The 51,675-nt window shown below is 68.5% G+C and carries 43 protein-coding genes and 2 pseudogenes; 19 read left to right on the plus strand and 26 right to left on the minus strand.

Translation table 11 applies throughout. The features are described from left to right. The first annotated feature begins 133 nt into the window (after positions 1–133). The gene (locus ACS04_RS21515) at positions 134–1,492 is read left to right on the plus strand and encodes a hypothetical protein (RefSeq protein WP_158977386.1); all 1,359 of its coding nucleotides are present in this window, start codon (positions 134–136) and stop codon (positions 1,490–1,492) included. Between the two features lie 407 nt (positions 1,493–1,899). Beyond that, complete coding sequence (locus ACS04_RS21520) at positions 1,900–3,876, plus strand: DNA cytosine methyltransferase (RefSeq protein WP_245236484.1); 1,977 nt, start codon at positions 1,900–1,902, stop codon at positions 3,874–3,876. Positions 3,877–4,024: 148 nt separating this feature from the next. Here ACS04_RS21520 and ACS04_RS21525 read toward each other — a convergent pair whose 3' ends face one another. The 13 genes from ACS04_RS21525 to ACS04_RS36460 form a co-directional block, all read right to left on the minus strand. Further along, on the minus strand, positions 4,025–6,043 hold the full coding sequence (locus ACS04_RS21525) for an AIPR family protein (RefSeq protein WP_048478326.1): 2,019 nt from the start codon (positions 6,041–6,043) through the stop codon (positions 4,025–4,027). Further along, positions 6,036–7,043: a PD-(D/E)XK motif protein gene (locus ACS04_RS21530; protein WP_048478327.1), complete on the minus strand. Its 1,008-nt coding sequence runs from the start codon at positions 7,041–7,043 to the stop codon at positions 6,036–6,038. The genes ACS04_RS21525 and ACS04_RS21530 overlap by 8 nt, the downstream gene beginning before the upstream one ends. Continuing rightward, positions 7,040–9,832 carry a Z1 domain-containing protein gene (locus ACS04_RS21535; RefSeq protein ID WP_048478328.1) on the minus strand — a complete coding sequence of 931 codons (2,793 nt, stop codon included), beginning with the start codon at positions 9,830–9,832 and terminating at the stop codon, positions 7,040–7,042. The genes ACS04_RS21530 and ACS04_RS21535 overlap by 4 nt, the downstream gene beginning before the upstream one ends. Before the next feature lie 48 nt (positions 9,833–9,880). Further along, on the minus strand, positions 9,881–11,356 hold the full coding sequence (locus tag ACS04_RS21540) for an ATP-binding protein (RefSeq protein WP_048478329.1): 1,476 nt from the start codon (positions 11,354–11,356) through the stop codon (positions 9,881–9,883). Between the two features lie 905 nt (positions 11,357–12,261). Then, positions 12,262–13,557, minus strand: a complete 1,296-nt coding sequence (locus ACS04_RS35370; protein ID WP_053080876.1) for a serine hydrolase domain-containing protein — start codon at positions 13,555–13,557, stop codon at positions 12,262–12,264. After that, positions 13,554–14,465 carry an aKG-HExxH-type peptide beta-hydroxylase gene (locus ACS04_RS21550; RefSeq protein WP_048478330.1) on the minus strand — a complete coding sequence of 304 codons (912 nt, stop codon included), beginning with the start codon at positions 14,463–14,465 and terminating at the stop codon, positions 13,554–13,556. The genes ACS04_RS35370 and ACS04_RS21550 overlap by 4 nt, the downstream gene beginning before the upstream one ends. Before the next feature lie 111 nt (positions 14,466–14,576). After that, a complete protein-coding gene (locus tag ACS04_RS21555) occupies positions 14,577–15,698 on the minus strand; it encodes a protein kinase domain-containing protein (RefSeq protein WP_048478331.1) in 1,122 nt (373 codons plus the stop codon). After that, positions 15,695–16,342, minus strand: a complete 648-nt coding sequence (locus ACS04_RS21560) for a nucleoside/nucleotide kinase family protein (protein ID WP_048478332.1) — start codon at positions 16,340–16,342, stop codon at positions 15,695–15,697. Before ACS04_RS21560 ends, ACS04_RS21555 begins: the two co-directional genes overlap by 4 nt. A gap of 4 nt (positions 16,343–16,346) precedes the next feature. Then, positions 16,347–17,081, minus strand: coding sequence for a hypothetical protein (locus ACS04_RS21565; protein WP_048478333.1), 735 nt, complete (start codon positions 17,079–17,081; stop codon positions 16,347–16,349). Further along, positions 17,078–17,710, minus strand: coding sequence for a hypothetical protein (locus ACS04_RS21570; RefSeq protein ID WP_048478334.1), 633 nt, complete (start codon positions 17,708–17,710; stop codon positions 17,078–17,080). The genes ACS04_RS21565 and ACS04_RS21570 overlap by 4 nt, the downstream gene beginning before the upstream one ends. Then, positions 17,707–19,593 carry a radical SAM/SPASM domain-containing protein gene (locus tag ACS04_RS21575; RefSeq protein WP_063839288.1) on the minus strand — a complete coding sequence of 629 codons (1,887 nt, stop codon included), beginning with the start codon at positions 19,591–19,593 and terminating at the stop codon, positions 17,707–17,709. The genes ACS04_RS21570 and ACS04_RS21575 overlap by 4 nt, the downstream gene beginning before the upstream one ends. Positions 19,594–19,632: 39 nt before the next feature. Beyond that, a complete protein-coding gene (locus ACS04_RS21580; protein ID WP_048478335.1) occupies positions 19,633–20,067 on the minus strand; it encodes an NUDIX hydrolase in 435 nt (144 codons plus the stop codon). Positions 20,068–20,218: 151 nt separating this feature from the next. Then, a complete protein-coding gene (locus ACS04_RS36460) occupies positions 20,219–20,815 on the minus strand; it encodes an ATP-binding protein (RefSeq protein WP_078865092.1) in 597 nt (198 codons plus the stop codon). 229 nt (positions 20,816–21,044) lie between these two features. Between ACS04_RS36460 and ACS04_RS21590 the strand changes: the two genes are divergently transcribed. The 5 genes and pseudogenes from ACS04_RS21590 to ACS04_RS21605 all read left to right on the plus strand — a co-directional run bounded on the left by ACS04_RS21590 (position 21,045) and on the right by ACS04_RS21605 (position 25,030). Beyond that, the gene (locus ACS04_RS21590) at positions 21,045–22,448 is read left to right on the plus strand and encodes an NsdA family TPR-like regulatory protein (protein WP_245236485.1); all 1,404 of its coding nucleotides are present in this window, start codon (positions 21,045–21,047) and stop codon (positions 22,446–22,448) included. Next, on the plus strand, positions 22,445–23,287 hold the full coding sequence (locus ACS04_RS21595) for an NAD(P)-dependent oxidoreductase (RefSeq protein WP_048478338.1): 843 nt from the start codon (positions 22,445–22,447) through the stop codon (positions 23,285–23,287). Before ACS04_RS21590 ends, ACS04_RS21595 begins: the two co-directional genes overlap by 4 nt. 463 nt (positions 23,288–23,750) lie before the next feature. Next, positions 23,751–24,011: pseudogene (locus ACS04_RS39480) on the plus strand (helix-turn-helix domain-containing protein); the annotation flags it as partial. Then, on the plus strand, positions 24,008–24,562 hold the full coding sequence (locus ACS04_RS21600; RefSeq protein ID WP_048478339.1) for a flavoprotein: 555 nt from the start codon (positions 24,008–24,010) through the stop codon (positions 24,560–24,562). The pseudogene ACS04_RS39480 and the gene ACS04_RS21600, both read left to right, overlap by 4 nt. Before the next feature lie 54 nt (positions 24,563–24,616). Next, positions 24,617–25,030: an NUDIX hydrolase gene (locus tag ACS04_RS21605; RefSeq protein ID WP_048478340.1), complete on the plus strand. Its 414-nt coding sequence runs from the start codon at positions 24,617–24,619 to the stop codon at positions 25,028–25,030. A gap of 80 nt (positions 25,031–25,110) precedes the next feature. On the opposite strand, the gene ACS04_RS40465 is transcribed toward ACS04_RS21605, so the two are convergent. The 4 genes and pseudogenes from ACS04_RS40465 to ACS04_RS21625 all read right to left on the minus strand — a co-directional run bounded on the left by ACS04_RS40465 (position 25,111) and on the right by ACS04_RS21625 (position 28,673). Continuing rightward, positions 25,111–25,653 (minus strand): plasmid mobilization protein, encoded by a 543-nt coding sequence (locus ACS04_RS40465; RefSeq protein ID WP_425337830.1) that lies wholly within the window; start codon positions 25,651–25,653, stop codon positions 25,111–25,113. A gap of 221 nt (positions 25,654–25,874) precedes the next feature. After that, positions 25,875–26,672 (minus strand): annotated as a pseudogene (locus ACS04_RS35825) (DUF2637 domain-containing protein); the annotation flags it as partial. 216 nt (positions 26,673–26,888) lie between these two features. Beyond that, the gene (locus ACS04_RS21620) at positions 26,889–27,101 is read right to left on the minus strand and encodes a hypothetical protein (protein ID WP_048478342.1); all 213 of its coding nucleotides are present in this window, start codon (positions 27,099–27,101) and stop codon (positions 26,889–26,891) included. A 399-nt stretch (positions 27,102–27,500) separates the two neighbouring features. Continuing rightward, positions 27,501–28,673 carry a magnesium and cobalt transport protein CorA gene (locus tag ACS04_RS21625; protein WP_048478343.1) on the minus strand — a complete coding sequence of 391 codons (1,173 nt, stop codon included), beginning with the start codon at positions 28,671–28,673 and terminating at the stop codon, positions 27,501–27,503. A 167-nt stretch (positions 28,674–28,840) separates the two neighbouring features. On the opposite strand from ACS04_RS21625, the gene ACS04_RS21630 reads away from it, so the two are divergent. Beyond that, a complete protein-coding gene (locus tag ACS04_RS21630) occupies positions 28,841–30,025 on the plus strand; it encodes a winged helix DNA-binding domain-containing protein (RefSeq protein ID WP_048478344.1) in 1,185 nt (394 codons plus the stop codon). 45 nt (positions 30,026–30,070) lie between these two features. Then, positions 30,071–31,771 (plus strand): AMP-binding protein, encoded by a 1,701-nt coding sequence (locus ACS04_RS21635; RefSeq protein ID WP_048478345.1) that lies wholly within the window; start codon positions 30,071–30,073, stop codon positions 31,769–31,771. A gap of 79 nt (positions 31,772–31,850) precedes the next feature. Here ACS04_RS21635 and ACS04_RS21640 read toward each other — a convergent pair whose 3' ends face one another. Together ACS04_RS21640 and ACS04_RS21645 are read right to left on the minus strand one after the other, a co-directional pair. Next, positions 31,851–32,342 carry a glutathione peroxidase gene (locus ACS04_RS21640; RefSeq protein WP_048478346.1) on the minus strand — a complete coding sequence of 164 codons (492 nt, stop codon included), beginning with the start codon at positions 32,340–32,342 and terminating at the stop codon, positions 31,851–31,853. Positions 32,343–32,469: 127 nt separating this feature from the next. Then, positions 32,470–33,345: a hypothetical protein gene (locus tag ACS04_RS21645; RefSeq protein WP_048478347.1), complete on the minus strand. Its 876-nt coding sequence runs from the start codon at positions 33,343–33,345 to the stop codon at positions 32,470–32,472. Between the two features lie 311 nt (positions 33,346–33,656). Here ACS04_RS21645 and gcl point away from each other — a divergent pair, with 311 nt between their 5' ends. Next, positions 33,657–35,444: a glyoxylate carboligase gene (gene gcl / locus ACS04_RS21650; RefSeq protein ID WP_078865094.1), complete on the plus strand. Its 1,788-nt coding sequence runs from the start codon at positions 33,657–33,659 to the stop codon at positions 35,442–35,444. Positions 35,445–35,576: 132 nt separating this feature from the next. After that, on the plus strand, positions 35,577–36,239 hold the full coding sequence (locus ACS04_RS21655; protein ID WP_048478349.1) for a DNA gyrase: 663 nt from the start codon (positions 35,577–35,579) through the stop codon (positions 36,237–36,239). A gap of 370 nt (positions 36,240–36,609) precedes the next feature. Here the strand turns inward: ACS04_RS21655 and ACS04_RS21660 are convergent, their stop codons facing one another. The 3 genes from ACS04_RS21660 to ACS04_RS21670 form a co-directional block, all read right to left on the minus strand. Beyond that, positions 36,610–38,067, minus strand: coding sequence for a catalase (locus tag ACS04_RS21660; RefSeq protein WP_048478350.1), 1,458 nt, complete (start codon positions 38,065–38,067; stop codon positions 36,610–36,612). A 207-nt stretch (positions 38,068–38,274) separates the two neighbouring features. Further along, complete coding sequence (locus ACS04_RS21665; protein WP_048478351.1) at positions 38,275–39,165, minus strand: 2-hydroxy-3-oxopropionate reductase; 891 nt, start codon at positions 39,163–39,165, stop codon at positions 38,275–38,277. 75 nt (positions 39,166–39,240) lie between these two features. Beyond that, positions 39,241–40,074, minus strand: coding sequence for a TIM barrel protein (locus ACS04_RS21670; RefSeq protein ID WP_048478352.1), 834 nt, complete (start codon positions 40,072–40,074; stop codon positions 39,241–39,243). A 183-nt stretch (positions 40,075–40,257) separates the two neighbouring features. Here ACS04_RS21670 and ACS04_RS21675 point away from each other — a divergent pair, with 183 nt between their 5' ends. From ACS04_RS21675 to ACS04_RS21705, 7 genes are all read left to right on the plus strand, one after another. After that, a complete protein-coding gene (locus tag ACS04_RS21675; RefSeq protein WP_078865096.1) occupies positions 40,258–40,509 on the plus strand; it encodes a thiamine-binding protein in 252 nt (83 codons plus the stop codon). Further along, positions 40,506–40,889, plus strand: coding sequence for a helix-turn-helix domain-containing protein (locus tag ACS04_RS21680; protein WP_048478354.1), 384 nt, complete (start codon positions 40,506–40,508; stop codon positions 40,887–40,889). The genes ACS04_RS21675 and ACS04_RS21680 overlap by 4 nt, the downstream gene beginning before the upstream one ends. A 153-nt stretch (positions 40,890–41,042) precedes the next feature. Then, positions 41,043–41,561 (plus strand): 2-oxo-4-hydroxy-4-carboxy-5-ureidoimidazoline decarboxylase, encoded by a 519-nt coding sequence (gene uraD, locus ACS04_RS21685; protein ID WP_048478355.1) that lies wholly within the window; start codon positions 41,043–41,045, stop codon positions 41,559–41,561. Positions 41,562–41,563: 2 nt separating this feature from the next. Further along, positions 41,564–41,953, plus strand: coding sequence for a hydroxyisourate hydrolase (uraH, locus tag ACS04_RS21690; protein WP_048478356.1), 390 nt, complete (start codon positions 41,564–41,566; stop codon positions 41,951–41,953). Position 41,954: 1 nt separating this feature from the next. Continuing rightward, positions 41,955–42,878, plus strand: coding sequence for a factor-independent urate hydroxylase (gene pucL / locus ACS04_RS21695; RefSeq protein ID WP_048478357.1), 924 nt, complete (start codon positions 41,955–41,957; stop codon positions 42,876–42,878). A 196-nt stretch (positions 42,879–43,074) separates the two neighbouring features. Continuing rightward, positions 43,075–44,478: an 8-oxoguanine deaminase gene (locus tag ACS04_RS21700; RefSeq protein ID WP_048478358.1), complete on the plus strand. Its 1,404-nt coding sequence runs from the start codon at positions 43,075–43,077 to the stop codon at positions 44,476–44,478. A 332-nt stretch (positions 44,479–44,810) separates the two neighbouring features. Then, complete coding sequence (locus ACS04_RS21705) at positions 44,811–46,208, plus strand: nucleobase:cation symporter-2 family protein (protein WP_078865098.1); 1,398 nt, start codon at positions 44,811–44,813, stop codon at positions 46,206–46,208. Between the two features lie 124 nt (positions 46,209–46,332). Here ACS04_RS21705 and ACS04_RS21710 read toward each other — a convergent pair whose 3' ends face one another. Together ACS04_RS21710 and ACS04_RS21715 are read right to left on the minus strand one after the other, a co-directional pair. Next, positions 46,333–46,950, minus strand: a complete 618-nt coding sequence (locus ACS04_RS21710; protein ID WP_048478410.1) for a 3'-5' exonuclease — start codon at positions 46,948–46,950, stop codon at positions 46,333–46,335. An 80-nt stretch (positions 46,951–47,030) separates the two neighbouring features. Continuing rightward, positions 47,031–47,840 (minus strand): SDR family NAD(P)-dependent oxidoreductase, encoded by an 810-nt coding sequence (locus ACS04_RS21715; protein WP_053080877.1) that lies wholly within the window; start codon positions 47,838–47,840, stop codon positions 47,031–47,033. 113 nt (positions 47,841–47,953) lie between these two features. Between ACS04_RS21715 and ACS04_RS21720 the strand changes: the two genes are divergently transcribed. Next, positions 47,954–48,550: a TetR/AcrR family transcriptional regulator gene (locus ACS04_RS21720; protein WP_048478361.1), complete on the plus strand. Its 597-nt coding sequence runs from the start codon at positions 47,954–47,956 to the stop codon at positions 48,548–48,550. Positions 48,551–48,633: 83 nt separating this feature from the next. On the opposite strand, the gene ACS04_RS21725 is transcribed toward ACS04_RS21720, so the two are convergent. Both ACS04_RS21725 and aceB read right to left on the minus strand, forming a co-directional pair. Next, positions 48,634–49,824, minus strand: coding sequence for a GDSL-type esterase/lipase family protein (locus ACS04_RS21725; RefSeq protein ID WP_398024702.1), 1,191 nt, complete (start codon positions 49,822–49,824; stop codon positions 48,634–48,636). A 332-nt stretch (positions 49,825–50,156) separates the two neighbouring features. Then, positions 50,157–51,675: malate synthase A (gene aceB, locus ACS04_RS21730; protein WP_048478412.1), on the minus strand; the 1,519-nt coding region annotated here is incomplete at its 5' end.

Genomic DNA, 51,675 nt, shown 5'->3' on the forward strand with positions numbered 1-51,675 from the left:
GGACGTCTATCAGCGGGCGCTCGGGATGCCGGCCGAGCAACTGCGGCCCGGGGCCGGCGTAGCATCACGGGCCCGCTTGCTGGCCGCTTGGTCGAAGGCCCCGAAAGCCCTCGATCGTCGGCTGCGACGGAGCATGAGACATCTGATCGATGACTCGCTACCGCTGACGGTGAAACTGCTCCATCACCTTGCATCGCTCGCGCTGTCCGATCGCCCTTTGCTGGCGCATCGCGCCGCGTTCTTGGCGCGTGATCTGGTGACGTCCCATTTGAAGGCCGAACCGGAACATGCGTGTTCGGTGATTACACGGCACGTCGATCGCGAGCCGGAGATGCTGTCCTCTCATCGCGGACAGGTCGCCTACCGTGACGCCTACAACCGCGCGGCACACCAAGAGGAAAAGGCGCGTGCGGTCATGGACCTGCATAGGGCCGTGCTGGAAGGTGACGTCAAGCGCACGGCCGCCGTGGTCATGGAACTGCTGGGCAGGGCGGTTCCGGAAGGCGCCTCGCTCTCGACCGTACGTGACCTGCTGGCAGCTGAAGACAGTGAACCGCTGTGCAAGTTCCTGGCTTCAACGATCCGAACTGAGTGGCGCAACGCGAACGCACACGAGGACTTCCGCTGGGACCCTGTCAACAGCACGCTCCTCCTGGGTGGACAACCCACGGATCTGGAACAGGTGCTGGACGCAGCGATCCGCGCTCGCGCCATCTGTCACGGGTTCGAGCACGGGGTCGCCTTGGCCTACGCCCAGAACGCACCGCTGATCATTTGGGGCGCGGAAGAGGCGAACTATGTCGGCCGAGACCTCTCCATCCTCCAGGCAGCTGGAGAATCGAGATTCCCGGTGCTGGACATCCGGCGCAACGGCAGTCTCGTACGGTTGGACGGGCCGGACATCTCCGTTGAGACGCTGAGAGAGGCGTGCCGCGCGCTTCTTAGGGCCGCCTTGGCAGACCCCAGCATTGAACGCTGGGAACTATGTCAAACCTCTCCCGGTCGGCCACCCCTGTGCGTGGACCGTACGGGAACACACGCAGGGCTCCAAGTCGCGGAACCCCTCTGGGAGCTGGCCGACCCCCTCCCTTTCGCCGTTCTCCCTCTACTGGCGAATGCCATGACCAATGCCGGAGAACCCGCCGAGACGGCAGTTTCAACGGTTCTCTGCTTGGCTGCTGCCCATGTAGTCGGAGAACGAGACCGCCTGTTTCCTGCCCTTGCGCAAGACGATTCAGCTGCCAAGGACGAGCTGATCAGCACCGCGAAGCTGATCAGCGACGGCGCCAAGGCGGCAGCTCAGCTGCTTGAACGCCCAGCCCGACGCAAGTTGCTTGCCTTCGCAGAAGTCCTTGCTGGCGACTGCCACCGGCTGCGGAGCGCTCGTGCTTTTGAGCTGGCCCACGAGTTCGTGCCAGCGGATCGGGTCCTACGGAGGCATGCGCCAGCTCGCCTGCCGTGGGTCACAGCACTCGACGACTCTGGCGGCTGAGATCCCCGACACAGCTCAGATCACGCTTCAGAAGCCAGTACGTGCTGTGGGCCAGCGGCCGAGGTGGTTACAGCGCCTGCGAAACGAGGCGCAACACTGTGATCGAACGTGTCTTCTGGTGAGGGGTCTCGTTGAGGCAGGTAGCGATCGTGCATGTGTCGCCCTGAAACGAGACAGTCACGGGGAGAGTCCTGCGGGGCTCCTTTAATATGGGGTGTCTCACGAGGAGATCACTACTTTAAGCGACCACGGCCGCACGGCGAGTGGGCAGTGGCGTTCGCCGGGCAGGTCATCCGCGTGGCCGTCGAGGTTTACGGCTGCGCGGACCAACCGGAAGCCTTGCCTCCGCAGCGTCGTGCGTGATCTCCTGGAGCTCGTTCAGGTCGGCAAGTACGGAGGATTGGGTCGTGACGAAGGAGAAGGGGGCGAAAAGTACGTATGGCGTGCCCCTGGAGCGGAGCGACTACCTCAAGCTGGACAAGCACAAATATCACTGTGAGCCGGAAGAATTCGAGGAATGGGTCCGGTCTGGTTACGGGAAAGGCAAGCGTCTCGCCGTTGACCTTTTCTCGGGTGCCGGCGGTCTGAGTCTCGGCCTTGAACGAGCCGGATGGACCACCGCTGCGGCCGTGGACTTCGACGAGCGGGCACGTGAGACTCATGCGGTGAACTTCCCCGGAATGAGCCTTTGTGTCGACCTCGGGGACGATGGGCAGCGAGGCGAGTTCGTCCAGCGAATTCTTGACTCCGGGGCAGAGATCGACATCGTGGCGGGAGGCCCTCCCTGTCAACCCTTCAGTCGTGCCGGGCGTAGCAAGATTCGACACTTGGTCGACAATCACAACCGTGACCCGCATGATCTCCGTAAGGAACTGTGGCGCGCCTATGTCGACGTAGTGGAGCGGCTCCTTCCTCGTACCGTGCTCATGGAGAACGTCCCCGACATGGGCCTCGGCGACGATTTCAGCGTGATCCGCATCATCGAGGCAAAGCTGGAGAGCCTTGGGTATGCGACCCAGGTTCGTCTCGTCGATGCGTGGAACTATCGCGTGCCGCAGCACAGGAAGCGCCTGATCCTGCTTGCGCGGAGAGATGGTGGCGGCTTCACGTGGGATAAGCCGAAGAAGCAGACCACCCTTCGGGATGCCATTGGAGACCTTCCTCCGATCAACCCGAACCCTTTGGATCCGGTGGGCTCCCGGCTTCTCGACTACGACGAGAAGCAGGACCCGAAACCTTCACCATTCGCCAAGGAGATGCGCAAGAAGGCGGATAAAGGTGTGATCCATGATCACATGACGCGGCGGGTTCGAGCCGACGACTTCAAGATCTTCACCATCATGGATTCCAAGACCCTCTACTCCGAGCTGGATGAGAAGCTGGGAGACGATGAGAAGGAATTCCAGAGATACGACGCTGAGCAGTTCACGGACAAGTACAAGAAGCTCGACTGGAACGAGTTGAGCCGTACAATCACTGCGCACATCGCCAAGGACGGTTACTGGTACATCCATCCTGAAGAGCCGCGAACGCTTACCGTACGTGAAGCCGCGAGGATCCAGACCTTCCCGGACCGCTTTCGGTTCGCAGGCACGCGGAGCGATGCCTTCCGGCAGATTGGCAACGCGGTTCCCCCGCTGTTGGGTGAAGCTGCAGCCCGGGTTCTCCTGCCGCAAGATGCACCCGTCGGACACGAGGCCACGGACAAGTGGCCGGAGGTACGTGAGGAGCTGACTCGCTGGGCCAAGGAGCAGCGCGCTGGTAAGCAGTGGTACCAGTTCCCCAACGGCCGGAAGATGAAGCCGCTCGGGGCTCTCGTTATGGCGGTGCTCTCGGGAGGCAAGCTGCATCCGAGCCAGTTCGCCAACGTGATGAACGGTGTTGCTGGACACAGGGAACTGACCCGGGACGTCTACCTCGCCCTCGTGAACGCGGCACCGACAGCCGCCGCCCGCAAGCGTTTGGAAGACCGACTCGGTCCGGTTGTCGATAAGGCCGAGGTCTGGGTAGACGCGGATTCGATCCTTGATCACAGCAAGATGATGGGACTCAAGCCGGCTGAGCTCGCGCTGTTCAGGCTGCTGGCTGGCGACGACATCATGCTGGTCAACCAGGGTGCGTTGCGGGTGGCTGCGAGGTTGCAGCAGAACCAATCACACCTGACCAATCGACTGACCGAGGGGCGACTTAACCTCATAAAGCTTCTCGGCGCCGGCCGTGATGCACCGGTGCGCATGGCCGCCATCAGGTTCGTTGGCGAGAACCTGTGCCGGGACAAGCAGCCCGTTTGTGGAAGCTGTCCGCTGAGTGACTACTGCCCAACTCGTCCACAGGAGGACGAGGGAGCCGCAGCTACCTTCGATGCCGTGCTAACCGCAGACTGACAGGTCCTTCCCGGCAGAACAGGACGCTGAGGCGTGTGGCGTCGGCGATGTGTTGGGTGGCTCGCTCGGCGTCAGCCTTGACTTCCAGACGACTGCTAGGCGAAGAACCGTGTGGCGGCAGCCCCAGCTGTTCCGGGGCTGCCGCCGCTCACGCCATCTCGTGGTCAAGGTCGGTGGGAACAGGGTGGAACCCCTGCCGCAGAGCATCTTCGTAAACCTCTATCGCCTGCCTGGCCTGGGCCCCGACCACCCGTCGCCCCTGGGATAGACGCTGCGCGATGCGGTCGGCGAGCTGCCTGTCCACGGAGCGCAGGACCCGGCCCTCGCGGGCCCAATCCGCCAGAGCTTGCCACTCCTCGCTGGGGATGTCCTCGACGGCGGCTTCTGCCTCGTCCGACTCGGTGCTCTCGGGCGAGCCGATCTCGAAGGGATCAGCCGCGAGCTCGGTGGCCAGCGCGGCGGGCAGCGTCCACGCGATGCGGGAAACCTCGTCCCAGCAGTCAGGCCTCTTCGCCCACTCCGACACGTGCCGGTCGCCGGAGATCACCGTTTCCATGATCAAGGGACAGAGTTCGTCGAGGGCGCTGTTCAGGGCATCTGTTGTGCCCTGTTCGTTCCAGATCCTGTCGAGGTCGATCCTCTTCTTGGCCTCAAGCGAGAGCCGGGCGACCGTGTAGGTCGTGATCAGCCGTTTGTGGCTACCAGCCGAGTGTGTACGGGCGATCCGGTCGGCAGCCTGGAAAAGGAGGGAGGTGGCGATAGCACGCTTGCAGTACTGCACGTCCACGACGGGATCGGACTTCTCGATCCGCTCCATGAAGTGGGCGAAGTTCTTCTGGGCGCCGCGGCTCACCCAGTGCGGGAGCTGTTCCCAGGAGTGCACGAAGGTGGCCAGGTCGGACTTGCTGAATCTCTGTCGCGTCGGCGTAATCAGCTTGAACTTGCGCTGGGCGGCGCGCGTCTCGTACTCGGCGGACTTGTCGGTGTACTGGCCCCGTGCCCGCTCGTAGAACCATCGCGTCTCCTGGCCGCTGCCGTCGGTTGCGGGGGCCCACAGGCTGCGGGAGACACGTTCGAAGGCGACGTGGAACTCGTGGTTCGAGCTGAAGTCGACCAGCGTCACCTTGTTCTGGGTGTTGGAGTACTGGGAGATCCTCGGAACGATCTCGGAAAGGTGGGCGGGATCGACGATCGTGAGCTTCATCTGCACGTGGACCCCATCCAAGTCCCGCTTGTCACGGGTCAGGACGTGATGCAGTGAGGCGGTGGTCTGGCCGCCATTGACGATTTGGAGGCCGGTCATGCTCCTGATGGCGATGGGACGGCCGGCCTCGTCGGTCTCGAAGTCCACGTCCGAGGCGGTTGCGGTCACACCGTTGTTGTAGGCGAGGAACTGGCCCGGGGCTTTCAGAAGGGTGTCGCGGATGCCCTTGTTTACAGTGCCGCGGGTCTGCAGGAAGGACCGAACGTTCAGTTCGAGCAGACGGGTCCGGTGCTCCTTGTACAGCTCGGCCAGCTGCCGACCGGGAATCACGGCCAGGACGACCGAGTAGTTCGGCTCGTCGCTGTGAGCTGCCAGGCAGGGAAGGGGACGCTCGAAAGTCACCTTGATGGGCTCGCCGATACTCCCGGATGTCTCGTGCCTGTGGAGCCGCGCGAGATCCCAGAGCTCGTAGGTAACGGGGATCCCCTCGAACTCCGAGGGCTCCGGGGCGCTCGTCGTACTGACCCGATTGCTGAGGAGGAAGAGGCGGATCTTCGGAACGCTCGACAACGCCTTCTCCACACCGACGCACATGTCGTGCACGTCGGTATTGTCCTCCTGGTTCGGGCGGATTGACCCGTGCTTTCCCAGGAACGCGAACAGCCGGCGGAAGAGTCTGTCGGACTCGGCCTTGGTCAGCTTGCTGCTCGACGGCGTCAGGTTGAAGTCCGTCGTGTAGAGGTCGAGGCTGGAGCCGTCCTCAGGCATGCCGTAGCCGTAGATCTCCAGTCCCCGCGAGGAGTGGTAGGCGAGTGCTGCGTCGGTGACGACACCGGCTTCCTCAAGGATCTCGAGTACGTGCTGGGTGAACGTGTTCGGAATCGAGCCGCCCTCAGCGTCCGCCAGCGCCTGGATGTCGGTGACCAGCGCGCGGGAGTACTCGTGGACGTCGTGCTCAGCCATGGGTTCCTCGGATCAGGTCGACCAGTGTTTCGGCGGTCACGCTGTGGGTGGCCAGGGCCGACACGTCAATGTTGTAAGTGCAGTTGCCGATCCCGGGCGGCAGCGCGGCCTCGACGATCCGGGGGAAACCCTCCCCGACCGTCCAGAACTCGCTGCGACGCAGGGTGTAGCGATCGTGGTCGTAGAGGTCCCGTTGATTCGGCAGATAGCCGGCCTGGACCAGCAGGCTCTCGAAGCGCTGTGAGGCGGACGGTGAGGTCAGACGAGCCCGTATCTCGTCCACCAGGCCGTTCAGGCTCGTGCCGAGCCCCCGCTGCCGGTCGTCGAGGACGACATGGGCCAGTGCGAGGGGCGTCGAGTCGGCCGTGTCCAGCTGCCGCTCGCTCGCGATCTGCACCGTCCGGGGAGAGCGGACCGTGGTCGACTTCACCTCGACCGCAGCGCCAGGCAGCTGAAAGTCCTGGTTCGTCTGGCGGGGTCCGGTCCAAGAGCTGATAGCTGTGTGCTGGTCGACAGTCGGCAATACGTACTCGAGGAGGAAGTGGAGTTCGCCGAAGAGGCCGCACCGAGCCTGTCGGGACAGGCCCTCGCGTGACACAGAGCGCAGCAGCTGCTGCCACCCGACGTAGCGACGAACCGCAGCCTCCGCCGCCGTCTCGGTGGTCGGTGAGTCCCGCACCACCTCTGCGATGTCGGAGACGAGCGGGGTGAACACCTCCGTGAGTTCGTCGTCAGTGAGCATGACCTGGAGCTCGTACTGGTTGCCGGACACCGACGACAGGTTCAGCTGCAGGCCACGTGTGGCCGGCAGCTGTTGGATCTCCTGACGTACGGTGTCAGCGGTCCTGGCGTCAGTGCCGAGCAGCAGCATCCGCCGGAGGGCGGGGTGCGTCACCGACACCTGGATGTCGTGTGGGGAGTCGGGGTAGAGCCGCCGGGTGGACCTCCCCGGGGTCTGCTGGTGAGCTTCCAGCTCCTGCCACACACTCTCGTCGATCACTCTTCGTCCTCGAAGTCGTCGAACTCCATGTCCTGCTTGAACCAGATGTCGTTCACCACGTACTCAGTCTTCAACTGGTGGCGGGAGAACGGGAAGCTGATTGCGAACCCGACCAGCGGAGCGACCGGCTCGGGGCTTCCCGACGACTTGGCCACCTCGGCAGGGCTGAGGGGATAGAGCAGGAGCAACGGCTGATCAGGGCGGCGCTGGTGACGCAAAGGCCGGCCGCGGGGGGTGTCCGGATCGAGCGGTTCCCCCTTCCTGTTGAGCTTCCCCTTCGCGGCTTCCTGCGTGGCTTCCAGGGCACGCTTGAGCTGTTCCGGGGTCAGGTCGCGGAGCTCGTCGGCAGGGCTGAGTACACGCTTGATCGTGTAGCGGCCGGAAACGACGTCCGAGGACCTGGAGTGGCTGCGCGTGATGAGGCCGACAGAATGGCCTGCGATCTCGGCCGGAGCTCCCTTGGGCAGTCGGCTCGCCAGACGGATCGTCCAGTTGCCCAGCTCACCCTGTTTGGCGCACTGGCGTACGTACTCTGCGATGAATGCCGGCCGCACCCGTTGGGCCTGTCGGTCGGTGAGGTAGGAGTCGAGGAAACCTTCGGTGACGTCGGAGGATGCGACGCCGCTCCAGACAATGGTCCCGCTCCGCTCGTCCACCTCCCTGGCGGAGTGCGCATCGAGGCGTGTGACAAACGACTCCAGCAGCTCGTGGTTGCTACGGACCACCTTCTCGGAGAGGTCGAAGATGGTCGTCTCGGGAAGCTCACCAGAGTAGCTGAGGCGGACACGTGTACCCTGCCTCATCTTGTTGGACGCCGTGATACCGAGGCCTAGCGACGAGGTTCTGACCTTGAGACCGTACTCGCGGGGGGTAAGTCCAACCGCGGACATCTCCTCGACGTCGCGCCGGAGTTCGTCTGTGGCGGCAGTGATCTCCGCGTACTGGCGCTGCAGCGTACGTGTCGTGTACAGCCGACACAGGTCTTCGTAGCGAGGGCGGTAGCCGAACCAACGTCCCATCTGCAACAAGGTGTCGTACGTCTTGGAGGCACGCAGGTAGTAGCTGACCGACAGCCCTTCGAGGGTCAGACCGCGGGAGAGCTTCTCGCCGCCTACGGCGATGACTGACAAGCCGGTCTCCCGGCGCTCGTAGTACTGGAGGGCGTCCTTCGCCGCACCGTTGACGGCCATGACGGTGATCTTCGCGAGGGCGGCATGGAGATGAGCTTCGACTTCCTCCCAGTCGAGCCTGTCACCAGTCATGTCCTCGGTGCAGGGGACGAAGTCCTCCTCCCAGAGTTGCCGCAGCTCTTCCTCGAGTTCTTCACGTGCGCTGCTGAACCGGTCCTGGAGAACGTCGAACAGCAGGCGTACATGGGCGTCGATTTGGTCGCGGACCTGTTGCTGCACAGCGGTGAAGCGCGTCACGTGCACCAACATGGAATTGTGGACTGCGACCTGCCCGCGCGCTCGGCGTGCCGCACAGGTCAGAACGAAGGACCGGATGGCGCGCTGGAGCGACTCCGGAAGGAAGTCGGGAACCTGGAGGTGGGACTTGTGCTTGTCCGGCACCCAGAGGTCCGTGTCCTTGATGTGCCTTATAAGCGGCAGGGGCTCGATGTCCTCCTCGTCGCCGTCGGTCTGCAGACCGAAGAGACGCTCGGGACCGAGGTAGTTTGACGGCGCCCGCAAGGTGCGGATGAAACTCTCCGGGAAGAGGTCGGGGCCCAGTTCGGCATCGTCTGTGTCGGGGTTGATGTAGATATTCGCGAAGGGAGTCGCGGTGTAGCCGACGTAGGACGCCTTTGTGAAGCTGTTGACCAGCCGCCTGATGGCCTTGTTGATCGCCGACGGGTTGGTGTCCGGGTCCTTGGAGGTGTTCACCCCGGCGTTGTCGGCTTCGTCGTCGATCACGAACAAAGGAAGGTCGGGAACGACCATCCGGCCGGATTCCGGGTCCTCCACGCCGTGGTTGTCGATGACCCAGTCGCGCAGGTTGTCGATGATCCGACGGTTCTTTTTGACCACGAGGACAACTGGGACACTACCCACCGGCACGTTCGCGGAGACCGCCGTCTTCCGGGCGAAGTCCCCCTTTTCGTGACTGGTGGTGAGCGACGCGGCCTTCAGCCGCTTGCCGTGATGCGACATAGCGCCAACACCGATGTGACGATGCGCGTCGTCGTCCGAGCGGAACTGGTACTGGGTGTCGAACCCGAGAAGTCCCTCGTCGATACGGAGCTGGGTCTGGCTGCGCAGGTCGTTGTGGATCCCTGCGAACACCACGATGAGCCGGTAGCCGGCGTCGGCTGCCTTCGCGGCGAGCCCGATGAACTGCCCCGTCTTACCGGACTGTACCTGTCCGATCACGAGCCCGGTCCTGCGCCAGATGCCTTCTCGCTGAGGGTCTTCCAGTTCACCGAGAACGTCGTCGGTGCTCTGGTCAAGGCGGCGCACGACCTGCGTCGGGAGCTTGGACACACTCAGGAGGTAGCGCCGGTAGCGGTCCCAGAAGTCCCACTCCCGGTCTGCCTTCGCGTCGGCGAGCCAGGCCACGTGGCCCTCGTCGTTCGTCATGGCGGAGGAATCAGCCTGGAACACGGAAGCTCGGGCCTCGAGCACCTTTCGCACCTGGTCCCGTTCCACGGTGATCCCCTGGGCAGCAAGGATGCTGACCGCGGTGTTCACGGCGAAGTCCACCTCGGCCGGCGTTGCCTGGCGGTCACCCGGCAGGAGCAGCAACGCGGTCTGTTCGGCCTTCTCGAGACTGTCTTCGGGGGTGGTGCTCACAGCGACCTCCAGCGGCCGGGTCGGTTGGGAGTGGGGCTACCAGATGGGTCAGGAGTTCCAGAAGCCCTGTTGCTCGTCGAAGGGAGGCATAGAGCCGAGTACTCCCCGGGCGTCCTCAGGGGAGCGGCCCTGCTCCAAGAGCGCCTCGTACACCCGGCGAGCGATGTCGACGGTCTCGGGAGCGGCTGGCCCTGGACCGCCGAAGGGTTCGGGGTCGTCGACCGTGTCGGTCTCGTGGAGCATGCGGAGCGCCGTGACCGGGACCGTCTCCTCAAGAAGGCGGAGCATCGAGCGGACGACTTCCGGATTGCCCCCTCGGTCATCCATCGCTGCCTTCACCAAGGGGTGTTTTCTGTTGATACGCAGAGTGATCCGGCCGTCGTGACGCTTCACATTCCAGGCAAACCTCAGGGGGTCACCGTGCGCCCGCGACACCACCTGACCACGCTGTCGTGCGGAACGGGAGGCCGCCTCGCGGGTGTACCTGGCGATCCTTTCCAGGTGACGGCGCAAGGAGACGGGGGGAATCACGCTCGCTTTGCGCACGTCCACGCCCCAGTCCGCGTCGGCCTCCGCAGGGATGTCCACGGCGATCCGCGCGAGGTTGTACTTCTCTTCGCGCTTCAGGCCGCGGATCCCCAGCCAGTCACCGGCCAGAATCAGGCGATCACGGCGGTAGACGTAGAACCCCTGTTGCCCCAGCCATCCCCTCTGCCCGGCAGCCGACTCGTATTCGGCCTCCGAGAGACGCTGTGCCGTGGGGAGGATGAAGGGCTCCACGCGCACCGACTGCGATCCCAACGGCAAAGGCTCCCAGGGGATCCGCTGTACCGACGGGTGCGTAGACAGAAACGGGTCCCACGGGGAGAGGTCGGAGCCGCGCACCCGGATCCGGCACCGGACCGGACGCTTCAGGAAACGCGCGAAGACCATCGAGAGGTGGGCTTCGGTACGCTCCACCTCCGCGTAGAACTGGGCCTGCGTCTTTTCGTCGTCGCCGGCCACGGCGGTGTTGTGGTAGCCGGAGAGCTGCTCCCACAGGACGACGGTCCCGTGCTGCATGCTTCCCGCGATCCGACGCAGGAGGGACGAGGTTGTGTCGCCGGGGTCACGGAGTAGCCGCCACTCCTTGTAGTGCTCCACGACACCGAGGTCCCACGTCCGAACGTGCCAGATCCCGTCCTTGGCTGTGGCTACGGTGAGCTTGCGGCACTGGGAGAACGAGGCGGACTTCAACCCCACACCGAAACGACCGAGATCCATGGCACTCCGATCGGCGGATGGGCCGCGGGCCGCCACCGTCATGGCGGTCACAAGCTCGGGCTCCGTCATCCCCTTGCCGTCGTCCGTCACTGAGATCCAGGAGCCCTGTCCGTCCCACGTGAAGTCGACGTCGATGTTCTTGGCCTCTGCGGAGACGCTGTTGTCCACAAGATCTGCGACGGCGGCGGGAAGCGAGTAGCCGAGCGAACTGAGCGACGCCACCATGCCGGCAGGGTCGGGCGCGGCAACGTCGAAGTCCATCTTCACGCTCCGTACCCGGTGCACCCGGTCAGTCCTGTGTGGTCGATTCGTCTGTGTGCTCTGCGAAGCGGCACGTGGCAGGACTGCTCGGGCTTCGTGTGGTGAGTGCGCTGCTACTCGTCCCACGTCAGCCGAAATCCCCCGTTCGGAGCATGCTACCGAAAGGGGCTGGTCGGGCGTAGGTGATCTTTGAGCAGAGTTGCCGCTGGAGGCCTGTTCAGCCCAGGTCCCGTTCGCCATAACGCCGTTGGTGACACGGGCTGCCATGGATGAAGGACATGCTGAGGGGGCTGGCCCCCTGTTGGGCATGGAGCGGGTCATGGTGAATCAACAGGGGCTTGGCCAAGCCGGGTGGCGACCCGGAGTTCATAGATGTGCTTCCCCCGCGGTGGGTACGTTCTCAGGGACTGGAGGCGAGCGGGCGACTCCCCCATCAGCGCCAAGATTCCAGCGGAATGCCTCAGTTGACATGGGTGCTGTCATGAGCGCAGGAATCTGCTGCGGGCGCGGTGGCGGCCGCCACGGGGGCTGCCGTGCTCATCCTCTTCGAGGTGCCTCGTGTGGGGGCTGGGGCGGTCAGGTTCGTCGCTGATGCGCAGAGATCGCCACACCCGCTGATGGAGTTCGGCGATGCAGGGGCTGCACGCGAACATCGGCGCCTGCATGCCCGCAACACTCGCTGGTCCGATCCATAAGACGCGTGTCCAGCGTTGCCCGCAGTACAGCCAGCAGACCCCGTCCACCCATGGGTTCCGGTCATCGGTCTGGGCGGGCGCGGGTAGACCTTCGCGCGTAAACGCCTCGATTCCAGGAATCACCAAGCGGTCAGACATGGGTAGTTTCTCCAGTTCGCTTCTCCACCGGTCCGAGGTGGTGGGGTCGGGAAGCAGCCTCGTAATCGATGGCTACCGGCGGACGTAGGCCAGTCCGGGGGCGCGGTCGAGGTCGAGGGTGAAGCTGTGCACCTGGTCCGCGCTGCCGGTCAGGGTGAGCGTGTAGCCGTTGCCGACGTACGCCGCTGGCCCCGTTTGGGTGAGTTGGTCTTGGGTTCCTCGGCGCCACAGGTGGAGGGTGCCGGCGCTCCGGGTCAGCCGCAGGCTGCCGGGGGCCTGGTCGCAGGAGAACGTACCGAGTTCGACCTCCGGGCCGCGGTTGCCGTTGGCATGCTGGGTGCGGGCCGCGACCTTGGGCTCCGGGCGCAAGGTCGCGGCTGTGCGGAGGACAACCTTGGGGTCCAGCTCCGGATGTTCTCCGAGGCCCCGCAGGATGGCTGCGGTGATGTAGTCGGCGGCGATGTCGGCGTTGTTAGACAGGCAGATAACCCGCAGCCCCGTCGCGTCCAGGTGAGTCGCGGCGGAGAACCCTTGTTCGTGTCCGTAGTGGAAGACGCCGACTCGGCCAGGACGGGTGTCGGCGTAGAGGCCGGGTCCGTAAAGGTACGGCTGGTGGTCGCTGGGGTGGTAGGCGAGGGCGTTCTGCCAGGGGAGCTGGTGTTCACACTGCCAGTACTGGCGAAGGTGGGCGAGCCATCGGTTGAGGTCGCTGGCGGTGGTCCACAGGGTTCCCGGGCCGGGCAGCGTGACTGGCGCCTCTGTGTGCCACCAGTCGTTGTGGGCGGCCTGGTAGGCGGATGTCGCTCCGGGGATGACCTGGTGCGGGTCGGTCTTGAAGTGGGTGGTGTGCATGCCGAGTGGGCCGAAAACGCGGTGTCGGGCGAGTTCGGGCAGCGTGGTGTGGTGGACCGTTTCGAGGATCTCGGCCAAGAGGAGGTAGTTGGTGTTGCTGTAGAGGAAGCGGCCTTTGGGGACGGCGCGCTGGTCTTGGCGGTAGGCGAGGGTTCGCAGGTCGTCTGCCGTGTAGTGGTCGAGTTCACGGAAGCCAGCGAGGGAGAGCAGGGACTCGGCGTCGCGTATGCCCGATCGATGGGTGACCAGGTCCGCGACGGTGACATCGCTGATCTTGAGCCGGGGCAGCAGGTCCGCGGCCTGCTGGTCCAGGTGCAGGAGATCGTCATGCGCCGCGAGCAGGATCAGGTGGGCGGTGATCTGCTTCGCGACCGAGCCGACGTTGAAGGTGGTGTCTGGTCCGATGGGCAGTCCGTGTTCGAGGCTGGCCAGACCGGTGTGGAGGATGGTGGGCTCTTCGCCTGGCCGGTGGAGCAGCAGGGACAGGCCAGGCTGCTCGTCGCGGGGCGCGTTCACAGGGCGAGGGCCTGGTGGTGGGCGGCAGCGAGGCGGTGGCGGAGACCGTCGTCGCGGATCAGCTCCAGAGCGCGGGCGTGATCGGGCGCCGTGCTGGCGAGGAGGCTTCGTTGCTGGTCGAGGTACGCGGTCAGGAACCGGTGCAGGTCTCCCGTGGTGCTGTTCAGCGCTTGGGCGGTGAACAACATGGTGAGCGGGAACGCCCAGCAGGCGTGGAGGAAGCCGAACGCCGGCCGCATCGTCTGCTTCCACGGGGAGTGGAAGTGGGCGGTGTCGCTGATCTTGCATGCCGTTGCCGCGAGCGCGTCGTTCAGCCAGTTGTGCCCGGCCTCGTGGATCAGGTCGCGGGCCAGGACGACCGGGTCGTCGACGTGGTCCATGAAGACCGTGCCGGGCAGGCGGCTGATGGTCCAGCTATCGAGGGTCTCGCTGAGGTTCTTCGTCCGCAGCAGGCACAGGACGACGGCGTGCGCGGCGAGCAGGTCGCCGAAGCCCGCTCGTGCAGCGCTGGCGTAGGCGTCGGCCGCGAGGTTGCTCAGGTGAGGCTGAGCGGGTTCGGTACCAGGGCCCAGGACGTAGTAGGGGGTCTCGGAGATCGCGGATCGGGGCAGGTCGGCGAGTGTGGGCGCGATGACCACGCGGGCGCCGACCACTGTGGGGACGGAGCCCGTGGTGGCACCCGCGTCGGGGTGGGCGACGTACCAGTCGAAGGTCGAGGCATCGCCGGCGCGGGCGGCGGCTTCGGCTCCTTCGAGGGCGTGGTGGGCCAGGCAGTAGTCGGCTCCCGTACTGGTAATGGACTGATGCGCCTGGGCTCCGGGGCGGATGACCGCGTGGATTCGCTGCGTGCGCTCGTGGTGTAGGTGGTCGATCGGCCGGAGGTCGAAGAGGGCGGCGAGGGTGTGCATGAGGCGGCTCTCCTGTTCGGTGGTGGGCCCGGGGCCGGGCCGCAGGTGCTGGCGGCCCGGCCCCGGGGGTGTTCACCAGCGGCGCTCAGTGCGCCGGGCGGCTACGGGTGTTCAGGCGGTGGTGGTCTCCGCCTCGGCCGCCGGCCAGCCCTCGGCCGAGACGCTGGAGGTGTGGGCGGTGGTACGGACGGTCTCGTCCTCGCCGCGCAGGTCCTCGACGTTGGCGAGGAAGTCGGTGATGCGGTCCTGGTTCATGAGGTGTTCCGCCTTTCGGTCTCGTTGGCTTCGGCTTGTTCCGCTTCCTGTGCTGTGGTGCCGGCTAAAAGGCGGAGATCTCGCTCTGGGCATGAGGGCTCCCTCGCGTTGTAAGCGCTGGTGCAGGTCGGCCGCGGTGCGGAGCGCGAAGCGCAGGTCGTTCATCGCGGGCCGGTCGCCCACGCCGTCGGACAGCGCGGCGGTCACGACGCCTCGCAGGGGCTCCGGGACGAGGGGCAGCTTCGGGTGGCCGGCCAGGCGGGGGATGTCCGCGCACAGGTATCGGTAGACGAGGACACCGAGGCTGAACACGTCGGCTGCCGGGGCGGCCTCGTGGTAGCCGGTGAGGTACTCCGGCGGCCAGTGGACCTCGGGGCCGCGGTGTTCCGGCCCGCGCGGGGTGGACAGACGGCGGGCGGCTCCAAGGTCGGTGATCAGGCCCCGGCCCTGGTCGATGAGGATGTTCTCCTGGTAGACGTCGCGGTGGACGATTCCGCGCTGGTGCAGGTTGCTCAGGCCGTCGGCGACGTCGGCGAGGATGCTGAGACCCTTGCCGGTGTCCTTGGACGTGGCCATGAAGGCCCGGAAGTTCCCGCCGTCGCAGTGCGGCATGGTGTACCAGTCGAACCGCCCCGAGCTGCCCTGTTCCAACAGCGGGACGATGTGATCGGCTCCTCCGGCGGCGGCGGTCAGCTCCGCCTCGTGGCGAAAGTCTTCGCGGGTGAGGGCGCGTTCGGTCTCCGTCATCTGCGCGTACCAGTAGAAGCCGTACGCGGCGGGCCTCTCGCTGGGGTCGAGCTCGGCCAGGACGTGGTTGCTGCCGAAGCCCGCCTTCAGTACGACGCCCTCCTGGCCGGGGCGGCTCGCTCTGACCAGGGTGCTGGCCCGCGTGAACGCGAGGAGGTCGTTGATGTGCCAGCCGTCCGTGCGGAGCTGATCGAGGACCCAGGCTGCGGGATGCATCGGGTGCAGGTTCATCGGCTCGCTCCCTTGTTCGTGGCCGTGGGGCTGCCGGCCGAGCGGAGGTCCTTCATGCAGGCGTTCACCAGAGCTTCGAGGTCGGCATGGGTCGTGCAGGGGTGCTTCAGTACGGGCAGGCCCGTGGCCTTCGCCCAGGCGTCGGCGGCCTCGTTATAGAGGTCGGCCAGCCGGGCGGCGGCCTCGGGCTGTTCGGTGAAGCGACGCTCTGTCGCACGTCGAGTGATGCGGTCGTGGCAGATGTCAGGCTCGGTGGTCAGCAGAACGGTCAGCTGCGGACGGGCCTCGGTTTGCTCGGCGAGACGCTCGACGTACGTGTCGACGTGCTGCCGGTGGAGCAGGGCGAGCAAGCAGGCGGTGGAGAGGGTGAGCCGGTCGGCGAGGACCGGGCCCTCGGTGAGGGCGACGGCGATGTTGAAGCGGGAGTGCAGGGCCAGGTCCCGGGCGGCGGCCTCGATGGCCTCCTGCTCGTCGCCCCCGTGCCCGGCCCGCAGACGGGTCAGCGTGCGAGTGGCCGGGTGGGAGAGCCAGGAGAACTGGCCGATGTGGCTGAGGGGGATGCCCTCGGCGTGGGCGGCGGCTAGGAGCCGGTCTCGGAGGGTGCTCTTTCCGGCGCCGGCTATGCCTTCCAAGGCCAGGAGCACGCGTTCACCCGGCCGTGGTGGGCTCGGCGATGAGCCAGCTGATGAACTTGGCGACCCGACCGGACATGACCGGGAGGGTTCCGTGCGCGAGCTGGGAGCCGTACAGCAGGGCCGTTCCGGGAGCCGGGGCGACACTCCAGCGGGTACGGGGCATCTGCTGAAACCAGGTCGCGGAGTTGTCGGCTCCGTCGTGGGCCAGCCACATGCCCTCCTCGTAGCCATTCGAGGCGGCATCGGGGGCCTTGCCGTTCCACAGGCGGTCGCTGGAAGTGGTCTCGACGTAGAAGGCGCCTCCGGCGTCGGCCTGGGTGATCACGACGCTGATGCCGGCGATCTGGCGGGGCCAGGCGAGCGGGTCGGGGGCGATGCCGTCGAGGTGGCTGGTGATGTGCTGGCCCACGCCGTACTCGACGTACGTCCACGGGCGGCACAGGGTGATCGAGGGCATGACGCGGGAGAACGCCGGGCGAGCGCGTTCGAAGGCATCACCCAGGAGCTTCTCGGCGGCTTCGGGGATCGAGGGGATCTCGACGCGTCCGGCCGGCTCGTAGACGGCCATGGCCTCTTCGGGGCTGTGGCCGGGGATTTCGTGGATTGACGTACGGCGCTCGCCACCGAAGCGGCTGGTTCCGCCGCTGGTCAGGACGTCGTTCATGAGGTCGGCGAGCTGGGTCCGCTCGGCGTTGCTGAGGAAGTTCTCGATGCTTCCGACGCCGACGGTCTCGGCAATGTGGATCACTTCGTGGTTCCCCCTTGCTGGAGCACGCGGTGGATGTCGTTCAGGTCCGTGCAGTGGTTGAGCCAGCTGACGACCGGGCTGCGGGTGGCGGCCAGCGGGTCGTGCCACAGGGCGAGCAGTTCTCCGGTCAACGGCAGGGCGCCGCTGTCGGGCAGGAGGTCAGCGTCAGGTGTCTCGGCCTGGGCCAAGGCGCCGCACGAGGCCCCGTGCTGCTGGGTGAAGACGAGGGCGAGACGGGTTGCGGCTGTGGTGCGGCAGGCCCGTACGAGGGGGTCCGTGGGTAGCGGCAGGCCGTACGCGTTGTGTTCGGCGACTGTCCATGCCTGGGCGATGGCGGCGCCGGAGGCTGCGATGTGGCAGGTCGCGCAGCACTTGTGGTCGGAGTCCGGGCAGAGGCGAAGGTGCTCGCCGAGGCTGGCCGCGATCTCGTCGAGGACGGCCCAAGCGGTACTTGCCAGCACGGTGCCGACGTCTGGTTGTCGGCATCCCGTGGTGTTCATGTGGTTGCAGCAGGCCTTGCCCGCTCTGGGCTGCTTGCTGGAGGTGAGGGCGGGTTCGATGAACAGGGTGTGGAAGTAGGCGATGCGGCCCAGGAGCTGGTGGATGGTGACCGTGTCGCCGGGCTTCATCGCAGCACCCCCTCGGGGGCTTGCGGCAACACCGGCAGCGGGCAGGCGCACACGGATTCGGCCTTGGGGCGCTCGGCGTCGAGGGCTGCGGCCAACATAGCGGTGGCCTCGTTCAGGCGGGCGAAGTAGCCGTCCCACCCCTGACCGGAGCCGGGGTCCAGGCTCAGGTCGAGGACCGGGGTGGTGGTGCCCGTGTTCTCGCAGGTGAGCTCCGAGCGGCCGACGTTGACCTCGATGCCCGCGGGCAGGAGGGCGCTTGCGAAGGTGGCGGCACGGCACAGTGCCGCAGCAATACGGGCGTACTCCTGGCGGTCGCGGGGGAGGAGCCCGATGCGCAGACCCGTCGGGGCCAGGTCCACGCCGGTGTACTGGTGGCCCTGGCAGCTGTCGTACGTGACGAGCCCCCAGACTCGGGTGACCGTGTCGACCAACGGCCATACGCCGGGTTCGATAGCCGCATGCCACATCGGGTGGGCTGGGGTGAGATCGTCGGCTTCGTGGATACCGGCGAGGCCCAAGGTGTTGATGTTGCCGTGCTCACTGGTGTGCAGCCTGACTTCGTTGCCGACGAGGTTGGGGGTGTCCCAGCTGGTCAGGAAGGCGTTCACGTCGCGCACGCTGTTCGGGGTGCGGGGGCGCCAGCGCAGGCTCTGGCACCAGGCGCCGGCGGGGTGCGCGGGCTGGGCCAGCAGTGCGGCGACGCCGTCGATCATCCGCATGCGGTAGTCGCAGTACGCGTCGTGATCATTGTTCGGGTCCTGGCGCCAGCGGGTGGCGATGCATCCTCCGCCGCAGGTGGTGCGGTAGTCGCAGGTCGTGCACTTGTCCATCAGGGCTTTGCCCTGGTCCAAGAGGAGGGAGTTCTGCTGGGCGTGGACCACCTCGCGCTCGTCGGCCGTGGACTCCAACTGGGTGAGGCGGGCCTGGGGCCAGGGAAGTTCGTCGCAGCTCCCGAGGCGGCCATCGGGGTAGAGGGTGAAGACGTGGCCGCACTTGAGGTCGGAGAAATGGCAGAAGCCTGTCGTCAGACCCCGTAATCGTCGGATCGTGGAGACGGCCGGTTCCAGCTTGATGCGGGCGAAGTGTCCGGCGGTGATCCAGTGAGCGGTGGCGGCAAGGACGAACTGGGCGTACTCGTCGGGATGGATCGCCCAGGCCGGGCCATCGGCTGCGTTCACGGCAGCCTGCTGAAGCAGTCGGCTGGCCGACTTGCGCCTGCTCCGCAGGGCCGTGGAGCGGCGGATTGTGGAGTCGAAGCAGGGTACGAAGCTGATCGCGTTGACCGAACCGAAGCCGGCGAGGTGGTCCAGCACCTCTTCAGCGCGGTCCAGCACGGCCGGGGTCACCGCGGCGATCACACCGACGCTCCGGCCCCGCTCTGCGAGCAGGTTCAGGGTAGCGGCGACGCGCGGATACACGGGCTTGCCGTCGTAGCCGACGCGCCAGGCGTTGCCCTGGGCGTCACCGTCGAGGGAGATGCCGATCCGGAGGTCCGGGCAGAGGGTGTCGAACATGTCGAGCCAGTCGGCGTCGAGCAGGACACCGTTGGTCTGCAGGCTGACGCGGACGACCTGCGGCAGGCCGGACAGCTCCGCCAGGATCTCGCCGATGTGCTTCCGCCCGGCCGTCAGGGGCTCGCCGCCGTGGAGTTCGACGGCGAGCTTGCGGCCCTTGAAGATGCTGGCGAGGCGCCTGATCTGGTCGGCGCTGACCCTGGCACCCCCGGGGGCCTCCTTGCGCTTCTCGTAGCAATAGAGGCAGTCGATGTCGCACGTCTCGCCGCGCGTCTTGACGATGACCGACACCGCGGTGCCGGTGTCATCGGCGTCCAGGCTCCGGTAGAGCCCGTCGATCGTGTGGCGCTGTTCTGTGCTGAGGTTCATCGGCTGCCCCCTCCTATGCTGCCGTGACCGGATGAATGGCTAGTCGGACAAACACCCCAGCAGGGCGCCCTGGCCGGACTGGAGAATGTGCGCGGCCTCCAGCGGGATCCAGAAGCACTCGAAGTGAGTCGGCTCCTGCTCGCCGTCGTGGTCCTCCTGGCTCATCCACCGCTCCGGGGTCGGCTCGGTGAGCTCCAGGTGGAAGACATGCCGGTGCTGGATCTCGAACCGGTACGGACTGATGTCGTACTCGGTCTCGCCGAGCTTGCGGACGATCTTGAAGTCCGACAGGCCGGTCTCCTCGCGGGCCTCACGCAGAGCGGCCACCTCCGGGGTCTCACCGGGGCGGATGCTGCCCGCAGGCACCTGGATGCCGACCTCCTCGTAGGAGTAGTCGGTGTGGCGGAACACCAGCAGGCGTCCGTCGCGCACGACGTAGACGAGGACCTTTTCCTTCGTGACCTTCTCGGGCATAGCGAAAACCTCCACTTGGTACAGGAGCTGATTCGTGGGCCCGGCCCCGTAGAGGGCCGGGGGCTGCTTGTCCCGTGGTCGACCGCGAAAGTCGGTGTCCCGGGGAAGCCCACGAGTCTAGGCCCCCAACTTGCTGTCAAATCAGCGCTATTCAGTCGATGGGCTGGCCCGCAAAGGGCCGCCCTGCTGCCGGGGTTACAGTCCGGCGCCTGGCCCTCGTTCGGGTGTGCGATGGCGCTCCAGCTGCCGGTGCACGAACCCTCGTCACCGCCCGATCAGCCACGTCGCCGGCATGGTCGTGGGGCAGACGCCGATCACGACGGCTGTCCTGATCTGTCGGTCGATCACCCGCACTGCGGGGCAGATCGAACTCCGCCCAGCAGCGCTTGCCCGTCGCCGTCAGATCGGCACCGTGGCGGTCGGCGAGCACGGATACGAGATACAGACCGCGCCCGGACTCGGCGCTCCCGCTCAAGGGCTCCGGTCGCGGCAGCGCCTTCGTAGCGTCATGCACCTCGACCGCAAGCACAGGCCCCTCCCGGTAGACGCTGACGGTGACCGGCCCCCACGCGGTGTGGCGCACGGCGTTGGTGATCAGCTCGCCAGCAGCCAGCTCGATTCCGGACAGTGCCTCCGCGTCGAGCCGTATGCCCCAGGAGCGGATCTCGGCCACGACGCGGTGTCGTGCCTGCTGGGCGGCGGCTGCCGTTCGGGTGACGGTGAACGTGAGCTGGTGGTGCGCTGCCATGAGCGGGCCTCCTGGGCTACCTGACTTGCGTTGCCGCGGCGGAGACTCAGCCGCGCAGGGCGCTGTCTTGCCGGGGCGAAGACGAAGTGTTCACGGCGGCTCCCGCCTGAACGAGGCCCTGAACGACGCCGAACGCGGCCCTTTCGTGCCTAACCGATGTCTATTCACCGTCCACCTGGATTTTCTGGACAACAGATCTTCGATCGGCGGCTGTTGATGTCTAGCGTGGATGCCGGACAAGGAACCCCGGCATGAGGGAGCGGCTGTGGAGCCATCAGGACCGACCCTCTTCCAGACCCTGATCAATCAGCGGGGCTGGCAGGACTACCAGGTCTTCAAACGACGGTACGAACAGGCGGCCAAGCAGTTAGCTGAGCTGGAGGGGCCGTCCTCGATCGCGACCGCGACGATCGAGAAGCGGCAGTTCTTCCGGTACGCGCATGGCGAGGTCCGGACCCCACAGACCGTCGCCCGCCGCGTCCTGGAGTTCATGTTTCCGGGCATCCCGGCCACCCGAATCCTCGGGCCTGCGGAGTCCAAGCCGGGCCCTTCCCCACACCGCCCAGCGGCTGACGACCGCGATGCAGTGGATCCATCCGAGTACGGCCTTGAAGACGTGGTCATGGCGGCGGCGAATGAGTCGGCGCAGTTCGCGGCCAGGGCAGAGAGCAGCAACGTGGGACCGCACACTCTGGAGCAGCTGGAAGCTGACATCCGCCGCCTCGTCATGACGTACCCCAACCGGCCCGTCGGGCCCCTGTTCCGCGAGGTCCGTGCCCTCCGAGACCGCGCCTTCGAACTTCTCGAAGGACGTCAGCCACCGCGGTACACCTCCGACCTCTACGTGGGCGCCGGCGTCCTGTGCGGCGTTCTGGCGAATGCCAGTTTCGACCTGGGCCGCTACGACGCGGCCGAGACACAAGCCCGTACCGCCTTCCTGTTCGGCGAACTCGCGGGGCACAACGGACTACGCTCCTGGGTACGCGGACTCCAGGCACTGATCGCGTACTGGGACGGCCGCCCCGTAGACGCCGTACGCCTTGCGGACTCCGGAAGCGCGTTCACCCCGGAGTCCGGCACGGCGCAGATCCGGTTGGAGAGCATCAAGGCACGCGCCTACGGCCAGCTCAACCGGGGCAGCGATGCCCTGGCGGCCCTCAGCGCCGCCGACCACCTGCGAGAGCGTCTCGCCGAGGGGGACGAACTGCCAGGCGGGATGATGGCCTTCCCCGTCGAGAAGCAACTGTTCTACTCCAGCAGCACGCACCTCTGGCTGGCGGGCACCCAACACCTCAGCGATGCCGAGGCTCGCGCCGACGAAGCGGTGGAGATGTTCCAGTCTGCGCCGCCGGAGCAGCAGAGACTCGGCGAGATGTCCCTGGCCCGCATGGACCTGGCCATGGCTCGGCTGGGCCGAGGAGACGTCGACGGGGCCGCGACCCAGATCCACGCCGTCCTCGGGGTCAGCGCCCGGCGCCGCACCGAGAGCGTCGACCGCCGGATCGGCCACTTCAGCCGTCAGCTTGCACTTCACCCCGGGGCTGGATCACCTGCCGCGATCGGCCTTCGTGAGGTGATCATTGCTCATCAGGAACGCATGCCCGCTCAGCTCCCGCCAGGAGGCAGCCAGTGACGACCGTGACCCTCTTGCACCCCGGAGCCATGGGCGCGGCCGTCGCCGCCCAGGCCGTCAAGGCAGGCCACGAGGTGCTGTGGGTGCCGGAAGGCCGGAGCGACGCCACCCACCGACGCGCGAAGGAAGTCGGCACCACCGCGTGCGACTCGCTCGACGAGGCGCTGGAGAGGAGTGAGATCGTCCTGTCGATCTGTCCTCCGCAGGCCGCCGAAGACGTGGCGACCACGGTCGCCGACCACGCCTTCGCCGGGGTGTACGTCGACGCCAACGCGATCAACCCCCAGCGAATGCAGCGAATCGCGGAGGAGATCAGGCCGGGCGCCATGGTCCTCGACGGTGCGATCTTCGGCCCGCCGCCCGGTGGCCAGCGGGCTGCTCGTCTCTACCTCGCCGGAGAAGCCCAAGCCGTGGACATGGTGGAGCCAGTGTTCAAGGACACCGCGCTACACGTCCGCCGCGCCAGCGGCAGCGTCGGTTCAGCCTCCGCACTGAAGATGGCGTTCGCCAGCTACCAGAAGGCCGCCCGCACCCTCGCCGGCGTGGCCCACGCGCTGGCCGACGCTCACGGCGTCGGCGATGAGCTCACGGCCGAGGCGCAGGTGATGGCGTCCAACATCCTCTCCGACCCCGGATACCTGCCCAGCGTGGCCGCACGCGCCTGGCGCTGGGCGCCGGAGATGGAGGACATCGCCGAAACGCTCCGCGCCGCCAGGTTGCCTGCGGATATGGCCGAAGCGGCGGTCGCGGTCATGGCCCGCTGGGAAGGAGACAAGGACCACTACGACATGTCGGTGGCAGAAGCCTTGTCTCATTTGAGGGAACAGCCTGCTCGCTGAGTGGGGGCCGCCTCAAGACAGTCGTGGTCGCGGACCATCTGCTGCACAGAGGCAAAGAGAGCGGAAGATGTGGTTGAACGGGGTGGTCCCGTGCGGCTCCGGTCGCCCGGTCGCGAAGCAGTGCTTTCTGCCCTTGGCGGCAGCCGCAAGCACCGAAAGGGATCGGTGGCCGGGAGGGTTCCTGGCCACCGGTCGCGCGGTGTTGCCCGGTGGGGGCGGTCAGTCCTCGTAGGCGAGATGAATGCCGCCATTCGGAGCGGCTATGGCGCACAGCCGCTCGTACTCGGCGAGATCTTCCTCGGTCATGTGCGGGAGTACGTCCATCACCATCCGGGCTTCGGGGACCGGGCGAGGCGCCAGACTGGTCGATCGCTGATGGATGAGGCGCTGTCCAGCTCCCGATGCTGGGTGGCTTCGGCGAGAGGATGGCTGGGTCGTAGCTGGCGGCCTGGGCAACGCTACGACACCGCGCCCGCACACGCTTCGCCACATCCCGGTACCCGAAAGCCGAGCCGCCCTGTGGGTCGAAGCCGCCCGTGCCTACGCGCACCAGGGCCGCCTCGCCTCCGGCTACCAGGTCCTGCGGATCGCGGAGACCTGCGAAGCCAAGGGGGTGCGACGCCCAGCCGTCCGGGACTTGGTCGCCGACATGGCAGCCCGGGACCGTCGGCGTACGCTGCCGGAGCTCCACCACTTCAGCCGCCGACTGGGAGTCCCCGCGTGACCGAGCCGCAGCCCAAGCCCTTCCTGTACGTCGTCGTCTGCGCCGCCGGGATCGCCGGCGACGTCGGCAGACTGATCACCGCAGCGCAGGAACGGGGCTGGGAGGTCGGGGTGATCGCCACGCCGCAGGGTGTCGAGTTCCTCGACACCCGGGCGGTCGAGGAGCAGACCGGGTATCCGGTCAGGTCCGCCTGGCGTTCGCCCGGCGAGGCGCGGACCTACCCGCGGGCCGATGCCATCGCGGTCGCACCGGCCACGTTCAACACGGTCAACAAGTGGGCCGCCGGCTTCGCCGACAACCTGGCGCTCGGCATCCTCTGCGAGGCACCCGGCATGGGCGTCCCCACGGTCTTGCTGCCCTACGTGAACACTGCGCTCGCCGCCCACCGGGCCTACCGGTGCAGCATCGACGAGCTCCGGGAGATGGGCGTGCTGATCGGCAGCTACGAGCCCCACCGTCCGAAGTCCGGCGGCGGCGCCGACCGCTTCCCCTGGGAGGAGGCGGTCGATCTGCTCGCTCCGCTCCTCCGGACCGGGGCCGAGCAGCAGTGAACGTGCCGGTATCACTCCTCGGGGCAGCCTGCCCACTCGATCTGGAGGAGCAACATGGAGCAGGAGAACGCTGAAGGTCGACCGGCCATCGCAGCGGCCGTCGTGGTGCACGAAGGCCGCGTGCTCATGGTGCGTCGGCGGGTCAGGGAGGGGCGGCTCTCCTGGCAGTTTCCCGCCGGTGAGGTCGAGCCGGGCGAAGCCCCGGAGGGGGCCGCCGTACGCGAGACCTTGGAGGAGACTGGCCTCGCCGTGAGGGCGCTGAAGCCGCTGGGGGAACGGGTCCACCCTGACACCGGCCGCTTGATGTCGTACACCGCCTGCGAGGTGGCCGGCGGCCACGCGTACGTCGCGGACATCGACGAGCTGGCCGAACTCGCGTGGGTGGCCCACGCCGACATCTCTGAGTACGTCCCGTACCGCCTGTTCGAGCCGGTGCAAGAACACCTCGACGTCGTCCTGGAGTGTTGACGCGGACCGACCGGGCGCGTGGGGACAACACGCGGGGACGGTGTATCTCGGGGACCTCGGGGACCTCGGTGGGGCAGGGACTAGCCGTCGTCGAGGAGCTGGTCGGTGGCGTCCTGGACGCGCGCGGAGGCCTGGCGGACCGAGTCGAGCACGGCGTCGAGTTGGATGTCGGTCGGTCGGCCGCCGGAGTTGACGGCGCGGGTCAGCTGGTTCAGGTTGTTGCCGATCTGACCGAGGTGCCTGCGGGCAGTGAACAGCTCGATGACGGCTTCGCGACGCCCGGCGATGGCCGCAGCGCTGGTTTGAGGGTCGTGGGCCGCGTTGAGGGCGGCTTTGGCGAAGAAGCTGGCGACGGTCACGCCGACAGCTTTGGCAGCGATCGCGACAAGCGCGTACTCGTCGTCGTTCAAGCGGACGCTGCACACTTTGGAGCGTCGGCTGTTTTTGTTGGTACGGCGTCGCGTACGGGGCTCTGGAGGGGGAGCGGGGGTGTACGTGGCTTCGCACGGAGGCTGTTGCTCTTCTCCCGGCTGCGTCCGTCCGGCGGTCACAGCCTCCTCGTCAGGCGTCCCCCGGCGCCGGACGAGGCTCCGTCCCCCTGGGGCGGAGAGCCCTTTGGACACTCCGCCGATGGTGGAGTGTCCAAAGGGATAACTTGCTCCGCCTCGGGCTTGGGTAGGAGCCGCCTGTCGCTGGTCGTGGGCATCTGTGGCAGTGGGGTCGTCGTGCAAGAGCGTGCCTCCTGTTGGTCGGGCTGGTACGGCTTCGGTGCTGCGGGGGTGTGGTGTACGACTACCTCGCTCCGCGATGGATGAGCGGGGGCAGCGTGACTTTCGGGCGGGGCCTACGCGGCGTTCGCTTGGCCGCTGTCGAGTTCGGCCTGGACCCGTCGGGTGATCTCGTTCCGGCGGTCCTTGCCGATAGGGAGGCCGCGTGCACGGACAGCCGTCTCTATGTGGCGGCTTGACGCGCGTCCTTTGAGTCCGAGCGGGGCGGTGCGGGCAATGGCTAGGAGTTCGTCGTCGGTGGCAGCGGGTTTGCGACCGGTGCGCTTCTTCGGCGGGACGTGGGCTTCCGCCACTTGATCGGTCTCTTCCGCCACATCGCCTGATGCGCCCTGTACGGCGCCCGCTGGAGTGGGGCGGTCATCCTCGCGGTCCTCGGGCCGTTTCGGGGCCGGGAGCTGCGGTGTAGCGGAGTGGGCGTGGGGACGGTCCAGGTCCGCGGGATGCGTTGAGGGCTCTCCTGCCGGACAGCGGCTGTGACGGGACTCGTCGGCGGCGACGTGGCGGTGGATCTGCCGCATGAGGACGCCGAAGGCGAAGAGCGCGGCTGCTGGAGGGACAGCGGCGACGACGTAGTCGAGCGCCGGGGCCGGGACGCCGTCGGACCTGCTGACGCCGGCGACGTTCAGGGCGATCGAGCCCAGCGATCCAGCAGCTGTGAGGGCGATCGCCCACCCGTCGGTCTCCCGGCGGAGGCTGGCGCGGAGCATGAGCACTTCGCCAGCGACGATGAAGGCATCGAGCGTGGCGGGCCATGCCCATTGGCGGGCGGGGGAAGTCCCGAGGCCGTGCCGCCCTGCGACCTCGGCGAGGTGCCAAGGTGATACGCAGACGAGCCAGCCTCTCGCTGTCGGCGCGGTTCCGGCGGGAGCGCCGTATCCGGAGCCAGGCCAAGCCGGTGGCGAGGGCCAGACCGATCAGGACCAGCAGCGGCCAGCTTTCGGCCGCCTTCGCAAGGAGGTGCGATGCGGCCTGTGCCAGGGCGACCGCGAGCGCGAGGGCAACGGCTGCCGCACCCAGGACGTCTGCGGTACTGCGAGGTCGCCACCGGATGCTTCGCCGCCGCCGGGCCGTCACTGCCCGCCCGTCGGCGCGGAGACGCCGGGCTTCGGCGCGGGCTGCTGCTCGGCGGAGCTGTCGCCGAACCCGAAGACCTGGCCCCAGAGCCATACCACCGCGCATAGGCCGGCGATTGCCCAGACGCTCAGGCCCTTGGCCTTCCTGGGACCTGGCTTGCGACGGATGTAGCTGCTCACGCGCACGTATCCGTCAGGAACCTTCGGCATGCTGAATCCCTCCCCATCGGTCCGCGCTGTGCGGACCTCGAGTTCGGTTGTAGCGGCGGCTACTGATAGAACCTGATGCACCGTCATGATCGTGCGGGCGGTAAGGGCGCAAGTCGGCCATGTCTTCGGGAATGCCAGGCCGACTGCACGGCCCGTTGGCCTGCGTCGAGGCTTCGGGTCGTGTCTCACGCTGTGGAAATGCAGGGCGTACCGAATGGCCAGTTCCCGCGGAGCGCGGTCGGTGACGACTGCGCCGGGCGCCGCCCCCTGGTGAGGTGGCGGCGCTGCGTCTGATCGACCCCTTGCCGCGCATACTCCCCAGATTCTCCCCACGGGGCCCCTTGGGATGCGGTCCGTGATTTGCTTACGCTAAATCGATCAAGCTTCTGCGCTGGTTCGCTACAGCCAGTCCCGCTTCTTGAAGATCACATACAGGCTCGTGCACACCACTGCCATCAGCAGGATTGCGAAGGGGTAGCCCGCCGCCCAGTGGAGTTCGGGCATCGTCTCGAAGTTCATGCCGTAGATCGTGCCGACCAGGGTGGGGGCGAAGAGGATGGCGGCCCACGAGGAGATCTTCTTGATCTCCTCGTTCTGTTCGAAGCCGGCTTCGGCCAGGGCTCGCATTTCGGCGTTCTGTTGTTGGGAGACCAGGGTGGCGTTGACCGTCAGGATTTCCGTCAGGGCCTGGCGGAAGCCGTCCACGCGTTCGCTCGTGTGCGTCACGTGGTCGGCCACGTCGCGGAGGTAGCGCTGGAGTTCCTCGTCCGTGCCGTACTTCGCGAAGCCCGCCATCAGGGCGTGGAGCATGCCGACCAGGGGGCGGGTGGCGCGTTGGAACTCGACCATCTCGCGGGAGAGTTCGTAGATGCGGCGCGAGACCTCCGGGTCGCCGCGGAAGACCTCCGTCTCGATCTCGTCCATGTCGTTCTGGACGCCGGCTACGACGGGGGCGTAGCCGTCGACCACCGCGTCGAGGATCGCGTACAGGGCGGCCTCGGGGCCGAGGGACAGGAGCTCCGGGGTCTCCTCCATGCGGCGGCGGACCGCGGAGAGGTCGGGGGCGGCGCCGTGGCGGACGGTGATCAGGAAGTCCGGGCCCAGGAAGACGTGCAGCTCGCCGAACTCGACCTCCTCCGACGCGTCGAGGTAGCGCGCCGCGCGCAGGACGACGAAGAGGGTGTCCCCGTAGCGCTCCAGCTTGGGGCGCTGGTGGGCCTCCAGGGCGTCCTCGACGGCGAGCTCGTGGAGGTTGAACTCGGCGGCCAGCGAGTGGAGCTCCGGCTCGGTCGGGCGGTGCAGGCCGATCCAGGCCATGCCGTCGGGCTCGTCGCGCAGCCGGCGGAAGGTCTCCGCGAGGGTCGCGGGGGAGGCGATGCGCCGGCCGTCGCGGTATACGGCGGAGTCGATCACGCTGCGGTGGTCCGGGGGAGTGGCCGACGCCGGTGCGGGCTTCGGGTCCGCCGGCCGGGAGGCGGGCGGTGTGGCGGCCGGGGGCGTGGGGCGGCGCCAGCCGGTCCGCTTCGCGGAGGGCGAGGGGCGGCGGTGGCGGTGGTCCGGGCGTTCCGGCATCGCAGGTCAGCTCCCCAGTCGGACATGTTTACGGTCGGCCAAGGGGAAGGATATCGGAAGGCGTAGGCGGGTTCGCGAGGGTTCAGGCGGGTACGGGAGGGTCTGGCACTGTTGGCGCCCGTCCATTGCGGACCGCATCTGTCCGCGAGTACGGGTAGCTTGCGGGTATGGGCTCCGTACTCGACACCCGTTCACTCAACCGTGCCACGCTCGCGCGCCAACTGCTCCTGAGCCGCGCCGCGCTCGGCGCGGAGGAAGCCGTCGCGCACCTGCTCGGACTCCAGGCGCAGAACGTGAAACCGCCGTATTTCCAGCTGCACGCCCGGCTCGAAGGATTCCGTCCCGCCGCGCTCGCGCAGCTGATGGAGTCGCGCAAGGTGGTCCGGATGGTCACCATGCGGTCCACCATCCACACCCACACCGCCCACGACGCGCTGACCCTGCGCCCGCTGGTCCAACCCGCCCGCGACCGGGAAGTGGGCGCCTTCCGCAAGGGCCTCGTCGGAGTGGACCTGGAGCGGCTCGGCGAGCTCGCCCGCGCTTTCGTCGAGGCCGAGCCCCGCACGATGGGGGAGATCCGCGAGGAGCTGCTCACGCACTGGCCGGCCGCCGACCCGCAGTCCCTGTCCGTGGCCGCGCGCTGCCGGCTGCCGCTCGTCCAGGTCACTCCGCGCGGGGTCTGGGGGCGCAGCGGGCAGGTACGGCTCACCACCCTGGACCGGTGGCTCGGCCGGCCGCCGGGCGAGGAGCCGCCGGCGCACGCCGTCGACGACGCCGTCCTGCGCTACCTCGGCGCCTTCGGCCCCGCCTCCGTCAAGGACATGCAGACCTGGGCCGGACTCACCCGGCTCCGCGAGGTCTTCGAGCGGCTGCGGCCCCGCCTGGCCGTCTTCCGCGACGAGAACGGCGTCGAGCTGTTCGACCTGCCGGACGCGCCCCGGCCCGACGCCGACACCCCGGCCCCGCCCCGCTTCCTCCCGGAGTTCGACAACCTCCTGCTCTCCCACGCCGACCGCACCCGCGTGGTCCCCACCGAGCTCAAGGGGCGCACCTGGACGGGGAACCAGGCCCACCGCACCCTCCTCGTGGACGGCTTCGTCGCCGGGCTGTGGTGGTGGGAGGACAAGGGAGAGGGCAAGGGAGGCAAGGCGGAGGGCAAGAGGGGCAAGGGGGAGGGCAAGAGGGAAGGGGCTTCGATCGCCGTCGAGCTGTTCGGGAAGGTCTCGAAGGCGCAGAAGGAGCACATCGTCGCCGAAGGGGAGCGCATGATCACCGAGATGGGTGAGACGGGCGACGCCGACGGGGCCGCCGCCCCGCGTCCCTCCGTGCGCTTCGGGTCAATCCACGGCTGACGCCGCTCTGGTGGGGCGTACGGGCGGCACGGCACGATGCCTTCCATGACGCACAACACCGGCGCCACCGCCGAGTTCCTGGCCGCACGCGACTTCCTGCTCGAACGGCGCGGGGACTACGCAGCCGCCCACGCCGGATTCACCTGGCCCCGCCCCGAGCGCTTCAACTGGGCCCTGGACTGGTTCGACCACATCGCCGAGGGCAACGGCGCCGACGCCCTGCGCATCGTGGAGGAGGACGGCACCAGCCGGTCCCTCTCCTTCGCGGAGCTGTCCGCACGGTCCGCCTCCGCCGCCAACTGGCTGCGCGACCAGGGCGTCGCCGCCGGCGACCGGGTCCTGGTCATGCTCGGCAACCAGCGCGAGCTGTGGGAGGTCATGCTCGGCGCGATGAAGCTCCGCGCCGTCGTCATCCCCGCCACCCCCCTCCTCGGCGCCGCCGACCTGCGCGACCGCATCGAGCGCGGTCACGTGCGACACGTCATCGCGCGCGCCGAGGACACCGGCAAGTTCGACGAGGTCCCCGGCACCTACACCCGGATCGCCGCCGGGGCCGGTGTACCCGCCGGGGCCGGCGTACCCGCCGGATGGCTGCGGCTGGAGGACATGTACGCCGCCGACGCCCACTTCAGCCCGGACGGCGAAACCCTGGCCACCGACCCGCTGATGCTGTACTTCACCTCCGGCACCACCGCCCGCCCCAAGCTGGTCGAGCACACGCACGCCTCGTACCCCATCGGGCACCTCTCCACCATGTACTGGCTCGGCCTGCGCCCCGGCGACGTGCACCTCAACATCGCCTCGCCCGGCTGGGCCAAGCACGCCTGGTCCAACCTCTTCGCCCCGTGGAACGCCGGCGCCACCGTCTTCGTCCACAACTACACCCGCTTCGACGCCGAGCGCCTGATGGCGGAGATGGACCGGCACGGCGTGAGCACCTTCTGCGCCCCGCCCACCGTGTGGCGGATGCTGATCCAGTCCGACCTCACCCAGCTGCGCACCCCGCCCCGCGAAGCCGTGGCCGCCGGCGAGCCGCTCAACCCCGAGGTCATCGAGAAGGTCCGCGAGGCCTGGGGCGTCACCATCCGCGACGGGTTCGGCCAGACCGAGACCACCCTCCAGATCGGCAACTTCCCCGGCGCCCCCGTCAAGCCCGGCTCGATGGGGCGTCCGGCGCCCGGGTACGAGATCGTGCTGCTCGACCCCGTCACCGGCAAGGAGTCCCCGGACGAGGGAGAGCTCTGCGTGGACCTGCGCACCCGCCCCGCCGGGGTGATGACCGGCTACCGCGACGACCCCGCCCGCACCGCCGAGGCCATGGCGGACGGGCTCTACCGCACCGGGGACATCGCCTCGCGCGACGAGACCGGGTACCTCACCTACGTCGGGCGCTCGGACGACGTCTTCAAGGCCTCCGACTACAAGATCAGCCCGTTCGAGCTGGAGAGCGCCCTGCTCGAACACGAGGCCGTCGCCGAGGCCGCCGTCGTCCCGGCCCCCGACCCGCTGCGCCTCGCCGTGCCGAAGGCGTACATCGCGCTCGCGGCCGGCTGGGAGCCGGGCCCGGAGACCGCCCGGGCCCTGTTCGCGCACTCCCGCGCCGTGCTCTCCCCGTACAAGCGGATCCGCCGCATCGAGTTCGCGGAGCTGCCGAAGACCGTGTCCGGCAAGATCCGCCGGGTGGAACTGCGGGAGCTGACCGCGGCCGGCTCGGGGGCGGAGTACGACGAGGCCGACTTCGGCTGAGGGCGGGGACGCTCAGGGAATGCCGAGGGGGCGGGCCCGGCACGCGGCCGGACCCGCCCCCCCCCGTACGATCCGTACGCTACGCCGGCAGCTGCGCCTCGATCGCGGCGATGACCTCGGGGGCCTCGGGCTCGACGCCCGGCCGGAAGCGGGCCACGACCTCGCCGGACGGGGAGATCAGGAACTTCTCGAAGTTCCACTGGATGTCCTCGCCCGCCTCGCCGTCGGCGTACGCGGTCTTCACCAGCTCCTTGTAGAGCGGGTGCCGGTTCTCGCCGTTGACCTCGGTCTTCTCCAGCATCGGGAAGGTCACGCCGAAGCCGGCCGCGCAGAAGGTCGCGATGTCGTCGGCGGTGCCGGGCTCCTGGCCGCCGAACTGGTTGCAGGGCACGCCGATGACGGTGAAGCCCTTCGCCTCGTACGCGAACTGCAGGCGGGCCAGTCCCGAGTACTGCGGGGTGAGACCGCACTGCGAGGCGGTGTTCACCAGCAGGATCGCCTTGCCCTTGTGGGCCGCCAGGCTGGTGGGCTCGTCGGACAGGGTGGTCAGCGGGATGTCGTACAGGCTCATCGGGCTCTCCTCGGCACAGATACGGATACGTGTTCCGCCATGTGCTCCGAGCCTACGTCCTGGCCCGCGAGGCCCACGTCCTGCCCCGCGGGGCCTCCGTCCTGGGCGCTCCCTGGGGGGTGTGCGCCTAAGCCCCCGCCTCCACCAGGGCGTCCGCGGGGTCGTTGACCGGCTGCGGCATGCCCGTGAGGTCCATGACGAACAGGGGTATCCCGAGGTCGTCCGCGCGGGAGCGGGCGTCCTGCGTGTACCCGGCCAGCGAGAAGTAGACGCTGGTCGCGGAGGCCGTCAGCCCGTTCAGCCAGACGCACTCCACGGCCCGCAGTCCGGCCGGCGCCGTGGTCGGGTCCACCTGGGCCACCAGCCCCGGGGCCCGCAGGTCCACGGCCGCCGAGGGGACCGGCCGCGCGTCGGGCTGGCGGACGTCATGGAAGCCGAGCCACCGCAGGTACAGCGCGGCCGTCGCCACCGCGTCCCGGGCGGTACGGATGGTCACCGGGCGGAACGCGGGCCGCTGCCCGGGAGCCGCCGGAGGCCCACCGGGCGCGCGGGACCCCGATGGCCCGGCCCCCGCCGTTCCGGGCTCCGCCGGTCCCGAGCCGCCGGAGCCCCCCGGCCCCGGCCGACCCCGTCCCCGTACCTCTCCCCGGTCACCCCGGTCCCCCTGTCCTCCCCGTACGTCCGCACCCGGGCGCGGCCCCTGCCGTACGCCGCCACCCGACTCGGACGCCCCGGACGCCACCGGGCGCACCGGAAGCCGCGCCACCGTCCCGCACGACGCGCACCCCAGCTCCGGGTGCGGCCACTCGCTCACCCGCCCGCAGGCCGCGCACCGCACCGCCACCCACGTGTCGGACCACGTGCGGTGCGTCAGCGGTACGGGCGCCGCCGCCAGGTCCAACGGCGGGACGACCGGACTCCCGCACGCGCACGGGAAGACCGGGGCGGCGTAGTCGTTCTCGCGCAGGCACGCCGGGCAGTGCACCGGTACCGCATCCGCCATGAGTCCTGCCCCTCTGCGTCGTCGCTCTGCGTGGATCCATGCTCCACCACCCGCCACCGGCGGGGCGGCGTCCCCTCGATTTTCCGCTGAGATTCCGCCGCGGCCCGGTCGTTCGTACAAGTCGCTTGTGCGACACGCGGCTTTTGGTGCGTTCCGGGGTCTCGAAGCTGCTTGACGTGCCGTGACTCGCCGCTTAGCTTGTTCCGTATAGCAGAACAATACTTCCGGATTGCGGAAACCCACTGGAAGTCCGGGATCCGGAATCCGGAAGCAGCCTGACCGCCTGACCGCCTGACCCGCAGGAGAACTCGATGCCCCGTATGACAGCCGCCGCCGCTGCAGTGGAGATCCTCAAGCGCGAGGGCGTGTCGCAAGCGTTCGGCGTGCCCGGCGCCGCGATCAACCCGTTCTACCGCGAGCTCAAGAACGTCGGCGGCATCAGCCACACCCTCGCCCGCCACGTCGAGGGCGCCTCCCACATGGCGGAGGGCTACACCCGCACCAGCCCGGGCAACATCGGCGTCTGCATCGGCACCTCCGGCCCCGCCGGCACCGACATGATCACCGGTCTGTACTCGGCCATCGCGGACTCCATCCCGATCCTGTGCATCACCGGTCAGGCTCCGGTCGCGAAGCTCCACAAGGAGGACTTCCAGGCCGTCGACATCGCCTCGATCGCCAAGCCGGTCACCAAGGCCGCGACCACCGTCCTGGAGGCCGCGCAGGTCCCCGGCGTCTTCCAGCAGGCCTTCCACCTCATGCGCTCCGGTCGCCCGGGTCCGGTCCTCATCGACCTGCCGATCGACGTCCAGCTCACCGAGATCGAGTTCGACCCGGAGACCTACGAGCCGCTGCCGGTCTACAAGCCGCGCGCGACCCGTGCCCAGGCCGAGAAGGCGATCCGGTTCCTGCTGGACTCCGAGCGCCCGCTGATCGTCGCCGGCGGCGGCATCATCAACGCCGACGCCTCCGACCTGCTGGTCGAGTTCGCCGAGCTGACCGGTGTCCCGGTCATCTCCACCCTCATGGGCTGGGGCGTCATCCCGGACGACCACGAGCTCGCCGCCGGCATGGTCGGCGTCCAGACCTCGCACCGCTACGGCAACGCGACGTTCCTGGAGTCGGACTTCGTCCTCGGCATCGGCAACCGCTGGGCCAACCGCCACACCGGCTACAACCTGGACGCGTACCTGGGCGACCGCAAGTTCGTCCACGTCGACATCGAGCCCACCCAGATCGGCAAGATCTTCGCCCCGGACTTCGGCATCGCCTCCGACGCCAAGGCCGCGCTGGAGCTGTTCATCGAGGTCGCCAAGGAGCTCAAGGCCGAGGGCAAGCTGCCCGACTACAGCGCCTGGGTCGCCTCGCACCTGGAGCGCAAGGGATCGCTCCAGCGCCGTACGCACTTCGACAACGTCCCGATGAAGCCGCAGCGGGTCTACGAGGAGATGAACAAGGCCTTCGGCCCGGAGACGCGCTACGTCACCACCATCGGCCTCTCCCAGATCGCCGGCGCACAGATGCTGCACGTCTACAAGCCGCGCCACTGGATCAACTGCGGCCAGGCCGGCCCGCTCGGCTGGACCATCCCGGCCGCGCTGGGTGTCGCCACCGCCGACCCGCAGACCCCCGTCGTCGCCCTCTCCGGCGACTACGACTTCCAGTTCATGCTGGAGGAGCTGGCGGTCGGCGCGCAGCACAAGATCCCGTACGTCCACGTCCTCGTGAACAACGCCTACCTGGGCCTGATCCGCCAGGCGCAGGGCGGCCTCGGCATCAACTTCGAGGTCAACCTGGAGTTCGAGAACATCAACGCGCCGGAGCTGGGCGTCTACGGCGTCGACCACGTCAAGGTCGTCGAGGGCCTGGGCTGCAAGGCGATCCGGGTCACCGACCCGAACGAGCTGGGCGCCGCCTTCGAGGAGGCCAAGAAGCTGGCCGCCGAGTACAGCGTCCCGGTCGTCGTCGAGGCCATCCTGGAGCGCGTCACCAACATCTCGATGAGCAAGACGGTCGACATGAGCGACGTCACCGAGTTCGAGGAGCTGGCGACCGAGCCGGGCCACGCCCCGACCGCGATCCGCCCGCTGTCCGCCTGACCTCGGCTCGCGGTACACAGCTCGCAGTACACGGCCCGTGGTTCGCAGGGCAAGAGCGGCCCCCGTTCCTCCTCACGGAGGGGCGGGGGCCGCTGCCGTGCGCGCCGGGCCGGTGGACGGCATACTGCTCCGATGGACCCAGACACGGCCCCCTGGCGCAACACGACGCACGACTGGACCCGGTCCGTGGACGCCGCCCACCTCGCCGGAATCCGCCGCGACCAGGCCGCGTTCGCCCCCGGCGGGCTTCGCCACCTGCTCCTGGAAGTCCTCGCCTACGCGGCCGACGAGGCGGAGTGCTCCGCCGGCGCGGGGCGTTGCACCGTCACGCTCCACCCCGACGGCTCGGTCTCCGTGGCGGACGAGGGCCGGGGTACGGACACCCGCCTCGACGATCGGGGCCGGCCGGTGAGGAAGCCGGTCATGGCGACGAAGGACCTCCGCTTCTTCGACCACCCGGGCGCGCAGGTCCTGCCCGACGGCCACCCGCGCCGCGGCATGTCCGTCGTGGCGGCGCTGAGCGACTGGCTCGTGCACACCAACCGCAGGGCGGGCGGGGCCTGGGTCCAGCGCTACGAGCACGGCGTACCCGCCACCGGCCTGACGCCGGTCGCGGACGACGGCACGACCGGTACGACGGTCCACTTCAGCCCCTCCGGGTCCGTACGGGCGGCGAGCGCGGGCGGCGCACCGGCACCGGCGGCTCCGGCTCCGGCACCGGCACTCCTCGACCCGGCCGCTCTCGCGACCGCGTGGCCGTACCTGTCGGTGGAGGTCGACGACCGCCGGGCATGACAAAGCGCCGAGTCACGGGACCGTCCGTGACTCGGCGCTTTGAGTGTGACCGCCCGACGGTGCGAGGCTGGCGCGACAGGACGTTCGCGCCGCCGGGCGGAGTGTGGAGGCCTCTGTGCGGGGGGCTCTGTGCGTAGCCCCCGTACGGAGGGGAGTGGCTGGGACCGCGACGGGCGGTGACGAGAGCTCCGGCGTCGTCTCCCTCAGGTCAAGAGACGGGCCTCGGCCCCCATTACCACCGCACTGGCTCACACGCCCGTCGCGGTCCTCGTCCTGCCCTCACCGCGTACCACCCCTCATCCGGGTCCGCGGCTCGGGCTCGGCACCCGGGACCTGACCTCCCGCCAGGTCCCCGGTGCAGCTCAGCGGCTCAGGCGTCGCGCAGGGCGCGGACGGCCTCCTCGACGCGGCGGCCGTAGTCGGCGTCCGCGGCGTGGAAGTGAGCCAGGTTCTTCTCGATGACGTCTTCGAGGGTGACCTGAGACAGGCCGCCGGCGATGTTCGCCACCAGACGCTGCTTCTCGGCCTCCGACATCAGGCGGTAGAGCTCACCGGCCTGGAAGAAGTCGTCGTCCTTGGTGTGGGCCGGGGCCTCGTGGGTGCCCGTGTAGCCGGAGACGGCCTTCGGGGCGCCCAGCGCCAGACCGGTCTCGGCCGGCCCCTGGTACGAGTTGGGCTCGTAGTTCTTGTCGTGGCGCGAGCCGTTGCGCAGCGCCATGACGCCGTCGCGGCCGTAGTTGTCGGCCGTCGTCGCCTTCGGGGCGTTGACCGGCAGCAGGGTGTGGTTCACACCGAGGCGGTAGCGCTGGGCGTCGGCGTACGCGAACAGGCGGCCCTGGAGCATCTTGTCCGGCGATGCGGTGATGCCCGGGACGAAGTTGTTCGGGGAGAAGGCGGACTGCTCGACCTCGGCGAAGACGTTGTCCGGGTTGCGGTCGAGGACCAGGCGGCCCACGCGCTGCAGCGGGTAGTCGCTGTGCGGCCACACCTTGGTGAGGTCGAACGGGTTGAAGCGGTAGTCCGCGGCCTCGGCGGCCGGCATGATCTGGACGTAGAGGGTCCAGCTCGGGTTCACGCCGCGCTCGATCGCCTGGAGCAGGTCGGTCTGGTGCGAGTTGGCGTCCTTGCCGACGAGCTCGGCGGCCTGGTCGCTCGACAGGCAGCGTATGCCCTGGTTCGTCTTGAAGTGGTACTTGACGAAGAAGGCATCGCCCTGCGCGTTCGTCCACTGGTAGGTGTGCGAGCCGTAGCCGTTCATGTGACGGTACGAGGCCGGGATGCCGCGGTCACCCATGAGCCAGGTGATCTGGTGCGTCGCCTCGGGGGCGTGCGCCCAGAAGTCCCAGACGTTGTCCGGCTCCTGCTTGCCCGTGAAGGGGTCGCGCTTCTGGGAGTGGATGAAGTCGGGGAACTTGATCGGGTCCTTGATGAAGAACACCGGGGTGTTGTTGCCGACGAGGTCGTAGTTGCCCTCTTCGGTGTAGAACTTCAGCGCGAAGCCGCGCGGGTCGCGGACCGCGTCCGCGCCGCCGAGGGAGTCGGCGACGGTGGAGAAGCGCAGGAAGGTCTCGGTCTTCTTGCCGACCGTGTTCAGGAACGCGGCGCTGGTGTAGGCGGTGACGTCGTCGGTCACCTCGAAGTGGCCGTACGCGGCCGAGCCACGGGCGTGCACCACGCGCTCCGGGATGCGCTCCCGGTTGAAGCGGGCCAGCTTCTCCAGGAGCTGCTGGTCCTGGATCAGGAGCGGGCCACCGACGCCGGCGGTGGCGGAGTTCTGGTTGTCGGCGACCGGGGCGCCGGACTCGGTCGTCAGCGTGCGCTTCGACATGGTGACCTTCCGTACGGGAAACCTGCTGACGGAAAGCGTCTTCCGTCATGCGGAACAGCCTAATTTCAGGCCGAACGCAGCGTCAACAGTTTGTTGAACAAAGATGGAGAGAGGTGATCCGGACGGTGCCGGCGCTTGGGCGCGACAGGACAGGTGTCAGCACCGGCACCATCCGGAAACTCAGGGCCCCTTCGGGAGGGGAGGCGCTCAGATCTGGGCGCCGGAGAGGCGCTCGACGGCGCGGAGCAGGGCGGAGTGGTCCAGGCCGCCGTCGCCCTGGGCGCGCAGCGAGGCGACCAGCTGGGCGACGACCGCGCCGACCGGGAGGGCCGCACCGACGTTGCGGGCGGCGTCGGTGACGATGCCCATGTCCTTGTGGTGCAGGTCGATCCGGAAGCCGGGCTTGAAGTCGCGGTTCAGGAAGTTGTCCTTCTTGCGGGTCAGGACCGTGGAGCCGGCCAGACCGCCGTTGAGGACGTCCAGGGCGGCGTTCAGGTCCACGCCGGACTTCTCCAGGAAGACCACGGCCTCGGCGCACGCCTGGATGTTGACCGCGACGATGAGCTGGTTGGCGGCCTTCACCGTCTGGCCGGAGCCGTGCGGACCGCAGAGCACGATGGTCTTGCCGAGGGCCTCGAGGATCGGCAGGGCCGCGTCGAAGTCGGCCTTCTCGCCACCCACCATGATCGACAGGACGGCCTCGATGGCGCCGGCCTCGCCGCCGGACACCGGGGCGTCGATGACGCGGATGCCCTTCTCGGCGGCGTTCTTGGCGAGGTCGATCGAGGTCTGCGGGGTGATCGACGACATGTCGATGATCAGCGCGCCGGACTTCGCGTTCTCCAGGATGCCGTTCTCGCCGTACGAGATGGCCTCGACCTGCGGGGAGGCGGGCACCATCGTGATGATGACGTCGGCGTCCTTGACGGCCTCGGCGATCGAGCCGGCGGCGCTGCCGCCGGCGGCGGCCAGGCGGTCCAGCTTGTCCTGCTCCAGAGTGAAGCCGGTGACCGAGTAGCCGGCCTTCAGGAGGTTTTCGGCCATGGGGGAGCCCATGATGCCGAGGCCGATCCAGGCGATGTTGGGGAGGGTGCTCATGATGAGGGTCCTTCTCTTAATGCTTCGTACGAAAAGTGCGAGGGGTGCCTGGCTGATCGCCCGGACTTCGTCCGCCTAATCGGCGGCGCGGGCCCCGGCCGGCAGCCACGCGAAGGAGGCGGCGGCGTCGGCGGCCTTGTACTCCAGGCCTACGTAGCCCTCGTATCCGGCCTTCTTCAGCTGGTCGAGCAGCTCCTCCAGGGGCAGCTCGCCGGTGCCGGGGGCACCGCGTCCGGGCTTGTCCGCGATCTGGACGTGTCCGGTCTTGGCGGCGTACTTTTCGATGACCTCGGAGAGGTCCTCATCGTTCATCGCCAGGTGGTACAGGTCGAGGAGGAACTTGGCGTTCCCGAGGCCGGTGGCCTCGTTCACCTTGTCCACGATCTCGATGCCGGCCGGGGCGCTCACCAGCGGGTAGAGCGGCGACTCGGGCTTGTTGAGGGTCTCGATCAGCAGGATCGCGCCGACGCGGTCGGCGGCCCGGGCCGCCACGACCAGGTTCTCCAGGGCGAGCTCGTCCTGAACGGCCGGGTCCACACCCTCGACGCGGTTGCCGTACAGGGCGTTCAGCGCCTTGCAGCCCACCGAGGCCGCGAAGTCCGCGGCCACGTTGATGTTGGCGTTGAAGCGGTCCGACTCCTCACCGGGCACCGAGACCGCGCCGCGGTCCGGGCCCGGCAGCCGGCCGGCGTAGAAGTTCAGGCCCACCAGCTGGGTGCCGGCGTCCTCGAGAGCCTTCTTGAGGGCGTCCAGCTCCGCCTGAGCGGGGGTGGGGGTCTCGATCCAGGGCCACCACAGCTCGACCGCGGTGAAGCCCGCCGCGGCGGCTGCCGCGGGACGCTCCAGGAGCGGGAGTTCCGTGAAGAGGATCGAAAGGTTCACATCGAAGCGCTGGTCCGTGTATCCCATGAGGGGTGTGCGCTCCTTCCGTATTGCGGAAGTTAGTTTCTGCTTGATGGAAGACTGCATGGGCTTCCGCGTGGATGTCAAGCCCGGACCCCCGAAAAAACGTCCCCGTCCGCCCACCCGGCCGCCGCCCCCTTGCGCAGACGCGTTCGCGCCGCCGCTTCCCGTCCGGGTAGCTTGACCAGCGTGCGATTGAGAGTGGAGTTCACGACCGAGCCCTTCGATCTCGAAGAGGCGCCCGCCCATGCCGTGGCCGCTCGCGAGGTCATCCAGAAGGCCCATCTGGACGCCGTCGACGTGGGGCCGTTCGGCAACACGGCCGAGGGCGACGCCGACGCCGTGCTGACCGCGGTGGCCGCGCTTCTGCGCGATTCGCTGGAGTCCGGGGCCACCCGCGTCTCGCTCCAGGTCAACGTGATCGGGGAGGACACCCCATGACCGAGCCCCGCGACCACCCCTTCGTCACCGCGGTCAAGCCCCTCGTCGACGCGATGGGCGGCGAGCTGATGGATCCGGCCCTGGCGCAGCCCGACGACGTCGTGCTCACCTGGGAGGGTCAGGAGCTGCTGGCCGTACGGCTGCCCCAGCTGTCCGACTCGCTGGAGCGGATCCTGGCGGCGCTGGAGCGCCGGCACGGCGTACCGTTGTCACAGCTCGACCGGAAGTCCAAGCAGGACGTCGTACGGATACTGGAGGCGCGCGGCGCCTTCTCCGTGCGGCACGGTGTGGAGACGGTCGCGGGCGCGCTGGGCGTAAGCCGTTTCACGGTCTACAACTACCTGAACAGGGAAAACGCCAACAAAGACAACCAGGTGTGAAACCCGCCTGACTCACGGTGACGAGCCGCCGCCCCATTCATCCGGGCGGCGGCTTTTGTGTACGGGAAGTTTCAACAAAGTGTTGACGCCGTGTTGTCGAGGGCGTTAGCTATGCGCAGCCCGTCAAGCAACAACAGGCCACGGAGGCCTACCGTGACTTCGAGTCCGACCCCGGGTCTCACCCGGTTCAACGCCTTGGACGACAGTGCGGCCACGGCCGAGCTGCACGAGGTGTGCGCCAGTTCGGCATGGGGGAGCAAGCTGCTCGCCCAGCGCCCCTTCGCCGGCCCCGAAGCCCTGTTTTCGGCCAACGAGTCCGCCATGGCGGAGCTCACCGCCGAGGACCTGGCCGAGGCGATGGCAGGCCACGCGCCGATCGGCCGGCCGAAGCCCGGAGACCCGACCTCCGCCCGCGAGCAGCGCGGCATGGCCGGTGCCTCGGAGGAGCTCAAGAACGAGCTCCTCGAACTGAACCTGGCGTACCAGGAGAAGTTCGGCCACGTCTTCCTCATCTGCGCCACCGGTGCGACCGGTGAGTTCATGCGGGACGCGGTCAGGGTCCGGATCGAGAACTCGCCGGAGCAGGAGCGGGAAATCGCCCGCGGCGAGCTCGTCAAGATCAACAAGATCCGTCTGACCCGCCTCGTCGAACTCGCAGAAGAAGGAGCGTGAGCATGAGCACCGCCACCACCGCGTCGGTGTCCACGCACATCCTGGACACCAGCATCGGACGCCCCGCCGAGGGCGTCGCCATCTCCCTGTCCGCCCGTACGGGCCTGGACGGCGAGTGGGCGGCCCTGGGCGGCTCCGCCACCGATGCGGACGGGCGATGCAAGGACCTGCCGGCGCTGCCGGAGGGCACCACCCACGTGCGTCTCGACTTCGAGACCGAGACGTACTTCTCCAAGAAGCAAGCCGAGGCGCAGCAGGACGCCCCCCGCGTAAGGGACAGCGGTGCGTTCTTCCCCGAGGTAACGATCACCTTCGCGGTGAACCCGGGCGAGCACTACCACGTACCGCTGCTGCTCAACCCGTTCGGCTACTCCGTTTACCGAGGGAGCTAGCATGGCCACGATTCTGGGCCAGAACCAGTACGGCAAAGCAGAGAACCGCGTCGTCAAGATCACGCGGGACGGCGACACCCACCACATCAAGGACCTGAACGTCTCGGTCGCCCTCTCCGGCGACATGGACGACGTCCACTACTCCGGCTCGAACGCCAACGTCCTTCCGACGGACACCACCAAGAACACGGTGTACGCGTTCGCCAAGGAGTACGGCATCGAGTCCGCCGAGCAGTTCGGCATCCACCTGGCGCGCTGGTTCGTGAACAGCCAGGAGCCGATCCAGAAGGCGCGCATCCGGATCGAGGAGTACGCCTGGGACCGGATCGCCACCTCGGACGCCAACTCCAAGTTCATCGGCTCCGACGAGGTGAACCACTCCTTCGTCCGCAAGGGCATGGAGACCCGCGTCACCCAGATCACGTACGACGGCCAGAACTGGGAGGTCATCTCCGGCCTCAAGGACCTGATCGTCATGAACTCCACCAACTCGGAGTTCTGGGGTTACGTGAAGGACAAGTACACGACCCTGCAGGAGGCGTACGACCGCATCCTGGCCACCCAGGTGTCGGGTCGCTGGCGCTTCAACTGGACCGACGACGAGCAGCGGATGCCCAACTGGGAGAAGTCCTACGCCGAGACCAAGAAGCACATGCTCCAGGCCTTCGCCGAGACCTACTCCCTCTCGCTGCAGCAGACCCTGTACCAGATGGGCTCGCGCATCATCAACCACCGTTCGGAGATCGACGAGGTCCGCTTCTCGCTCCCGAACAAGCACCACTTCCTGGTCGACCTGGAGCCCTTCGGCCTCAAGAACGACAACGAGGTCTACTTCGCCGCGGACCGTCCCTACGGTCTGATCGAGGCCACGATCCTGCGGGACGGCGTGGACGCCCGCATCCCCGTGGACATGACCAACCTCTGAGCGCGGTGAGCGTCGCGTCCCGGGGCTCCGCAGTGGCCCCGGGACGGCGCGCGACACGCCCTCCACTTCCAGAATCGGCACCCGGACGCAACCAACGGGGCGACAGTACTGTCAGCTGTCAGGCCCCCGGCTCCGGCACTCAAATCCCCTGGGTTTTGCCGTGCCCGCACCGCCACTGAAAGCACGAGGAAGTCCCATGGCAGCATCGGCAGCCCAGGACGGCGCAGTAGAGCGCATCGTCATCGAGAACTGTGCGATCGCAACCGTCGACGCGAACGACACCGAGTACGCCTCGGGTCACATCGTCATCGCCGGCAACAAGATCGAGTCCATCGGCGCGGGCAAGGCCCCCGAGAACCTCGACAACGTCGTCCGCCGCATCGACGGCACCGGGCACCTCGTGACCCCCGGTCTGGTCAACACGCACCACCACTTCTACCAGTGGATCACGCGTGGCCTGGCCACCGACCACAACCTCTTCAACTGGCTCGTCGCGCTGTACCCGACGTGGGCGCGCATCGACGAGCAGATGGCCTACTCGGCCGCCCAGGGCTCCCTCGCCGCGATGGCCCGCGGTGGTGTCACCACCGCGATGGACCACCACTACGTGTACCCCAAGGGGGCCGGCGACCTCTCCGGCGCGATCATCCGCGCCGCCTCCGAGATGGGCGTCCGCTTCACCCTCGCCCGCGGCTCCATGGACCGCAGCGAGAAGGACGGCGGCCTGCCGCCGGACCACGCGGTCGAGACCCTGGAAGGCGCGCTCGCCGACACCGAGGCGACCGTGAAGAAGTACCACGACGCCTCCTTCGACGCGATGACCCAGGTCGCCGTCGCCCCCTGCTCCCCCTTCTCGGTCTCCACCGAGCTGCTGAAGCAGGGCGCCGAGCTGGCCCGCCGCCTCGGTGTGCGCATGCACACGCACGGCAGCGAGACCGTCGAGGAAGAGAAGTTCTGCCACGAGCTCTTCGGCATGGGCCCGACCGACTACTTCGAGTCGACGGGCTGGCTCGGCGAGGACGTGTGGATGGCGCACAGCGTCCACATGAACGACTCCGACATCGCCGCGTTCGCCCGCACCAAGACCGGTGTGGCGCACTGCCCGTCCTCCAACGCCCGGCTGGCCGCCGGCATCGCCCGCGTCCCGGACATGCTGGCCGCCGGCGTACCGGTCGGCCTCGGCGTGGACGGCACCGCCTCCAACGAGTCCGGCGAGCTGCACACCGAGCTGCGCAACGCGCTGCTGATCAACCGCCTGAACCCGGTCCACCGCGAGGCCGCCCTCAATGCCCGCCAGGCCCTGCGCCTCGGTACGTACGGCGGCGCCCAGGTCCTCGGCCGCGCCGGCAACATCGGCTCGCTGGAGGCCGGCAAGTGCGCCGACCTGGTGCTCTGGAACGTCAGCACCTTCCTGCACTCCTCGATCGCCGACCCGGTGACCGCGCTCGTCTTCGGTGCGGCCGCCCCGGTGACGGCTTCGTTCGTCAACGGCAAGCAGATCGTCGAGAACAACCGGCTCCTCTTCGCCGACGAGGACGCCATCGCGGTGTCCACCCGTGAAGAGGCCCAGCGCCTGGCGCGCATCACCGCGCAGGGCTGACCCCTGGAGTCCGGTCGGGGGGGACGGCCCCCGACCGGTCGCCGCGGACCCGAGCGGGGTCCGCGGCAGCCGTTCCCGGGAAGCGCCCGAGGTTCTTCCGAGGGCGTTCCCGGGGGCGGTGACTCGTGCCACTGCTCGCGCGCCACCCATGCCACCGCGTGGCCGGAACGGTTTGGGCGAATCGTTTCTGTGCCTCCTGAGCAAGAAGTCCCCCCCCGCACACGCACACCACGCACCACCCACAACTCCATACCGGCTCGACTCGCACAGCGTTCGCACCACCTCCAAGACACCCACGTCCCTGCCGACGTGTTACCCGACCGGAGGAAGCCGTGGCCCACACGCCCAGGTTTCGCAAAGATGCAGTCGCAGTACCGGAGGAGAAGCACCCGGTCGACGAGACCCTGCCTCCTCTGAAGATGTTCACGAGCGGCCTCCAGCACGTGGCCGCCATGTACGCGGGTGTCGTGGCCCCGCCCATGATCGTCGGCCCTGCCGTCGGACTCTCCGCGACCGAGACGGCGTTCCTGATGGGCGCCTCGCTCTTCACCGCCGGCCTCGCCACCCTCCTCCAGACCCTCGGTTTCTGGAAGATCGGCGCCAAGCTCCCCTTCGTCAACGGCGTTTCGTTCGCCGGAGTGACCCCGATGATCGCCATAGGCAAGGGCGAGGGGGTGGACGCCATCCCCGTCATCTTCGGCGCGATCATCGTCGCCGGGGTCGTCGGCTTCCTCGCCGCCCCGTACTTCGGGAAGCTGGTCCGCTTCTTCCCGCCGGTCGTCACCGGTACGGTCATCACCCTGATCGGCGTCTCCCTGCTGCCGGTGGCCTTCAACTGGTCGCAGGGCGGCAACCGCACCGCCACCGACTACGGCTCGATGAAGAACATCGGCATGGCCGCCGTCACCCTCCTCATCGTCCTCGTGATGCGCAAGTTCCTGCGCGGCTTCCTCCAGCAGATCTCGATCCTGCTCGGCCTCGTGGCGGGCACGCTGATCGCGCTCCCGCTCGGGATGACCAGCTTCGACGCCGTCAAGAACGCCTCATTGGTGGGTTTCCCGACCCCGTTCCACTTCGGCGCGCCGCAGTTCCAGGTCGCCGCCATCATCTCGATGTGCATCGTGATGCTGGTGTGCATGACGGAGTCCACCGCCGACATCCTCGCGCTCGGCAAGATCGTGGGCCGTCCGGCGGACGCGAAGACCATCGAGGGCGGGCTGCGCGCCGATACGCTCGGCAGCGCCCTCAGCCCGCTGTTCAACGGCTTCATGTGCAGTGCCTTCGCGCAGAACATCGGGCTCGTGGCGATGACCAAGGTGCGCAGCCGGTTCGTCGTCGCCGCGGGCGGCGGCATCCTGATCCTGCTGGGGCTGTGCCCGATGGCGGCCTCCGTCATCGGAGTGGTCCCGCTGCCCGTGCTCGGCGGAGCGGGCATCGTGCTCTTCGGCTCGGTCGCGGCGAGCGGAATCCAGACCCTGGCGGGTGCGGCCATGGAGAAGGGCGAGAACGCCCTGATCGTCGCCGCCTCGGTGGGCATCGGCCTGATCCCGATTGCGGCGCCCGGGTTCTACCACGCCTTCCCGAAGGACCTGCTGGTCGTCCTGGACTCGGGCATCAGCACGGGCTGCGTGGTGGCCATCGCGCTGAACCTGGCGTTCAACCACTTCGGCGCCCGGCGCGCCGGGGCCGCCGCCCCGGAAACCGCCCCGGAAGCCGTCCCGGTGCACTGACCGGTGGCCCGGGACGGGACCCGCACCGGGCCGGGCCGGTCGGCGACGGCCGGTGCGGACGCCACCCACTGCGGGTGTGGCGTCCGCACCGGCCGTCGTCGCGTACCCGCCCGTGCCCGCGGTGTCAGCCGGTTCCGCCGCCGGCGGCTGCAGGGGCCCAGAGCATCAGGTTGCTCATCAGGTCCGCCTGCTCGATGGCGTCGTCGAGCGCGTGGTGGGTGTGGCGGCGGGCGGAGAGCAGTTCGCGGGGCATCCGGCCCTTGACCGCCGCGCGCAGCGGGACGCGCGCCTTCGTCGCGTACAGGGTCTTCATGTCGAGGCAGCCGGAGTGCCCGAAGGGGCTCTCGCCGCCGAAGCTCATCAAGTACCAGTACAGGAACGTCCAGTCGAAGGCGGCCGGGTAGCCGCACATCACGGGCTGGGCCCCGGCCTCGGCGCTGACCTCCCGTACCCAGGCGCGGAACTCGGCCATGGCCGCCGCCGGTTCGGCACCCTCGCGCAGCAGCCGGTCGCGGTCGAGCCCGCTGACGGCGAGCGCCTCGGGCACGTAGCGGTCGCTGATCGGCCGCAGTTCCCGGTAGAAGGTGTGCCGTTCGGGGTCCGCGGCCGTATACGAAGCGCCGTCCTGCCGCCCCGCGACGGCGGCCCCGAAGCTGATCATCGAGTACGGGCCGGGGATCGGGCCGTCGGCCTCGACGTCGACGGAGATGTATAGGCTGGGGCGTGCGGTACGGGTGGGCATGAGCAGATGATGCCGGTCCGCCGCCGCTGCGATCATCCGGTTTACCGGGCGCCGGATCCCGTCCGCGCCCCCGGGCCCCTCTACACGCTTGCCCTCCGCGGCGAGGACATCCGGTCCACCATCTTCACGACCGTGCGGCGGCTGGCGAGCCGGCCGCTGAAGGCCATGACGCGGTTCATGGTTCCGGAGATCACGCTCGGCGCCGGATTGCGCCGGTCCAGTGCCTTCAGCGCGGTGCGCACCACCTGCTCGGAGGTCTGCATCTTGGTGCCGCTCGCGGCGTCCTCCGAGCCGACGACCTCGAAGAACTCCGTCTTCGTCGCGCCGGGCGAGAGCGCGAGGACGCGCAGGCCGGTGGAGCGGGACTCCTGCCAGAGGGCCTCGGTGAAGCTCAGGACGAAGGCCTTGGCGGCGCCGTACACGGCCATGTTCGGGACGGGCTGGTAGCCCGCCACGCTGGCGACGTTGACCAGCACCCCCTCACCGCGGCTGCGCAGCGGGCCGATGAAGGCGCGGCTGATGTCGACCACGGCCATGACGTCGAGGGCCACCTCCTGCCGCAGCCGCTGCGGGTCCTCCAGGTGGAAGCGCCCGTACGTGCCGAAGCCGGCGTTGTTGACGACGCTGGACACCGTGATCCCGCGCCGCTCGACCTCGGCGGCCAGCAGCTCGCCGCAGCCCTCGACGGACAGGTCCATGGCGATCACCTCGACCTTGACGGCGTGCGCCGCCGACAGCTGCGCGGCGAGCGCCTTGAGGCGGTCCTCCCGGCGGGCGACGAGAACGAGGTCGGACCCCCGTGCCGCGAGCCGGCGCGCGAACTCGGCGCCCAGGCCCGAGCTGGCACCGGTGATCAGGGTGGTCCGGCCCCGGTAATCGACCGCGTTCACAGTGGCTCCTGCCCTCGGATGACAACGACTGGGCATCACTGTATGCCCGCTTGGCAGTGACTGCCAAGCGGGCAGCAAGGTCCAGGCTGGCGGTCCGCCTATATGCTGGCCCGATGGGGACAACCGCGACGCAGCCGAGCCTGTGGGACCGCTCCCGGCAGGCCGTGGTGGCGAGCATCTTCGACACGGCCATGCGGCTCTTCGCCGAGCAGGGGTACGAGGCCACGACCATCGCCCAGATCGCCAAGGAGGCGGGGATCTCCCAGCGCTCGCTGTTCCGGTACTTCGGCACCAAGGAGGACATCGTCTGCGGGGAGCAGGAGGAGCTGGGCGAGCTGCTGCGCGCGACGGTGGAGGCCCAGCCCGCCGCGGCCACCGCGTGGGAGGCCCTGCGCGCCGGTTTCGAGGTGCTCATGGAGGCGCACGGCGAACCGGGGAAGCTGCTGGAGATCACGACGCTGATCTTCGACACCCCGCCGCTGCGCGCCCGTTACACGCAGAAGCGGCTGCGCTGGCAGGAGCTGGTCCAGCCCGCGGTGACGGCCCGGATGCCCGCCGGGGAGGGCCCGCTCCCGCAGGTGCGCGCCGCGGCCGTGACCGCCACCGTCTTCGCCTGCGTGGACGCCGCCACCGAGGCCTGGGTGCGCAGTGGCGGCAGCGCCGACCTGGCGACCCTGTACGACGAGGCGCTGGCCGCCGTACGCGGCTGACGGCGCCCTTCCCGCGCGTGCGGCCGTACGCGAAAGGGCGCCCGCGCAGGTCACCGCGGGCGCCCCGGACCGGGAGCGAGGGCTCAGGGGGCGGACGCCAGGAACATGCCCGTGTGATCCGCTCCGGCGGTGTTCTTGCAGCTGGAGGCGGAGTTCGCGGGCTGGGCCACGGCGAGGTTCAGGCAGCGCCCGAGCGCCAGTTGGCCGAAGTGGTTCGGGTGCATGGACTCCTGGACGAGCCCCTGCGTCTCGCTGCTGTCGATCCAGCGCGCCCACTCGCTCGTCTTCGCCGACGCGGGCGCCGAGCTGCTCACCTGCTTGCTGGCCTTCGCGCACACCTCGCGGCCCTGCATCATGTCCCGCAGGTCCAGGAACTGCACGCCCTTGGCGGCGGCGACCGCCTTGAGGCGCCCGGCGATCTGCGGCACGAGAGAATCACGCGCCCAGTCCGAGTCCCGGTTCCAGAACGGGCAGCCTCCGGTGTTGAGCCGGCTCCAGTCGCTCTGCGGGTACCGGTTCTCGGCGCCGCGCGGGATCGGCGACGGGTAGGACTGGAGCACGATCCGGTACGAGGAGTCGGTGTACCCGGCGGTCCGCATCACGGCGCGGACCTCGTCCACGGACTTGCCGACGTTCGCCATCACCCCGTCCATCTTCTCGTCGACGCCGTACTGCTGGTCGTCGTAGCAGTACGAGCCCCACAGGGCGAAGTCGAGGGCGCAGTCCTTGATGATGTCGGCGAAGCCGAGGTCGTTGCCGCCGATGGACAGGGCGATGACCTTGACGTTGTTCGCGCGGGCCACGGCGGCGAGCTGATCGGCCTGCGGCGCCTCGCCCTTGAAGGCGACGCCGCCGCTGGCGGCGCGGAAGACGTTCTCGGAAGTCGCCCCGGAGCAGGCCAGGTTCACGGCCACGTCCGCGATGGCCCCGGCGCTCTGGACCTCGGCGGAGTCGGAGCGGTGGCATCCCCCGGCGGTGCTGCCGTACACCTTGGCGGGGTCGTAGGCGTTCCCCGAGACCCACGCGCGGTCCGTGCCGGTCCGGTTCCCGCTGTTGGTCAGGCTGTTGCCCTTCCAGCGGCCGGCCTCGCCGGAGATGTAGCTGTCGCCCATGGACACCACGGCGGTGGGTCCGGTCCCGGGGCTGGCCGCGGAGGTCCCCGCGGAGCCGGCGAGCAGAGCGCCGACGGCGAGCGGCAGAACCATCCCGGCCCCGGCGAGTCGTCGCGCTCGACTGAGGGTCCGGTCCTTGCTGGCGGTGCGGAATCCGATCACGGCGGAACTCCTGCGGTCGGCCATGGCGATGCCGAAGAGAACTCCGGTGCATGGCTGGGAAAGTGGGGGTACCGCCGGCCGGTGGCATCGGAAAGGTGACATGCGGCACGTTGTTACCGCTAGGTAGCCGCAGATTACGATGACGTAACGACCGACCGGTCGTTCGGGCCCTCAACGTTCCGCTTCCGCGGTCGAGTTCGGCCGCCGGCGCCGGGCTGCGGCCGCCGCGCCGAGGCCCGTGGCCGCCCGTACGCGAAAACACCTCCACCCCCGGGCCTGGGGCCTGGGGGCGGAGGTGGGAGTCCGGCCGCTGTGCGGGTCGGTCGGGCTGGTCAGCCGACGAGCTGGTCGTAGGCCGGGAGGGTGAGGAAGTCCGCGTAGTCCGCGTCCAGGGAGACCTGGAGGAGGAGGTCGTGGGCCTGCTGCCACTTCCCGGCCGCGAAGGCCTCCTCGCCGATCTCGGCGCGGATCGCGGCCAGCTCCCCGGCGGCGATCTCGCGGGTGAGGTCGGCGGTGGCCGTCTTGCCGTTCTCGAAGACGACGCCAGCGTTGATCCACTGCCAGATCTGCGAGCGGGAGATCTCGGCGGTGGCCGCGTCCTCCATCAGGCCGAAGATGCCGACCGCGCCCAGGCCGCGCAGCCAGGCCTCGATGTAGCGGATGCCGACCTGGACGGCGTTGCGCAGGCCCTCGTACGTCGGCTTCGCGTCGAGCGAGTCGATCGCGATGAGCTCGCCGGGCGCCACCGAGACGTCCTCGCGCAGCCGGTCCTTCTGGTTCGGCTTCTCGCCGAGGACGGCGTCGAAGGAGGCCATCGCGATCGGGACCAGGTCGGGGTGGGCGACCCAGGAACCGTCGAAGCCGTCGCCCGCCTCGCGGTCCTTGTCGGCCTTGACCTTCTCGAAGGCGACCCGGTTGGCCTCGGCGTCCTTGCGGGACGGGATGAAGGCCGCCATGCCGCCGATGGCGTGCGCGCCGCGCTTGTGGCAGGTGCGGACCAGGAGCTCGGTGTACGCCCGCCTGAACGGGGCCGTCATCGTCACCGCGTTGCGGTCCGGAAGGACGAACTTCCCGCCGCCGTCACGGAAGTTCTTCACGATCGAGAACAGGTAGTCCCAACGGCCCGCGTTCAGGCCCGCCGCGTGGTCGCGCAGTTCGTAGAGGATCTCCTCCATCTCGTACGCGGCCGTGATGGTCTCGATCAGGACGGTCGCGCGGACCGTGCCCTGCGGGATGCCGACGTAGTCCTGCGAGAAGACGAAGATCTCGTTCCAGAGGCGCGCCTCCAGGTGCGACTCCGTCTTCGGCAGGTAGAAGTACGGGCCCTTGCCGAGCTCGATGAGCCGCTTGGCGTTGTGGAAGAAGTACAGGCCGAAGTCGACCAGCGCGCCGGGGACCGGGCGGCCCTCGATCTGGAGGTGGCGCTCCTCCAGGTGCCAGCCGCGCGGGCGCATCACGACGGTCGCCAGCTGCTCGGCCGGCTTCAGGGCGTACGACTTGCCCGTGCGCGGGTCCGTGAAGTCGATGCGGCGCTCGTAGGCATCGATCAGGTTGAGCTGGCCGAGGACGACGTTCTCCCAGGTGGGGGCGGAGGCGTCCTCGAAGTCGGCGAGCCAGACCTTGGCGCCCGAGTTCAGGGCGTTGACGGTCATCTTGCGGTCGGTGGGACCGGTGATCTCCACACGGCGGTCGTTCAGCGCGGCCGGCGCCGGCGCGACCTTCCAGTCGCCCTCGCGGACCTGTGCGGTGTCCGGGAGGAAGTCGAGGTGGGAGGTGCGGGCGATCTCGGCGCGGCGCTCGGCGCGGCGGGCGAGCAGCTCGTCGCGGCGGGGCGTGAACCGCCGGTGGAGT

Source organism: Streptomyces roseus (genome assembly GCF_001044425.1).
In the GTDB taxonomy this organism is placed as follows: domain Bacteria; phylum Actinomycetota; class Actinomycetes; order Streptomycetales; family Streptomycetaceae; genus Streptomyces; species Streptomyces roseus.

What these genes read in the sequence shown, in the direction of transcription:
- ACS04_RS21515 (WP_158977386.1), top strand. Translation starts at nt 134, where the DNA reads ATGAGACATCTGATCGATGACTCGCTACCGCTGACGGTGAAACTGCTC.
- ACS04_RS21525 (WP_048478326.1), bottom strand. Translation starts at nt 6,043, where the DNA reads ATGGCTGAGCACGACGTCCACGAGTACTCCCGCGCGCTGGTCACCGAC.
- ACS04_RS21540 (WP_048478329.1), bottom strand. Translation starts at nt 11,356, where the DNA reads ATGGACTTCGACGTTGCCGCGCCCGACCCTGCCGGCATGGTGGCGTCG.
- ACS04_RS21550 (WP_048478330.1), bottom strand. Translation starts at nt 14,465, where the DNA reads ATGCACACCCTCGCCGCCCTCTTCGACCTCCGGCCGATCGACCACCTA.
- ACS04_RS21555 (WP_048478331.1), bottom strand. Translation starts at nt 15,698, where the DNA reads ATGAACCTGCACCCGATGCATCCCGCAGCCTGGGTCCTCGATCAGCTC.
- ACS04_RS21570 (WP_048478334.1), bottom strand. Translation starts at nt 17,710, where the DNA reads ATGAAGCCCGGCGACACGGTCACCATCCACCAGCTCCTGGGCCGCATC.
- ACS04_RS21575 (WP_063839288.1), bottom strand. Translation starts at nt 19,593, where the DNA reads ATGAACCTCAGCACAGAACAGCGCCACACGATCGACGGGCTCTACCGG.
- ACS04_RS21580 (WP_048478335.1), bottom strand. Translation starts at nt 20,067, where the DNA reads ATGCCCGAGAAGGTCACGAAGGAAAAGGTCCTCGTCTACGTCGTGCGC.
- ACS04_RS36460 (WP_078865092.1), bottom strand. Translation starts at nt 20,815, where the DNA reads ATGGCAGCGCACCACCAGCTCACGTTCACCGTCACCCGAACGGCAGCC.
- ACS04_RS21590 (WP_245236485.1), top strand. Translation starts at nt 21,045, where the DNA reads ATGCCGGACAAGGAACCCCGGCATGAGGGAGCGGCTGTGGAGCCATCA.
- ACS04_RS21605 (WP_048478340.1), top strand. Translation starts at nt 24,617, where the DNA reads ATGGAGCAGGAGAACGCTGAAGGTCGACCGGCCATCGCAGCGGCCGTC.
- ACS04_RS21620 (WP_048478342.1), bottom strand. Translation starts at nt 27,101, where the DNA reads ATGCCGAAGGTTCCTGACGGATACGTGCGCGTGAGCAGCTACATCCGT.
- ACS04_RS21625 (WP_048478343.1), bottom strand. Translation starts at nt 28,673, where the DNA reads ATGCCGGAACGCCCGGACCACCGCCACCGCCGCCCCTCGCCCTCCGCG.
- ACS04_RS21630 (WP_048478344.1), top strand. Translation starts at nt 28,841, where the DNA reads ATGGGCTCCGTACTCGACACCCGTTCACTCAACCGTGCCACGCTCGCG.
- ACS04_RS21635 (WP_048478345.1), top strand. Translation starts at nt 30,071, where the DNA reads ATGACGCACAACACCGGCGCCACCGCCGAGTTCCTGGCCGCACGCGAC.
- ACS04_RS21640 (WP_048478346.1), bottom strand. Translation starts at nt 32,342, where the DNA reads ATGAGCCTGTACGACATCCCGCTGACCACCCTGTCCGACGAGCCCACC.
- ACS04_RS21645 (WP_048478347.1), bottom strand. Translation starts at nt 33,345, where the DNA reads ATGGCGGATGCGGTACCGGTGCACTGCCCGGCGTGCCTGCGCGAGAAC.
- gcl (WP_078865094.1), top strand. Translation starts at nt 33,657, where the DNA reads ATGCCCCGTATGACAGCCGCCGCCGCTGCAGTGGAGATCCTCAAGCGC.
- ACS04_RS21655 (WP_048478349.1), top strand. Translation starts at nt 35,577, where the DNA reads ATGGACCCAGACACGGCCCCCTGGCGCAACACGACGCACGACTGGACC.
- ACS04_RS21660 (WP_048478350.1), bottom strand. Translation starts at nt 38,067, where the DNA reads ATGTCGAAGCGCACGCTGACGACCGAGTCCGGCGCCCCGGTCGCCGAC.
- ACS04_RS21665 (WP_048478351.1), bottom strand. Translation starts at nt 39,165, where the DNA reads ATGAGCACCCTCCCCAACATCGCCTGGATCGGCCTCGGCATCATGGGC.
- ACS04_RS21670 (WP_048478352.1), bottom strand. Translation starts at nt 40,074, where the DNA reads ATGGGATACACGGACCAGCGCTTCGATGTGAACCTTTCGATCCTCTTC.
- ACS04_RS21680 (WP_048478354.1), top strand. Translation starts at nt 40,506, where the DNA reads ATGACCGAGCCCCGCGACCACCCCTTCGTCACCGCGGTCAAGCCCCTC.
- uraH (WP_048478356.1), top strand. Translation starts at nt 41,564, where the DNA reads ATGAGCACCGCCACCACCGCGTCGGTGTCCACGCACATCCTGGACACC.
- pucL (WP_048478357.1), top strand. Translation starts at nt 41,955, where the DNA reads ATGGCCACGATTCTGGGCCAGAACCAGTACGGCAAAGCAGAGAACCGC.
- ACS04_RS21700 (WP_048478358.1), top strand. Translation starts at nt 43,075, where the DNA reads ATGGCAGCATCGGCAGCCCAGGACGGCGCAGTAGAGCGCATCGTCATC.
- ACS04_RS21710 (WP_048478410.1), bottom strand. Translation starts at nt 46,950, where the DNA reads ATGCCCACCCGTACCGCACGCCCCAGCCTATACATCTCCGTCGACGTC.
- ACS04_RS21720 (WP_048478361.1), top strand. Translation starts at nt 47,954, where the DNA reads ATGGGGACAACCGCGACGCAGCCGAGCCTGTGGGACCGCTCCCGGCAG.